Here is a 55,492-nt window from a genome sequence, read left to right as displayed (position 1 = left end):
CTTTAAATTGATCATACACTCCGAAGAAGTCAGGCATATAACCAATATGTTTTCTCACCTTTTGTGGTTCTTTCGTTACATCAAAACCATTGACGAGCGCCGTACCTGATGTTGGTGCAAGAAGTGTCGCGAGAATGGAAAACGTCGTCGATTTCCCAGCTCCGTTATGACCAACAAACCCGAAAACTGTCCCTTTTTCAATAGTAAGGTTGAGGGAATCTAGTGCTGTAAAACTACCATATTTTTTTGTGAGATTTTTAATTTCGATCATTGTTCAGTTCCCCCTCGATCTCGATTGCTGGCACAGTAATTTCTGAATCAGTAGATGGATCAATTTTCACCATTATCTGTATCGAGTTATTTTCATTGATATACACTTCTACATTCGAGTCAATTGTGACAGTACTTTCATTCGGTAAATCTTCAAACTCATTTGTTTTACTATTCAATAAAAAGTATTCTATATACTCATTTCTCGTTCTAAGCTTCAGCTTTATTTTATTTATCGCATCTTTTTCTTTATTAATAATATCTGGCAACTGATACTCGATTGTATAGCTACCTGGACCTAAATGGATAAATTGCTCCCCGTAATCCAATCCGTTATGGTAAATCGTGCCTCTTTCACCTTCCATTACAGAAATCGTTGGAGAGAAATGTTCTTCTTTCATATTAAAGATTCCCACTTCATCTATTTGCATTTTTACTGGAATAGCAACTAAATGCATGGAAGTACTATTTTCACTCTTTCCATTAACTTTCGGTTCCAATATAGATTGATGAACATATCCAATCAGTATTGGTTGATCAATCGAAAATACTTGATTATTATTGAGAAGCATGGAAAGCATTTGATATTTTCTCCACTCTTCTAACTCGTCTTTTTCAATATTGGATCCATAATGGCTCGTCATTTTTTTGTGTATCTCTGGAAAAACACGACCACTAACGAATTGAGTTGGTGCCGTTAAGACGTTTGCCACATTTTTTTGCGTAATTTCGGAGTTCACTTGGAATTTTTCACCTATTCCAATGTCCCCTAATTTAGTTGCACTGCCCCCAGCTAATAAGTGTGCGTCTTTTAGCTCATAAGGAAGTAAGTTTTCAACGGTACCGACTATTTTTTCACCTTCAATACTGAGATTAACATTCATATCTCCTAAGTCCACAGATTGAACTTTTCCTAGTGCAGAACGAATAGACCAATAATCAACATTGTTATACGTTATTTCTGTCCCTTGTACGCCAGTCTGAATGTAAGCGTGACGTCTTGCTGTTTCAAAGTTATTATCATAACCATACACAATTGGGAACAAATCTACTCCTTCATGCTCAGTAGAAATTTTGTACGCTCCACCACTATTCGTTAGTATTGATATAATACCAACACCTGAAGCTGGCTGAGACGAGTCTTCATTCATTAACAATATAGTAGATTCGTTAATTTGCGTTCCTGCGATTCGATCTTTCGCACCAATGACAAAGATCATCACACTAGTCGTAATCGCAATCGTCGGAATAATCCACCACGCATGTTCACGTTTATCCTTTTTGTAAAGAATAAAATATAATACAGGTATTAAAACTATTAAATAAATAATAAATGCTCCAATTAATAAGGGAACGGAAATAATGGAGCCCGGAAACGATTCTCCAACACTTGTCAGTTCGTAAAGGTTTTCATAAAAACTAGGATGGTGGTAGCTATTCACGTTTTTACTAGAAGCTTTTTGTAAAATGGCCCTCCACCACAAATTTAAATGCTCCCAATCCTTCCAAGCATCTGATCCTAAATTACTATTTACTTGTGTAACCTTACCAAGGCCAATTGATTTATGATAAACGAGTGGAACATCGCCATCCTTTGCGATTACTTGAGCGTTTTCATCACTTCCTTGACCAGTAAACGTTGAAATTCCAGTTGGTAAACTTCCATCTTCAACGAGAGAATCCAATGCAACTTCAGTGGATGGTTGGAAGAGTAAAAAATCTTGTAATTCTCCTAAGTCGTTGGAAATCCCTATTTTCGTATCATAAATAATCGATCCACCGCTAGCTACCCATTGTTTGATGGCGGTTTGTTGCTCCGAAGTAAGCGTTGATATAGCAAAATCATGTACAAGTAGCACATCGAACATTTCTAAACCGAACGATTGAGTAGGAATGTTATCGGCTGAAACATTTAATAACTCAATAGGTTCCGATTGATGACGAATTAGTTTGAAATAATTTACTGCATCGAAGTTATTACTTAGCACTCCAACAACTAACCGATTGTCGCCTAAATAACGAGGTTTTGCGGACGCATTACCTTTTAGCTTAATTTCTTTCCCTTTTTCTACTCCTCCTTCATAAAAACTAATAAAATTTGGAGGTGTGTTGCCATAATAGGAGAAATATTCGTTCATCCCTTTTACAGACAGCTCTACTGTTTTCGTTTCTCCAGCTCCTATTTCTACTGGCACAACGTAGCTACCTGATGCATTGTAACTCGGACTCGAGAAAACGACTAAATCTCCTTTTATATACTCACCGTTATTTTTTAGCTGGACCCTAACTGGGAATCCTTTAAACTGTTGAACTTTATTATCAACCCCATATTCCACCTTCACTTCTACGTTAGTTTCTGCATTGGTGGTCGTAGGATTTAAAAAACTAAACAGTAGTGCAATAAGCATAAAATACATAAATTTCCTCAAGTGACTTCCCCCTATATCATTATGTAACCTAAATCTTATTTCTCTTTTTTGGTAAAATAATAACTTCTATCTTCTTAGACGGTAAATGGAATGAAAAAGTTTTCCTTTTCTACATATATTTCTTTAAAAGATTACATTGCACTCTGTATCGATTCCCAATCAACAAGTTTTCTTAATAGCTCATCAACGCTCCAAAGAATAATAGAAGCTAAAGTTGAGCCGATAAACAAAATCCCCCCAAAAAAGCCCCATTCCCCAAATGGTTCCTTAAAAATAAAACCGACGATAAACACACAAACTAGACCGAAAAAAAGATGAATCCCAAACGATACTGCAAGCCTTTTCCTCTTCTGTATATTTCTCGTTAACCTTTCAGCTAAAAACGTAACAGGCATACCGTACAGTAAAATAAACGGTGTCCCATACATGAGAAATACCCCATACATTCCCCAAAAGATAGATGAGTCACCACCCCAAACTACTAAAAATAACGGGACTAGTAAGCTTGTTAAAATAAACGCAATTATCTTCCTTAATATCACCAAAATCCCTCATCCCCAAAAAAGTAAAGAGACGACAAAATCTCTCTTACTATAAATTCCATACGGCTTAAAAAAATCCTTTTTATGTAAGAAATATGTTGAACCTTGTCGATTTGGTTCCATCATAAAAGACCGACTGCTTCTGTTGTAGTCGGTCTTTTTTTCTGTAGCACAACCATTACTTAAGGGACTTTTTTAACTCGTTTAAAACATAATTTTCTCGTTTCACCCAGCTGTTCTGCTCTACTTCATTTATTATTTTGTTATTTTGTACAATCGCTTCGTTTATGGAGACCCATTTAGGTGTAAATTGCAGGGCTGCTTCATAATCATCTAGCTTTAGAGCATATTGTTCCTTATCTGTTAAATCTCGATAATGGAGTTCAGTAATTTTTGGATCATTTTCGATTCTTGTTAAGTATTTTTGAAAAGCTGTTAAGTAATTTTCGATCCTTGTTAAGTATTTTTGAAAAGTTGTTAAGTATTTTTCGACTCCTGTTAAGTATTTCTGAAAAGCTGTTAAGTAATTTTCGATTCCTGTTAAGTATTTCTGAAAAGCTGTTAAGTAATTTTCGATTCCTGTTAAGTATTTCTAAAAAGTTATGATGTTCATATTCATCCCGGCGTTTTTCTACTCCATTTCCTAACTTTTTTCCTACTAACTCTCCAACACTTCTATTCTTTCTGCTTGTACATTAATTAGTTCCTTCTCCAAGTCACTCTTTTGCTCTAAGAGGATTTTCAAAACTCTAGATACGTCTATTTTCGTTTTTTCTGTTTGGTCGTAACAGTCATTAATTTTTCCGTGTACAATCCAATCAACAATGATGCCGTCAAAGAAGTAGTCTGCAAATGTTAATAATCCACCTGTCTCGAAATTCGCATCAAAATGACTTTCAATATCTAACAACTCCTCTTGAAACTGGCGTAAACGGCTTTGAGCTTGATGTATGTAACGTTTTGCCTCATCAAACCGACTATGTTTCATTGCGGTAGAAATGATCCCTCCACCGAACATATCAAATGTGGACCAATTTTTTGCCGAATTTAATTCATTCAACGCTCTATTTAATGCCAAAACAGTGCTATTACCCGCATCTATTGCCTCTTCATATTCTTTTAAACTAGCAGTTATCGTTGCTTCTCGATCAGCAAGTGTATATAGTCTTTCGCTCCATATGGAATGTTTGTCATGAATTAAGCGCTCTTTTTCTTGAATAATTTTTTCATACTCTATATCGGCATACGCAACATCGAGGTGCTTATCCTTATATTCTTCTAACTCTCGCTCCATATCGGAAATTGTTTCTAACGCTTCAGTGTACTTTAACTTCGCAGCTAATACTTCTTGCTGCTCTTTATCTAACTTTTCAAGCTTTCTACCGATTATTGTGTAAAAAATATTTGATAAGGAGAAGCTTTCTAATCGAGTAACATCTTCCTTTTCTTTCAACAATTGCTTTTCTAATTTATTTTTCTTAGATTCTTCTGCCTGTAAGGATGCATGTAACCGTTCGATATGCTCCTCATATTTTACTTTTTTACGCATTTTTTCTTTTGATACTATTAACTTTTCATTTAAGTCTGTGAACAAATTGTTTCCCCCTTAATACTTCTATACTAATAGTACGAAATATTAAGTATAGAAGTTTCATTACGTTAAAACGAAAAAAAGAGTAACGAAGCATCGTTACTCTAGTATATCTTAGTTATTCTCCCGGCCACATTTGGTTGTTGTACGCCATGTCCCAGAACATATATTCAAATCGTGTTGTGTTTAAAAAGATTTTCTCTAATTCTAGTAGCTCAGTGTCCGATTTTCCTTCTGCTAATTCATCCATTAAATCAATACACCACGTTGCAAGCTGACCAAATTCCTCTGAGCTGTACATACGAACCCATTCACCATACAACTCATGATCCGTTGCACCAGGAATTTGACTTAACTCTTTCCCAATTTCCCAATAGCTCCACGCACAAGGCAAAAGGGCTGCTACGAGTTCCGCCAACGTCCCGTTTTGTCCTTTATGTAACATATAATGTGTATAAGCTAAAGTGATAGGAGACGGCTCCGCATTTTCTAACTCTTCAGGAGATATACCAAACTGAGCTGCATAACTACGGTGAAGATCCATTTCTTCATGTAGCGTTCCGTGCAATAGCGCTGCAAATTTCTCCATCGTTTTCACATCTGTTGCTTTTAATGCCCCAATACTGAACAATTTAGCATAGTCAATTAAATACACATAATCTTGGACCATATAAAATCTGAATTTCTCTTTATCTAGTGTCCCGTTCCCCATTTCCACCACAAATGGATGGGAATGATTTTGTCTCCAAATTGGCTCTAACTTCTCTTTTAATCTCTCAGTAAATTTCATTTGTATCCTCTCCTTTTTAAAAATAAAAAACCACTCTCTAAAAGAAAGTGGTTATAGTTGAAAGAGACATACCTGTCCTATATACTCCACTTCCCTTCGCTAGCATTACCTAGAGCAGGTTAAAGGGTTAAGACAGATTGTCTCTCTCAGCTAAAAAAGCACCCCTAGTGTTTTTACACTATTTAATTACATCTTGATGTTAACAAACATTCTGAACATTTACAAGGCATATCATTTTCATACACTAGTTTCTATGTGTTGACTTTATGAAAGTTAACAACATTTGCGAATATAAATCCGGTTGGTCTCTATGAACTAAATGTCCAGCGAATGGAATGATGCCTAAATGTATATGTTGATTCATTTCCTTAAATGTATTGGTTGCTGAAACTTCTAATTCTTTTTCTTCACCAATTAAACATAGAGCAGGAGTGTTGAGTTCGGCAACATCCGCTATTTCTTCAAAAGGATAAAAGTCTTTTTCGTTAAATGAACGTAACAGTGATCTCCAGTCATTTTCTCCATGTATTTGATTTAAGTAAGTTACTACTTCTTCGTTTTTAAATAAGTGTTCTTCGTATCTTTCCGCTTCATCTTTTGTTAGTTCCTCCCAGTTATCTGGTTTAATAGGAAAAATACCTGAAAAACAGACTGAAAGTACTCTATTAGGATACTTCTTAGCAAAAAGTAACGCAGCAATCCCACCGATTGATACGCCTGCAATATGACATGCTACAATATTTAATGAATCTAACGTATCTAAAATATCATCTGCACTATGACTGAAATAATGATCAATCGGACCAACGGATTTTCCGTGTCCTCTTAAATCTGGACGAATCACTTTATATCCTTTACTACAAAAAAATTCACTTTGTTCCTCATATTCTGTAAATCCAGTCATTCCACCAGAATGAATTAAGACTAAAGGTTCACCTTCACCTGCAATCGTTGTATGCAAAATCATACGCCTTCCCCCTTGGATGTTTTCCTGATTATACCATTAATAGATTCATATAAATAATATTATTTAAATATTTTAGATTATGTTAAGATATAACCTATGTTAACTTTAATTTCATTTTGGTTTACTCTTACTTAAGCGGAGGTAATTATGTACAAATTACGCGGACATCATTTATTTTGCCTACTCGGCTATCGAGGGATGGGGTATTCAAAAGAGTATGTGGAGAATATGACGAAATTGCATCAAACGCTTCGAAACGATCCTGAAACATGGATTCAAATCGTAAAAGGACCAGATCAATTGTGTGAAAAATATCCTAACACCGGTGAATATCATTGTAAAGACAAAACCATATATGAGCGGGATGCCGCTATTTTAGAAAAGATGGATTTAAAAATTGGGCAAATGCTAAAATGGAAAGACATTGAATTTCGAATTCGTCAGCATGTAGTGCCAACTGATATACAAACCGTTTGTGAGTCTTGTTCATGGAGAACATATGGTGTGTGTGAGGAAGGTGTACAGGAAATGTTGGATGGGAAAGGATTGAGAAAAGTAGAGTAATTGGAAAACAGTTCTTACTCTCTTAGCAAGAACTGTTCCCCCCCCTTCCTATACTACTCATTGATTAATTGTGGATATACTTTTACAAAATACTCTTCTAATAGCTGTTCTAGTTTACCATCTTGAGAGTAATATTCTCGATCAGCTATTTCAATGACCTGATAAAAACTGTCCTCGACCATTTCCCCTGCTTCTAGAGCTTTAAAAAACTGCCACATCTCGTAGCCATACTTTTTCATAATAACTGCACATTCATTGGCACCTATTTTTACTAAAACGTAAATTAAATCGTTTAAATAATCGGATACACCTACTTCTTCAATATCCCCCTGCATCCAATTGAAGAAACTTTCATGCCCTCCGCTTTCTAGCTCTGAATAGTACTGAAAGACGATAAATAATTCGTTGAGCATTTTACTTTCTGTTGGATAATCATTACTACTTATTATTTGTATTACTGCATTCCATATGTCGTCTTTACTCATCTTTTCTAGTTTTGTCATTGTCCTATCTTCTTTCTTTAGTTAGTTTACTTTTTTATTTTTCGACAAAATGTTTGAAAAACCTCTATATCACTTGTGATTTTTTGATAAATATTTAAAGCTTGTTTGCAATTAAAATAAACGAGCTTGTCCAAGTTCCATATTCACGCTGACTTTACATAGTTTTATGCTTAAAAAATCGGAGGGTATGCACCACTTTGACCAAGCATATGCATCACTTCCCGTTTCCTATGCACCAACACTACCTTTATGCTGACTTTTCGGTAGCTTATGCACCACAACCGGTGAGGGTATGCACTACTTTGACCTAACCTATGCACCACTTCCCGTTTCCTACGCACCAGCACTACCTTTATGCTGACTTTTCGGTAGCTTATGCACCACAACCGGTGAGGATATGCACTACTTTGACCTAACCTATGCATCACTTCCCGTTTCCTATGCACCAGCACTACCTTTATGCTGACTTTTCGGTAGCTTATGCACCACAACCGGTGAGGGTATGCACCACTTCTCGTTTCCTATGTACAATTACTCTTATGCCATAAAAGAAGGTCCCCGAAGTCAGTTTTAACTGATTTGGGGACCGCCACTATTCATTAATTTGTTGTTGAACTTGTTGAATTTTCTGTTGAGCTTTTTCAAGTTCTTTTTGAGCAAAGTGACACGCCTCTGCTTCTGGACTATTAGAGCTAACTTGCTTTAAATGATGATGCGCTTGATGGATTATGTCTTGTGCTTCTTGTAGAGTGCTTTTAAAATTCATACGGTTCATCCCTTCAGGTCATTATTCCCATTTAACTTGTGCAAATCTATGCCGGAATACACTTATGATACGAATATATTTTTTAATTAAAAGACTCTGCCATTTTAACGAGCTGCTTTTTACTAAGTTCTGATGGAGTAACTTTTGAGAAATATGTGATTTCGTAATAGAGATCTCCATCCTGCCATGAAAGGATTCTTTTCATTGTGTCTTTCGGAATAAACACTGCTTCTATGTTATTGTGTATGACAACTTTCCTTTGCTTTATTTCATTAGAATATGTAATGGGGATGTTTGTAATTCGATACTCAATTACATTCTTATCTTTTATTTAAAAGTCTCACTCTTAGTTGATGATCGGTTGCCCCAGATTCTAGCATGCTCATTTCTTCAAATGGAACTTTAGTAGGAATTTTTACATCTAAGGGAAAGTTAGAACGTTCGATTTTTTTCATAACTTCTGATGTATTATAATCATACATCTTGCTTCTCATGACCGACCAATTAACTGCTAGAGAAAGAAATGCAAACATAAAAAGAAATATTACAATGAATTCTTTCCTATTCATTCTATCACCAACCTATTAGACTAATAATAAGTTTGACGCTGAAAAAATTAAAAATGTTTCATTAATAAAAAAAGCAGAGGACATTTACTGTCTCTGCCAATCTCATCCTTACATATACTTCCCAACGAACTTCCATATTGTGTTCCAGTACGTTTCTGGATCTACTTTTTCCGCCTCTCCGTGACCAGCCCCAGGAATGACAAGCTTTTCTTTATCCACGGTTGTTGCTTCATATACTTCTTCTAACATTTCATACGGAACAAATGTATCGGCATCACCATGTATGAAAAGCATCGGTGTTACATTTTTAGCAACTTGGTCAACTGCTGACGCTTCGTATAAATCGTAGCCGGCACGTAATTTAGTTACTGTGTTAGCCGCATTCATTACTGGAAAGGGTGGTAAACCGAACAAATCATCTAACTGATACGTAAACACATCACTAACTGATGTGTAACCACAATCTTCAATAATAACTCTTACATTAGAAGGTAGTTCCTCACCTGATGCCATCATTACTGTTGCGCCACCCATAGAAATACCGAACAAGACAATCTCAGCTTCTGGATCCAATGCAATTATTTCATCAATCCATTGCAACATGTCTAGTCGATCATGCCAACCCATTCCGATGTAGTTACCTTCACTATTACCGTGTCCACGAAGATCAGGTGCTAGTACGTTAAACCCTTCTTCATAAAAATTGCGAACCCACCTTGTCATACCTGCCGCGCTGCTCGTATATCCGTGAGCCACAATTGCCCACTTAGAGTTTGAATCACCGTTTTTATACATATCAGCATGTAGTTTTAATTGAAGCTTATCATTTGAAACGATGGACATGGCAGTCGGCGGGTACTCGAGTTTAAACTGATTATCAGCGACCCGTGCCTCTTCCGCTACGTCCGCCATCGCCATTAGAGCTTCGCTATCTTCCAAATGTGGATTCTCATCTAAATATTCTTTTTCATCATTTGCATTCAGTGCAAAATTATAAAAATAATTACCAATTAAGCCGTAAGCAACCATTAATAAAATGACGCAAACAGATAAAATAATGACAAGTTTCTTTTTCATTTTTCTCTCCCCAATTACTCTCTTAATCTACGAAACGTAAAACTATTTATTTTTATTGTGATTTTATCTTATCATAGCGTAACTAATTTATAATCTATAAATAATAGAATAATCCGAATTAAACTCAAAAACGTTGGTTCATGACAGACCAACGCTAATGTCTAATTCTCCTCGCAAATTTAAACACTAGATAAAGTACATATAAGGAGAGAAAATAAATAACCGCTGAGTAAACAACACTCCAATTTCTATAATGTAATACGTTAATGTAAACTGAAAATAATTCAAGTAAAACAAATATAATAGTCCAAACTGAAATATATAAAAACTTTCGAAATTGATTACTAAATAGAGGAAAATAGTTAAAAGCTATATATAATACAATCGCCTCTCCTGCAACGATGAACAAATATTTCCATTCCACTAGCATTTCATCAAAATACCAGTATAAATTGTATTTGTTATCAAGGTACATATCTGTTAACAAATTCAATATGATGGCAAATTGTAATGTAATAATAAGTTCTTGTATAGGTTTTTTTCTAGGTATGAATATAGCTATAACTAGAAATACAATGACCATTATAAGATAGAGAACGAACAACAAGAACACCTCATTTTTGTAAAACAATATGTATTATTATTACTACCTTTACTCATTTGATTCGTTTAGTTTTATATATCATCCACTTTGTCTAATAATCCCATAAAAAATGCCCGAAAAGAAAAATCCCAAGCATATCATATATGCTGACTTTTCCAATCGAGCCTTTGTTCACTTTTTTAAAAAGTTTGAGTGGTTCTACGCACGCTCAAATAACCGTTAGGACTTCCAGTTTTCCACCTTTTCATCCATCTCCTTCATTAATTTATTTATATGAACAGATGAATAATTAAATATTTTACTATGGATACGATTAGGGAACAATTTTTTAATATCTTTCTCATAATAGGAGCCGTCACCAGGCATTGTGTAACTTAAGATTTCTAAGCCTCTTTCACTATCATTAACATGTAGAACGAGCGGAACCGACATAGATGTACCGGACTCTATTACTTTATCCTCTATGTAGTATTCAGAAATTAACGCCCAAACGTATATTTCTCCTAGTTTTTCATTCGAAGCTAGCACTTCGTAGGCAGTAAAAATTTCTCCTCCAAAGTTCGGTTCTATTACTTCCTGCTTTAAGTATTTTTCTATTGTTCCTTCTTCTTCTTTCGTAAGGCTAATCTCTCCAGCTTTTACGATTGTTTGGAAACCTACTAGTACGAGCACCACAACTATTAATAACAAAAACCATTTTCTCCCCATACATCATCCTCCAATAAATAAATTTAAAATATCAGACGATACAAAGAACAAAATGGTTTCAAAATTAATTTATTATAAACAAAACTAATGCAATCGTTAAACCGATATTAATACTTACATCTTTTACAACGTTTCGTTTTTCTCTTCTCTTTTCCAATATAGCTAGTATTTTTCCTCCAATTATTAATACAATCGGCACAGAAATGAACGTTTTGCTAACAAATGCATTTACGGAGTAGTCTCCCATTAATGGGATGAATATTAAAAGAACAGTAATTAATAAAGCTAATATGTAAAAACCATATCTTACATTGTAAAATTTCATACATTATTTCTCCTTAAGCCTATTTTCATTTTTTTAATTATAATAGCTTTTTTCCTAAGTAAAGGTCCCACCAAACAATGACTCTATATAAAGTTTTGTTTACTATCTTCAAAACTAAATAAAATCTCTTGGCAAATCTCCATAAATTTTTTACTATTTTCAAAATGAAGATCATGTCCTTCTTTTTCAAAATAGATTAATTTTTTCGCTGGGCTTTTAATTAGCTCATAGTACTCCTCTACTATTGTAGTTGGCGTTATATAATCGTACTTCCCTGCTAGAAAATACACCGGAATAGCGACTGATGTTACCTGCTCTTTAAAATTTATCGTCAACATCTCGTCCCTTAGACTTTTTACTAAATAGTTTGTACCTCTGAACCACTTAAACGTATCTGTTAATCTATAATGCTTAGACTCTATCATTTCTTTTAAATAATCATTCCATAGGCTCGTTTTTTGTTGATACTTATAGCCGCCATACTTATCTAGAATATTTCTAAATAGAGCAGTTTTGTATAGAGTTGGATACGGAGGTGGTCCTATTTTTTCTAATTTTTTTCGATTAGAAATGTCATTATTCAACTTAGATTGTTTTAAGGCGTAATCATAACCTATTATTTCGCCTTCTAATAAGTTAATAACTTGACCAATTCCTATATAACATTGAAATAAATGCGGATATTTTTGTACCGCTAACAAGCCAATGATGCTCCCCCACGAATGACCGACTAAAAGGATCTTATTCTTGTTAAAGCGTTTCATTAGCATTTCAGCTAAAACTTTTGTATCCTCCAAATATTGATTAATCGTTAATGGTTCTTTAGTAATTTTACTATTGTAACTCTTCCCTGAACCTCTTTGGTCCCAATCAACAACAATGAAACTTTCCTCTAAATCTTTAAAATAATTATCTACACAATAAATTTGAGCGGCTCCTGGACCACCATGTAGAAAAAGAAGAATTGGGTTATTTTCATTTTTACTTCTTATATAAATCCATTGCTTATCTCCGTTAATACTTACAGTTTCTAAAGAGTTGATTCAAAACACCTCCTGCATCAATATAAGTCACTATCTCTAAATACCGAATAATTAGTCAAAATAGACAGGCTCTTGAGGATTATGTAGATGTTTAAAAGCTAGTTGAATTTGGGATTTTGTATTTCTTGCTACAGATAATTTGGGTAGTTCGTTTTCATCGAAAAAGCCAACTTCACTAGTTTCCAGCCCTGATTGTGCATGGCCCCCGATAATTTCACATTGAATAAACATTTTATAAACATGATATGGTGACGGAGGATGCGGATGGCACTTTTTATCCATTACCGCTATCAATTTTTTAGCTTTTACTTCATATCCAGATTCTTCTTTTACTTCTTTTACAGCCACTTCACTCGGTGTTAGGCCGATATCCCCCCAACCGCCTGGTAAAGACCATTCCCCATCATTTTCCCTAACTAATAAAATTTTATTTTCCTTAAAAACTACTGATCTTATATCTACTTTTGGAGTAGCATAACCAGTTTCGTTTGCAAATAATTTTTTTATTATTGAATTGTCTATATCTGTATGTTGAGACATTATTTCTACACTAATATCTCTTATCTGCTCAAACCGCTCCATATCATAAACATCTTTTGAATACGTTAATCCCGCCTGGGCAATCGATTGAAGCTGTTTTGCCCATTCTAACCATTTAGGTTCCATTTTGTTTCACCGCCAAAATATGGATTTTCTTAATATTAATTTAATTATAACCAATATCATTAATTAAACCACCCCGGACTATCACTATCTTTAAGATACATGTAACAAACCATTAATTCATAGTAGACAAATCGGAATAATATGTATATCATAATATTATATTTACTTATCAAGAGAGGTAGAGGGACTGGCCCGATGATACCTCAGCAACAGGTTCCTTTTGAACACTGTGCTAAATCCTACAAGTTTTTCACTTGGAAGATAAGTTGGTTTTCATTACATTTCTTAAAATCTTCTTATCTTTTATTAGTCTTCAAAACATGGATATTTTAAGGAGAGGATTTTATGAGTTTACTTAACGAAGTTGTATATAAATGTCAAGGTTAAAATGTACATTTTTGCTCACTTTAGAATGTACACTTTTGTTACTTTTACACTTTTTCTTTCCCCCAACCTTGTTAGATTGGGGGAAGCTGTTGTTAAAAAGTATTCATCCTTAATCGAGCTTCTAACTCATTATTTTGCTTCCTTAGAACGATTATTTCACTCTTAAGTTCATTTATTTCTTCTAATAATCTTTCAATCTTTGTTTGATCATCTATTCCTTTTTCATATACTGAGCCTTTCCATCTACACCATTCATTAAAATCGTAAAGGTCTTCTTCACAGAAGGCTTCTTTTGAAACCTTTCTACTTGGATCACTATTCAACCATTCCTGAACCCATTTGTCATCATCGTCACATTTTACTCCGTACGACCGAAAGAATTTTATCGCCTCTAATACCATTTCACTCATATTATTTATCTCCTTGTACTTTGTTTTCCCTGTTAAAATGATCTTTTAACCGATATGAGTCGCCGATAATATTAACCACTGTGGCGTGATGAAGAACACGGTCTAAAATGGCATTGGCTATTTTAGGGTCTTGAAATATTTCACCCCATGTTTTGAAGCTGGCATTTGTTGTCAAAATAGTGCTCTTCTGTTCATATCTCATATCGATTAACTGGAAAAATAACTTGGCATCTTCTGCGTCAATTGGAAGGTAGCCAATTTCATCAATAATCAGTAGCTTGTATTTCGCATAATGTTTCAGCCTGGTTTCTAAACGATTTTCAAGTTTCGCCTTTTTTAGATTTAGAATTAAATCATTACATTTAATAAAATAGGTGCTCGTTCTTTTCTTGGCAGCTGCGATTCCAATCGCTGTTGCTAAATGAGTTTTCCCTACTCCACTTGTTCCCAAAAAAACGATATTTTCTTTCTGTTCAATAAACCGTAAGGTAGTAAAGTCTAAGATTTGTTGTTTATTAATCGATGGTTGAAAGTCAAAATCAAAGTCTTTTATTTCCTTAAAATGCGGAAATGCACCGACTTTTACCATTGACCTCACCATGTTTACTTCCTTCATGTCAATTTCATAGTCCGTCAGTTTGATCATAGTGTCTGTAAACGACAATTCATTCTTGGTCATAAAATCAATGGTTTCATCGAGATGCAGGACCATTTGTTTTAACTTTAAATACTCTAAATTTTTTACAAGTTTGTTATAGCTGCTATTCATTTTTATACACCTCATTAATTGCCTCTAAGTTTTTCATTGCCAGTTCTTCTATATTCGTAGAGGACGGTAGTCCTCTTGCTAATGTATCAGCGTAATGCTCCGGCTTGTAATTAATTTTTGACTGGCGAATAGGGTGTTGGACAATTAAATCCGTGTTATAATAAACAAAGATATGGTTGTCATATACTTGTAAACGAACCGTTTTTCCGATGTATCCAGGTGGGACTGAATACTGATTGGATTTGTAAGTAACCATATTAGACGGATTTACTTTTACAGGTGTATGATCAATTCTATAGGAATCTCTTATTCGTTCATGTGGTAATGGGGATAGGAGATTTCTTTCTTTATTTATTGCTAGTATTGGGATTTTTCCTGTTCCTTGATGATAGCTATTGTTAATACGATCACATAACTTTTGGACAAATTGATAAAGCTCTTCATAATCAAACTTTCCTTGATATGCGTGAATTTCATCAAGTAGTTTCATTGGTGATTCTACTTTTCCTTTTGTCCTCGGTCTCCCAGCGATACAGGGCTTTACTTCAAATCCCATATCCTTAGAAAATTGAAAAAATTTCTCGTTTACTTTTCCTTTTTGATATTCTGTTCGAGGTTCGTCCATAATCGTTTTCATGTTGTCTGTCAGAATGGTTTTCGGCACTCCTCCAAATGCCTCAAAACTTTCCGTAAGGAATGACAATAATATACTTTGAGACTTAGAGATTGATAGGTTGTATGTACGAAACCTTGAATAGGAAAGTAATAATACATATACATTCACATATAGGATTTCCCCGTCTTTTGTAATATAGCGAATATTTTCTTTCCAATCTAATTGCGCTTGTTCTGCTGGTGGTGTTTCAAAACGGACCACTTCACTAACTGTACTCTTACGCTTCTCTGATTTAAAATAACTTTGGAATTCCGATTTACTGGATATGTATTTTCTAAAAGTTGATTGTCCACAATCTAAGCCATGATTATCTTTCAAGTATTGCCATAGAACTCTCTTGTAATAAAATTTTTGAATGGATCCTTCTGACAGAAGCAACTTTATGACCTCATAGTATTCATCCACTTTTGATGTTCTTTTACGAGTGCTTTTCGGCTTATATCCCTTTAGATATTTGTCAATCGTCCTCCGATCTACACCCATATCCCGGGCCAATTTACTCTTATTGATTTTCATCTTTAAGCTCTCCATTAATAATTTTAATTTTGGTAAGTCTGCTAAACTCTTAATTTCAATATCTGTATTAACACTGATTTGCATATGCATAATATTCTTTCACCTCTAGAATATTATCCATTAACTTATCAAAGCTGTACATTTTTAAATAATCATTTTTGTACATTCTTAAGTTAGCATTTATAGTTGTAGAAGTAAGAAAAATGGAGATCATTTCAAAATTACTAGAACATCATCAATTTTATAAAAAAGAAGATGCATTACTTGATTTGACGCTTTCAGAGTTGGAATATGAATATTACAAAGTCCAGTCCAACGTACATCCACATACTGGGTTTAGCTCCATCCGGTTAAAGAAGTTTTCATAAAACTCTATTACGATTAAAAAAGGACTCTGTATTTGAGTCCTTTTACAATTGTGCTTGTTGACAAATTATTCTTGTTCATATGAAATTATAATTTATGCAGTAGTTTCCCTTTTGCTACCTAAAAACTTCATGCAAATCGTTGTGGCAATACATACAATACCAGTTAACATACTAAAGTAAAAAAAGACGTTCCCACCTATTGTTGATGAATTAGAAACTAAATAACTTAGAAAAAATAAGGATGCAGCTACAAAACTTAAAAAATATATAAAGTGTTTAGTATTAAGGACTTGGAAACTAACAAGAATTAATAGATACAAAAAACTGATTAACATTACTAATGGAAATGTCGGATGGAATTTCGCCGCATAAACAAAATAATCTAGCTGTGATATTTGGTTTCCATTCTGAATTTCTCCATTAAGCTGAGTAAACGGAGTGGAATATTCCCATTCCCACGGATGATCGATTATCGCGCTACCTTCGTACCAAGAAACAAAAGTAGAAAACAATAGGATCATCATTGCTACTCCGAGTTGAAAGAAAAACTTAAACAAGACAGTTCACTACCTTTCTCATAAACATCCAATTTAACCAGGAAAATATTCCATCGGCTCTGTACAATGTTTGTAACCATTTTTCTTATAATAATTAATAGCTTCGTCACTTGGCCATACGATGACGAATTCGTAATTATTTTCTTCTATCCATTTATTTATGTAACTTAGAAGTTCACTACCAACACCCTTCCCTCTATATGCTGGAACAGTGTATACGTTTGTCATGTAGGCGAACGGATAAGTTACCCTACCAGGTCGCGGAACCTTTTGGATTAATTCGATGTAAATATGAGATACAACTTTTTCATCTTCTTCGACTACCCAAATGAACCATTGATTGCCGTTTATAGCACCTTCTAAAAAAGAGTGGCATTCTTTTTCAAAGTCTTCAAATGATGCGTTTCGTTTACTTTCATCATGCTCAATCGTAAAATCCCATCTCATTTGTATTAATTGCTTAATATCTTTTGTTTGTGCAAGTCTAATTTTCATCTTTCCATTCTCCCCCTTGCTTAACAGCAAACCCTTTTCGAGTAGGGTCTGCTAGCCATAAATATTAACTAGTTCCTTTGTGCATTTCCCATTTTGCACATGGACCAATCAAAGCTTGTTGTTTGAATCTTTTCACATAAATCCCAAAGGCTATCAACTATTCTTACTTCTACTTTTCGATGGATTAATTCCATCAATAAATCATTCACTACAAATCTATTGATAGGAACTTGAGTTTTTTCACTTACATAATAGCCCGCACACCTGTCGAGTAGATAAAAATCAGTACTGTTAAATTCATATAAGTATAATGTAGTATCTCTCATAGTAGAAAACCACTTATGCTCAATGGCAACAACGTGGTTTGTAGTTTTAGAAGACATATAGCGGTTTTTATCGTCCTCTGTGGTACGCTCGTTACAATGATATGTAACTCTCGGACAATTTCTAGGTGTTAAGAAGTTAGGTAAACATTTTTCATTAATTGCCCAAACTAACCCTTTACTTTGATCCATATCTTGTCTAGTAGGTATTCGAGGTACGAACTTTGAAATGTCAGGTTGTTCGCTTACGTGAAAAAGTCGCATAATTCCTCCTCTGGCTCTCAATTAATAGTATCAAACAAAGATTTCTCCTAAAATCCAGCCTTTTAGAAACTCTTCTAACGACGGGGCAATTAATTTTACACTACCATCCTCGTGATTCCAGCAATATATGCATTCATTTTGCTGCATTCCCTCTAAAAGAGAGTAGCCAAATAAATCCCCGTTCCCTGCATCTGAAAAAAATAAAATGTTATCCATATTATTATGTGAATTTCTAGCAAACAGGTTTTCACGTATCATTTGTTCGGTTGACCAAATGTATGAAATCCCATAATGACCAAATACACCATTTGTCTCTTTGTATAATTCCAATATTTTTGCTGGGATTTTTACATGTAAGTTATCTTCAACTGATTTTAGTTCAAATTTTGTTACAGGGTTTTGAAACTGACACTCTACTGAAATACTGCTTAAGTAGTCCTTCCACATTTTATACCCCCTTATTTTTAAAGATACATTTTATTAATAGCACCAGTTAAAACTCTAGTAAATAACTTCCACATAATCAGATTTATTCCTGCTCTTACTTCCCACTCCTATTTTTATATTTTTTATATGCTAACGGTGTCATGTTCATCGTTTTTCGAAACTTTTCAATGAAATAGCTGGTGCTGTTAAATCCTACCTGGTAAGCAACATCTGTTACATTCGATTCAGGCTGTGAAGTAATAGTAAGCTTTTTTGAATGCGGTAATCGATTACGTAATTTAATGGTGATTTCTTTAAAATTCGTTTGAAATATCGACAGCACTCAGAACGACTTAAATGACCTGCCTTTGCGATATTTTCTAATTGAATTTTTTCCGCATAGTTATGGTGGATCCAATTTAGCATTTGCTTCATCCTTTGGCTTTTTAACAATTCTGTCTGTACAAATTGTAACGGAATACCGTTCATTATTAAATTTTTCCATATTAACGTTAACTGTAGACTAATATCGATTTCATAGTAAGGTTGGGTTTGTTTAAATAACTCATTTATTTTCTTAATAGAGGTTAAAATGTTTTCTCCCCAGGTTTCATTTGGTGATATGTGCAAAAACGGGATGTTCGTCGCCTGTATATACGGATTTACATACGAATTAAACAGCTCTTGAGATAAAACGAAACTAGGAGAAACATTTAAACATATGTAAACACAACCAGAGTCATTTTTATCTATTGCTGCATGTAAACAACCACTATTGATAAATAACCCTTCCCCTTCTCTAACAGTAATTTTCTCTTCGTTAATTTGAAAAAGAGCTTCTCCCTTCACAATGAGAACAAACTGTAATTCATCATGCCAATGAAATGGAATATTTCCATTAATATTTTGCTTAATGGTCGTTTCGTAACACGCGATTGGTAACACAACCGTACGATGCTCTGTTAATTCTTTTAGGCTTTTGTCGACTCGAAAATCTTTTATTTGCACCTTCCCACCTCAATATACTTATATTTTTTTATCCATTATTAGTATTATTTCATGAGTTTTACCTTTATTATAGGGATTATTGTATCACTATTTTTATATTTAAAGGTGGAGTAATAAAATGAGTAGACAAAAGGGGATATTTCTCGTTATAACCGGTGCCTTATTCTGGGGAATTGGTGGAACTGTTTCTAAAAAGCTTTTTCAGGACTTTAATATAAATGTAGAATGGCTTGTAACGACTAGATTACTTATTGCTGGATTATTACTATTAGCCATTCAATTTTTTAGCAAAGATCGTGCTCAAATATTCGATGTTTGGAAAACGAAAAAAATAGCAATTCCGTTAATTATTTTTGGCCTATTCGGAATGCTAGCCGTCCAATATACGTATATGGCTTCCATCGAACATGGCAATGCAGCGGTTGCGACGTTATTACAATATTTAGCACCAGTTATGATTATCGTTTATTTAGTTTTCAGAAAGCAAACGGTGTTAACACGACGAGATGTTTTTACTGTTACACTTGCATTAATAGGCTGCTTTTTCTTATTAACAAACGGATCAGTTTCGCAATTATCTGTACCTGCACCGGCTATTATTTGGGGTGTTTTATCTGGCGTGGCATTAGCATTTTATACTTTATATGCGATACCATTACTAAAACAATTTGATTCCCTTGTAATTGTTGGATGGGCAATGATTATTGGCAGTTTCTTTTTAAGCTGGATTCATCCTCCTTGGCAAATGAACTTTCAAGCATTAACAGGAGAAGCTATTTTTTACTTAGTATTCGTCATCATTTTTGGAACAATGATTGCCTTTTGGTTTTATATTAAGAGCTTACAAAGCCTATCTGCTAAAGAATCAAGCTTACTCGCAAGTATTGAGCCACTAGCAGCTGTTTTTACAACTGTATTTTGGTTAAATGAACCTTTTGGCCATTTTCAATGGATTGGAACTATTTGTATTATTTTTATGATTTTCATCTTAGCGTTGAATAAAGAACCTGCTACGATAAAGAGTAAAGTGTATAAGGAAGAAAAGCCCCTTAAAATCAGCTAATTTGGCTGAAAGGGGCTTTTAAACTTGCTTTAGATAGATAATGTAAGAGAATATTGTTTAATTAGATTTTTTATAAGTGGGTTAAGTTCATCTGGTAGTTCTTTTAAATGAAAGTATTTCACTTCTGTAGTTTCTTGACCATCTGCTTTTAACGTTCCACCGATAATTTCCTTTGTTACGTACGCTACTGTTACAGGGTAGAATTCATCGCCGTTACGTAATTTAACGAAGTGCTGTTTTCCTGAAAAAACACCGACTAACTCGAGTTTACCAACTTCAATCCCTGTTTCTTCTAACACTTCTCTTCTACCAGCTTCTTCTGTTGATTCTCCAAGCTCCATGAAACCTCCTGGAACTCCCCACATGCCGTCACTACGTTTTTGTAATAACAACTGCCCTTTCTCATTTATGGCTGCTACTGCCACACCTACTAAAATTAATGGACGATGGCCAACTTCTTTTCGTAAATCTTCAATATACCCCATAAGTTTAGACTCTTTCTCTAGCTTTCTCTGTATCTCGAATATTCTTTTGAACTGTTATTGCTGCGAATAAACTTAAAACAAACGCCATTGCATAAAAGCCTTTTTCACTTAATATGATACTGCCCGCATTATATAAACCGATTCCCATTAAAGAAATAGAAATAATAAGTGCTAACCAGCTAATACCGTAATAAATGTTAGTAACCGGAATACCATCTTCTTTATCTCTTACTGCTTTTTGCAACGAAACTGCTGAATACAGCCCAAAAACTAGTACGGCAAAGTAATAGCCTTTTTCGTTCAGCTCCATTGTTGCGTTAAATAGCCCGATAAGATAAGCCGTTACACCAACTAGTAACGCTCCCCATGAAGCACCTTTGAAAGCAGCAGTCGGTTCTCCTTCTTTTCTTTCCACTTTCACTTTTGGCGGTTCTTTTTGCTTTTCTGTATCTAATACAGCGTCATGTTCATTTGACATTTCATTTTCCTCCTCTCAAAAAAAGAGTACCCTCACAGAAAGCACTCCTACCTAAAGCTATTATATATAAAATCTTTACAAAAAATAGTAAATTTTTAAAAAATCAAAAAATTATTTCGAGTCATTCAAAATATCTTCTAAAAAGTTGATCGCTTCATCCTGATCATACGTTTTGAAAACAACTCCCCTGTTATCGAAAATAACGAATGCGGGGACTTTTTCTAGTTTTAACTCCGGATAGTTTTTGTTTGTTTCTTCTAAACTAGATGGCATTGTCACTTTATTTACTTCGTTAAAAATAGGTGGAAATGGTGTAACTCCCTCATTTCTATCTCTAACCCACAATAAGGAGTACTCCCCATTCTTCTCCGGCATTAAAGCTGGGTAAGCATCAGAAGAACACGCTACGACGACCGATAATAAAAAGACCGAAACGAGTCCATGTAATAACCTTTTCCTCATTCTACACACCTCTTACTCATCTAACCTATTAATAATTCCGTAGTATACTAAATCTACAAATTGATTTTCTTTCTTAACGTGATCGATTAATATTCCTTCTTCCTTCATCCCTATCTTTTGAAGTACTTTTCCTGAAGCTGGATTGGAGTCGAAATAGCGGGCAAAAACTTTATGGTATCCTTTTTCCGCAAATGCAAACTGTATAATAGCTTGCGCTGCTTCTGTCGCATACCCATTTCCCCAAAACTCCTCACCAATCCAGTACGCAAGTTCACCGTGTTGAAATGGTTGGTTATTAGATAAGGCAATCGCCCCTAATAACTTCCCGTTTTCCTTATCAGTAATTGCAAACTCATACGCCTTATCTGATATGTAATTATCATAATGACGTTCAATCCAAGAAAGTGCATCCTCTACGGAATAAGGATATGGTAAGTACAACGTATTTTTATAAATATTATAATTGTTGCATAGTTTCGCAACTGTTTCGGCATCTGACTTTTGAAACAGTCTAAGAATTAGTCTATCTGTTGAGATTGTTTTATGTTTATGGTCATAACTCATGTTAAATTCCCCCCTTTTGATTTGCCACTTTCAAATGAGCTTTTGATGTGACATAAAAACTTTTTACGATTCACCATCTAATGAATACCCTGCACCAACCATTCCGTGCCTTGCTGGTATATCAGGGTAGGATATTCCCCCTACTACCGCTCCATTGACGACAAAAACATGAACATATACTTTTCCTTTTGATTTAACACCATTACTTTCCCAATTATCTAAAGGATGACCTTTTACAATAAATTTCTCTACATACACCGTTTTATCAAAGTAGGATTCTGGGTTGTTACCAGCTACGCTCCATTGTAGATCGTACGGAGGTTGTTTTAATTTTGATTCCGTTAATAGGTAACTTTCTACTTGTTGTTCATAAGATAAAATTTTATACCCTTTTTCATCTAAATACTCTTTTGCAACTAAACCAGTTTCAGTTAGTTCTTCTTTGCTACAGCCTGATAATACAGTACAAACAACAATGACTAAAAAGAACATATAGTTAATTCTCATAGCATCTTCTCCTTTTGGATAGTTGCTTACTTATTCCACAAAAAAAGCGCTAATCCTTTTTTTGGAATAACGCACTTTTAGTTTCATAATATGATAATTACAAGCTTTTAATTGATCCTTCTAATAAAAACAAAGTATTGAAGAAACTCTCTTTCACTGAGTGATATACTTGATGTTAAATCTTTCGTTCTTAATACAAACTCTTTAACCCCGATGAATTCAGATTCCGAGATCAAATAAAACTGTGTTCCTTTTTTATATCCTTTAAACTGTGATTTTAGTTTATATACTTTCATTATTTAACCTACCTGATACTATTAACATTTCATTTATTATATCAGATGAAATTATAGAATAAAGTCCATTATTTTTTTCTTATACAATCTAATAATACATACCCACCTATTAGACCGGTTATCGTGGTTATATTCGTATTAGCTAGCAATACGAGTTCTGAATAGAATAAGATATATTGTCCACCAGAAGTTAAAGCAATAAGCGGTACAAATGAAATGTAGAGAGCTGGTAAACAAATTCCGAGAAATTTAGGAACATTGAATGTCCATCTACTTCCTTCTTTTATTTCCTTAACCCACTTTGAAGCACGGAGCAAAATTCCAACTAAGACAGGAAAACATGTGAAAAAAACAGCATACGGAACGAGATTATAAGTACTATTTCCTACCTCACGTAAATTTACTTGAATTTGATGTCCGATGTATAAAATAACACCAAAGAGTACGGTCCAACCTAGATAGGTTATAAATTTTTTCATCTTTACCTCCAGCTAAATGTAATAGCTTCCTTAATATATATACGGACATCTATTCGAAAAGTTTCCTTTTATTTGTAGTTCTTTCTAGTTATCTATCATTACGAGCATGTCTTTTCATGGAAGCGTTAATTATTAGTATAAATCCGAAACCAATCATAACACTCTCCATAAGCAATACGATCCAGGAACTTAAAGTAAAGGCAAAAGACAGGATAAAAAATAGGATTCCGCTTAATAGAATTAATGATAATCCCATAATAAATGAAGTTTTTTCTGGTAGTTGCTTTATTTTATTTAGCATTAATTACGCTCCTTTTTAATAAAGCTAAAATAATTTAAAATTGTAACCCATCCATATTGTACCATGGATTTTTAATCCTACATAAAAAAGCGTTAGGCTATGGCCCAACGCACCCAAACTTCTCGTTTATTTTAATTGCATTACAATATCTTTTAAATCATCCAATGAGAATTCTCCCTGAAATGTTACTTCATAAATATAGCCATTTTTTTCACCTAATAAGAAAAAGTCGTCATAATATTTATCTTCATAGTATTCCCAGTTAAAACCGTTAAGCTCAAATGTCTCAGATAGAACTGGAGGTTCCCATGGATTTCTAGGGTCTGGATTTTCAACCATTCGTGAGTTATGAGGAAACAAACCGTTTTTATATTCTAATAAATATATTACATTATTGGTATCACTATTATCTGAATAATAAAGATTAACACCAGGTCCGTGCTCTTCTAAATATGAAACGAAAGAAAGTGTGTATTGTTGCTCCAATTCTTGTAAGCCTAAAATATTTGGCACTAACCTTTGCACATTTTTAAATGCCATTTCTGTTTCTTCCGGATCAGACTTAGCATTTAATATTAAACTTTGATCGGGGTGAATAACTGGTTCTTCCTTTTTAAATAGTAGATACCCTGGTATATTCGTTTGATTTTTGTACACTACACCTTTTGCTGCAATGTATTCATTTTTATCTTTATCCTTTACTGAATAGATCGAGCGCCCAGGTGGGATTTCGTTTGAATCGCCATCTTTTTTAAAATTCCAATCTCCTATTCTTTTTACTTCTCCCATTATTTCCCCTAACTGATCTTCTGTAATTTCTTCGTCTGTTTTTTTATAGTAGTAGTTATTAAATATTATGTACGGATAGGACTTAATAGCGTTATGTGCAACTATATTTTCTTTTATTTCTTTAGAGGTATTTATATTTGCATCAACATCTTTGGCGTCAGAGTTGGAACTTCCGTTAGACTTTATTAACGCAGAATTTTCATGCTCAACTACATCTTTATTGTTCACCATATTAAAAGTAAAGGTTACTAGTGATGCAGTAATTGAAAAAAGAACGATAAATGATACAATCGGTTTCATTTTATAATAAAACTTAACACTTTGATTACCGTCTATTCTTTTACGAACTTTATTTTTTGAGGATTCACTGAAATGAGTATTTTCATAAATAGTATTGTTCAATATTGATTTAAGATTGTTTAAATCTTTTCTCATACTCTTCTTCCTCCTCCAAAAGTTTATCATATAACATCTTTTTCCCTCTTCTTAACCTCGACTTAATTGTTTCTATGTTTAACCCTGTTAACGAATGTATTTCCCTAATTTTTAATTGTTCATAGTAATATAGAATAATAATTTCACGATATTTTAACGGTAACTCAAAAATGAGCGCAGCAAGTTCCTCTTCTTCGTTCTTTTTCACCACTTCTTCCTCTACGGTTAAATTAGATTTAAAATAGGACATAAACTTATCTATTTGCACGATATTTTGTAACCATTTCGTTTTTAATAAGTCTTTACATTTATTAATAGTAATTCTATATAACCATGTCTTGTATGAACTTTCTTCTCTAAATCCGTCTAGTTTTATGTAACAAGTGATAAACACTTCTTGGGTTATATCTTCGGCCATATCCCAATTTTTTGTATACGAATATGCAAGACGCTTTATACTGTCTCCATACTCATCCATTAAAAGCTCGAGGAGTTCTCTATTTTCATTTTCTCGATAACCATCTTTCGGTTTCATCTTTTAGCCCCCATGTTAACATCTAAGTTTTAGACGACTGTATAGTAATAAATGTTGCATACTGAATAATAATTCTTTTATTGCAACAAAAATTGCGTTAATCTTCCATAGACTAACGCATTAGTAGTTTCCTATTTTACACCCTTACTCAAATGTTCATGTATAAGCTTCCATTCACCGTTACAGTTTATGAATATATTAGTAGCTCGTCCGCTCCCAGAAACAAACTTACCATTGTGGTAGCCTTCATAATGATAGGTGTATAAACAAGTAGCTGAACTATCTGAAGTTGCAATCCATGTTACATCCTTCGCGGTATACACTTCTTCTTTAATCGTATCCCAAGCATTTTCAAAGTATTGTTGGATTTCGGTCATGGAAGCGCATGTTTTATTTGTAAACCAAAAAACTGCTTGGTCATGAAGGTGTGTTTTTACGTTATTGAAGTCATGAGTGTTGGTAGCTTCTATGTATTGTTTTAATGCTTGCTTGTAACTCATTCTTATATCACCCTTTCATTTTTTTAACAAAAGCATAGCTCTCCTATATGCTAAGTACAAGTATAAAATTGTGCTATATACAATGAAACCAACGATGTATATAACAGCTCGTACCGTTGGATCATAAGTCATTTCCCCGCCTCCATGTGCTTCATTATGCCATTTAAGTTGAGAGTGAAAGGACCAAATAGCTAGTACAGCAATGACTAACATTAGAAAAACTGGCACCGCCTTTTTTTGTAGCCCAATGCTTATTAAACTATCTTTAAAGGCATGCTGGAAATTCCAGTCCTTTTTAAAATCGACATTTTCTATTTTTCTAGTAGGTGTAAAAAAATAGATCATTAGTCCTCCCCAAACGAGTCCAAAAATAAATATTGCTGATAACTGCATGGAACCCACTCTCCCATTTTTATTATTTACATGTGAAAAGCGTTAATCCTAAAGGAATAACGCTATCTACAACATTAATTAATTGGTAAGTTCAACTGCCAAGATACACCATACTTGTCATTAATCCATCCAAATTTTTGACTAAACCCGTAATCACCAAGTGGCATTAAAGGTGCTCCTCCGTCTATTAATTTCTCATAAAGCTCATCGATTTCTTGTTCCGAATCACATGTGAGGAAAATCGAAAAGGAAGGAGTAAACGAAAAGTCATGTTTAATATTGCTATCGATACACATAAATTCTTGCCCTTTTAACGAAAAAGATGCTTGCATGACACTTCCTTCATCTCCTGGTTGGTTTGCACCGTACCGGGTGATGCTTGTAATTTCGGAATCCTCTATTAAAGAAGTGTACAAATTCATTGCTTCTTCCGCTTGCCCTTGAAACATTAAAAAGGGAGTAACTTTTTGCATATTTTCAGCTCCTAATTCTTATATTGACTTCATTATACTAAACTTTTGCGGAGATTCCATTTCCATTAATACTACGTTCTTTTATCTGTTCTAAAAGCGTCTTAATAAATATATCGTGATCAACACTTTTCGATTGTTTATGACCATATTCCCTAACACTAACAGTATTTCTTTCTACTTCCTTGTCCCCTACTACTAACATATATGGCACCTTCTGTAACTGTGTAGTTCTTAGTTTATATCCTAACTTTTCATTACTTTCATCAAGCTTCACCCTTATCCCTAATTGTTTCAATTGGGACTGTAGCTTTAAGCAGTATTCTAGATGAACATGTGAAACTGGGATTAATTGTACTTGTATAGGTGCTAACCATACAGGAAATGCACCTGCAAAATGTTCAATTAGAATACCAAAGAATCGATCAATCGAGCCAAAAATCGCACGGTGTATAACAACTGGGCGGACTTTTTCATTATTAGCATTAATAAAATTTAAATCAAATTTTTCTGGCATTTGAAAATCTAGTTGGATTGTGCCACATTGATGACTTCTTTTAAGAGCATCTTTAATGTGAAAATCAATTTTCGGTCCGTAAAATGCTCCATCCCCTTCGTTTAATTGATAATTGACTCCTAAAGTTTCTAAAACATTTTTTAATGCTGCTTCCGATAGATCCCATAAATTGTCATCACCTAGAGAATCTTCCGGTCTAGTAGATAGTTCCACAGAAAAATCAAACCCGAAAGTACGATACACTTTGTCAATCAGAGAAAAGACTTTTTTAATTTCGTCTTCGATTTGATCCTCTCGTACAAAAATGTGGGCATCATCCTGGCAAAATGTACGAACTCGGAGTAGTCCATTTAATGCACCGCTATATTCATGACGGTGAACTTGACCAAATTCCGCCATTCGAATCGGTAAATCACGATAAGAATATAAATTATTTTTAAAAATTAACATATGTCCAGGACAATTCATCGGTTTCAATGCAAATTTAGTATGATCAACGTCAGAAAAGTACATATTTTCATGATAGTGTTCCCAATGACCTGACTTCTCCCACATTTGTTGATTCATCATAAATGGAGTACGAACTTCATCGTATTCCGCACCATTTTGAACTTCACGAGAAAATCTTTCTAATTCATTTCGAACGATTTGTCCTTTTGGTAAATAAAATGGCATACCAGGTGCTTCCTCAGAAAACATAAATAACTCCAATTGTTTTCCTAACAAGCGATGGTCACGCTTTGCTGCTTCCTCTAAAAAGTGAAGATGTTCGTCTAATTCTTGCTTTTTTCGAAAAGCAACGCCATAGATTCTTTGGAGAACTTCACCTTCACTATCCCCTCTCCAATATGCTCCAGATACACGAGTTAATTTAAATGCCTTCATAAGTCCAGTAGAAGGAAGATGAGGTCCACGGCAAAGGTCAATAAACTCCCCCTGTTTGTATAAAGTAATTGTTTCACTTTCTGGTATTTCTTTTAATAACTCTAACTTAAAAGGCTCCTCCATTTCTTTAAACAATTTTTCAGCGTTTTCAAAGGAAACATCCATTCTTTTGATTGTTAAGTTTTCGTTCACAATGTTTTGCATTTCCTTTTCGATTGCTATTAAATCGTTTAAACTTAAGCTATTTTCTAGCTTTAAATCATAGTAAAAACCATCATCAATAACAGGTCCTATCCCTAACTTTACACTCCCATACAATCTTTTTACAGCTTGTGCTAAAACATGAGCTGCAGTGTGCCGTAAAACTTGTAACGCTTCGTTTGACTGGAAAGTTAAAATTGTAAGTTCAACATCCCCCTCAAGTTGAAAGGATAAATCAACTAATTGACCATTTACTTTTCCTAATACAGCATTTTTTTGTAACCCTGTGCTAATAGCCCCTGCAACACTATACACTGTACTCCCTTTTGGAAATTCCTTTATATTTCCGTCAGGCAACTTAATTTTCACAACGTTTCCCATTATGGTCACTCCTTTTAAAATAATGTATAAAAAAACACACCCATCCCTATAAAAGGGACGAGTGTGTAAATACCCGTGGTTCCACCCAGCTTCCCATAAGACATAATGCTTATGGCTCTAGTGCTGTAACGTAGCATCGACGATATTGGATACTTGAGTTCCCCAATATAGCTCAAAGGTGGTAAATTATTTTTCCGTTGCTAGGAAGCTCGCACCTTTTTCTTCCCTCTCTGTTAGCCGTAAAAATAATTCATGTCCTTTTCATCGCTTTTATTAAAAAATAAAAAAACAGACTCATCCCTCACAAGGGACGAGTCTGTATTTACCCGTGGTTCCACCCAACTTCCCACAAGACTATAACGCTTATGGCTATGGTGCTGTAACGTAGCATCGACGATATTGGATACTTAGTTCCCCAATACAGCTCGAAGGTGGTAAATTATTTTCCGTCGCTAGGAAGCTCGCACCTTTTTCTTCCCTCTCTGTTAGCCGTAAAAATAATTCATGCCCTTTTCATTGCTTTAGTATTTTGAAAAAATAAAAAACAGACTCATCCCTCACAAGGGACGAGTCTGTTATACCCGTGGTTCCACCCAATTTCCCACAAGACAATATTTATGCTTATGGCTTTGGTGCTGTAACGTAGCATTTCGGTATTGGATACTTTTCATTCCCCAATACAGCTCAAAGGCGGTAAGCTACTATCCTGCGTTAGGAAGATCTCAGCATTTCTTCCCTCTCTGAAAACCGTAAAAGTAACCCATGTCCTAATCCGTGCTTTTTTAATAACTCTTATTTTTGATTTTTATATATATTACAATATATTCCTACATAACACAACTAGTTATTTCAGTTTCTTTTAAAAAATATATTTTCTTCCATATTTCCAAACCACTAACCTGCTAGCTTCGTCTAAAATGGAGGAAGAGGTGAAAATGCAAATGAGTGAATTAAGGCAAATGCCGCTAACAATCGAAAGCTTAGCTAACAAGGAAGATATTATCAATCAATTAATAAATGATTATAGTGACGACATTTTACATTTTGTCTATACATACGTAAAAAATCAAACGGTTGCGGAAGATTTAACACAAGAAGTTCTAATTAAATGCTACGAAAAATTACATACATTTAAACAACAATCCTCCATTAAAACGTGGGCTTTTCGTATTGCAAGTAACCACTGTAAAGATTATTTAAGAAGCTGGCACTATAGAAAAATAACTTTAAACGAAAAAATTCTTGATTTTATTCCATCAAAAGAAAAGCAAGTAGAAGATGCTGTCATTCAAAAGGATGAAGAAACAAGCTTAGTTAATGCAGTGATGACTTTACCAATTAAGTTTAGAGAGGTAATTTTTCTCCACTACTTTGAGGAATTAACCTTATCAGAGATTAGTAACGTTACGGGTGTGAATATAAATACGTTAAAAACGAGACTAAAACGTGCAAAAGAGTTAGTAAAAAGTAAAATTGAAGAGGAGGTATAAAAAATGGATAACCTATTCTCTAACTTAAAGAATTCAATGAAAAAAAATGTCTTTAAAGATTTTTCCTTTTCTAACGAAAGAAAAGTTGCTGTAAAAGAAGCTATAAGAGCAAAACAATCACCCACTCACCTCCATTCATGGAAGGGAGAAACTTTATATTTACTATTTGAATTATTACAGTACGAAGGAAAGTTAGGCTATGACCTTTCTATTCAACTTATCCAACACAACGATCTTACCTTTCAAAACAATGAAGGACAGCTTTATTCCCTTTTACATTTAATTGAGAATAAAGGATTTATAACCTCTGAATGGAAGGGAGGAAAAAAATATTATTCATTAACTTCAAAAGGTCAAAAATGTTTAACATCTTACAAACAGACTAGTCCCAATCAAAAACTATCATTTAAACACTTGCTAGAGGAGGCATCATTATGAGTAAATCTAATTTTGATGACTTCCTCAATAAAGTAACTTCTAAAGTTAAGTCGAAGGAAGCACACGGAATGATAAAAAAGGAGCTCTCCTACCACTTACAAGAGTTAAGTCAATCTTTCCAAAGAAGAGATATCTCAAAGGATGAAGCGGATGAAAAAGCTGTTCAAGAAATGGGAAATCCATTTAACCTAGGGGAAAATCTAAATCGACTTCATCGACCGAAAATGGATTGGCCTTTGTTATTGTTATTTGGGATTATTGCTGCTATTAGCTTTCTTCCAGTAACAGGATGGACGTTCGAGAACGAAGCGATTCCAGACAACTATTTCGTAACACGCCAAGCAATTTGGTTAGCTCTTAGTATACTTGTACTCGTTGCATTTTTGTTTTTGGACTATAGAAAGCTACTCCGTTTTTGGCCTTATCTTTATTGTTTTGGATTTCTTTTACTCCTATATACATATTTTTTTGGTGTTATGAATATGGGGGCAATGAACCATATTGAGGTATCCGGAGTTGTAATAAACTCGACACACTGCACATTATTTTTATTTTTTCTAGCTTGGATAGGTATCCTTTATCGTATAAATACTTTTAAAAGTCGGAAGAAACAAATGTTACTCTTTTTCTTATTTTGGATACCAATCATTTTCTATATGATGCTTCCAAACTTTACATTAACGATAATGTATATTTCTTGTATATGCATCATGTTTTGTTTTTCAAAAGTCCATAAAAATTTAGCAATAAAGATTATCACCACGAATGTTGTTACTGGAACAATCCTCCTTGTTCCAGTTCTTCTAACTCCCCGTGGTAGTCACTTTTTTTCAGAACGGCTTTTGGCATTTTTACACCCTGAAAAGGACCCCAATGGAGGTGGCTGGATTTACTTGGTTTTAAATAATATTTATAGTCAAGCTGGGTGGTTCGGAAATGGATTTACAAACGATTTAACCATTCAAAATTTACCTGCCACCTTTACAGATTTTGTTTTTCCTTATCTTGTTTATTCTTTTGGTTGGGTGTTTGGAATTTTCCTTTGTCTTCTATTATTATTTTTTATAGGAAGAATTTCAACAAACGCATTTAAGACAAAGGATCTACTTGGAAGACTGTTAGTAATTGGGGGCGCGAGCTTGATTTCCGTTCCAACAATTTGGAATATTTTTATGGGACTTGGACTATTGCCAATAGTAAGCTTTTCTCTTCCTTTTATCAGTTATGGAGGAAGTATGTTGCTATTCAATTCGGCTATACTAGGGCTTATTTTAAGTGTGTATCGTAGAAAAGATATAATACAAACTTACTCCTATATAGAATAAAAATCGTAAAACAAAAAGCAGACTATAGAAATTTTAACGGGTTCGGTTTTGAAGTACAAAATTTGAATTAGAAGTGCTTTTCGCACGGTAATTAGCAGACACTTTAACAATGAAATTAGCACGCAAAAAAGCTCGGAGCCAATACGCTTCGAGCTTTTTTATCGTATTACTTTATGGAAGATAAGCCCCCGTTAATTTAAGTGAAAATATTCACAATCATTTCTTATAAAGTTTAATTCCTTAATGTGTAGGAAAAGCGCCGATTGTTGAGGGGTTAATATTACTACTCTTGAATCAAATGGTAGGTTAGTTGAACAACGCCAGAGGAGAAACTTCTTGTATTAACCAATTTCAGATTCAACCTTTGTTTTATATCAATAAACAACGGTCTTCCTTCTCCCAAGACCACAGGATGAACAGATAATCTAAATTCATCAACTAGTCCTAAATCGATAAAAGTTGTGATGAGACTTGCACCTCCGTATAACCAGATGTCTTTACCAGGCTTATTCTTTAATTTATTTACTTCCTCGGGAATATTTTCATTTACAAATATTGCTTTATTGTCATACCCTTTTTGCGTTCTGGAAAACACATATTTCTCCTTACTATGAACCAATTCCCACATTTCTTTTTCAGCATTAGTATCTTCAATCGTGGGAGTATATTGTCCCCATAAATCGTAACTTTTTCTTCCATACAAAATTGTATCAATCTGATTTAGAAAATTAGTAAATCCCATTTCAGGGTCCATTATGCACCAATCAACTTCACCATTTTTCCCTTCAATAAATCCATCTAGAGTAACTGCTAAATCTAAAATAATTTTTCTTGACTTTCCTTCATTGGACATTATATTTCCTCCTTAGTTGTTCGTCATGTCCTTGTCAAAACATTGAAATGGTTCATTTTTTTATCATTATTTACGATAAATATGAACAATTATCATTCTACATATAATAGCCCGATTGCTGAACAAAGATCAATCATGACTTTTCCACTAAACTGCTCCGTTAGTTAAATAAGCCTTTCTATTATTTTAACATATATATCCAAATTCCTACTCACTATTTTTAACGCACAAATTCACATAGCAATTAGCATACGAATTCGCAAGATGACAATAATTTCTGTCACCTTACCAAAAGGGGTGCGAATATGCGTGCTAAAACATCCATAAAGTCATATAAATCCTTGAACTATCAACAAAAAGAAGCAGTCCAATTCAGTTGCGAATTGGACTGCTAATTCGTGTGCAAAATTAGTTTTTGTACTCGAAAACCGAACCCGTTATAGAAATTTAGGCTGCTTTTTATTTTTCTGATTTTGCTCTTCTAAGCTATTAGTCGAGTCTTGAATGAGCTCTTCTTACTGTATTTAATAGGGAAAACTTTAACTCAATATTTTAAAGGTACCTCAATACTATCTTCCAACAATTCAGCTTGTTTCATAAAGGAATCCATATTTGCCATAATGGTCATTCTTAATCCTAATCCTGCTTCACGCAGTTTCTCTCTTAATTCCTCAAAGTTCTTTTTATCTTCATCTGTTAACTCTACAAAGCTATATAATGTATCATGAGGATATTGGCTTAATTTTGAATGTAAATGACTAAGAGTTTCTTCATCTTTTTTAGAAAGTGATCCTAATTGATTGCCGGTCGTTATCCCTAACCAAATACCATTTAATACATCTCCTAGTTCAGTTGTTACTAAATTCGGTTCCCCCCAATTTTCTCTCATTTGATGAGCGATTAACCCTTCTAATTCTACTAAATTATGCTGAACTTCCGTCATAAACACTTGTTCCTTCACGAAGTTCATCTTCATGATCCCCCATGCTACGATGGCCACCAATAACAAATTTAAAAAGATAGACAGTCTAAATAACAATTTTCTTTTTTTACTCATTTTCATTTTCTCCTTACTAATCCCTAGCAAAAAAACTCAAAGGCTAAAGAATTAATCTCATTTGGTTTCTCCACTACTGTCCAATGTCCGCAGTTCTTTATTTCCATTAATCTAGCATGCGGAATGTACTTCACTAGCAAACTATGAATTTTTTCTGGTGGTAAAGTATCATGGCTACCTTGTGCAACCATAATCGGGATGTCTGATAATTCATGTACCTTTTCTGTTAAGTCGTATTGTTTTTTTATATCTTCACCGATTACATGATTAACTGTACTATTCATGTTGTATCTTACTTTATTCCGGAGTGTGTCTTTGGAAAAAACATAGTAGGGATCTAAAATGTCTAGTATATTTTCAATCGTGGCTTTTCCCCTTTGCATTTTTTTATCTAACAAAAATAGTTTTGCCTTATCTTTAAAAGACATCTTTTTCAGTAATTCCTGTTCAAATGCTTTAAATCCAGTTGCTGACATTCCAATTGCAGCTGTTAAAAAGATTTTATTAACCTTTTCTGGATAGGAGGTTGCATATAATAAGGCCAGCATACTTCCCCACGATTCTCCAAACAAATTAATTTTTTCTAAGTTGAGCTCCTCGCGAAGTAACTCTAACGTCCTCACTTCTCCTTCCATTGAGTATTGATTATCTTGGATAGGATCCGACTTTCCGCATCCTCTCTGGTCATATAGCACTAATTTATATTTAGCGGCTAGTGGTTTAACGTAAGGAAGGAAAAAACGATGATCTCCACCAGGTCCACCATGGAGAAAGACGATAGGTTCTCCTTCTCCTATAGTAGTCACGTACACTTTATTATTATTTAGTGTAATAAAATTACCTTCCACGATATTCCCCCTTAATATGGCAATTCATATAGATTGTAATATCTTAAATGTTTTCTAAATGTTATTTTATTTCGGCACTGGTAACGAATTACCTTTTTTCGTATAAATGATTTTTCGTTATTGGCTTCTATTAAAAGTAAAAACCGCCAAAAATGCACGTACAGCATTTTAGCGGTTTCCTACATTAATTTAAATCTTTTTGCTCTACATTTAACTCAATTAAATTTCCATCAGGGTCGGCACAGAATATTTGCGCAAAACCACTTTTAGAATTTGGCTTTTCCAACACTTCCACGTTGTTTTGTTTTAACCATTCTAACGTTTCCGTATAGCTCTCTACTCTCAGTGCAAAATGGCCTTCCCTACTCGATAAGCTTTTATCTTCCCGAATGGTTTGTGATTTAGAGTCGACAATTAAATGTAGCTGCTGCCCCTCGATATCATACCACGCACCGGGAAACCCAAAGTCTGGTCGATTTATTTCTTTCAAACAAAGTATCTTACTATAGAAGTCTTTTGCCTTCTCTAAATCTGTTACATTAAGACTGACATGGTGTAGACATTTATATTTAATCAAAACCTTCCCTCACTTTCTGTTCCTGTCATCCTATTTTACCAAACTTATTATAAATAACTAAAATGGATTTTCTCCTTTAATAAAAGGAATAAAGACAACATAGGTCGCTCCGACAAAGAACAACCAAAAAAGGACAGATTTAATTCGGTGTTTAAAAAGTGCACTATTTTTATAAAGAAAAAAACGACCGATTACTGTATAAAAGACAAAAAATAGGTAAGAACCACCAAACCAGTTCACCCACACATTACCTAAAAAGGCAATTCCGAAATGTTCATATATAGGCTTTAGTATCGTAAACGTAACGAGAAGACCAATAGCCAGCATAATAGTTGCTTCTATAAGTCTAAACAATACTCTTTTCCATTCTTCCAAAATTACCACCCCATTCTACATTCCTTCATTACACTTTATTCATCATTCTTCAAGGTATGTCCATGTGGAAACTAGCTTTTCTTTAATGTTAATAGTTTTCTTTTTTAGTATAGTTCTTTTGTCACATGTGGTAAAATTCAGTTAATTGCGTATATATTAATAGGAGGTGTTATTATGTATGAAGTTTCAGATCCAGCAGGTTTTTGGGTTAGGCTAGGGGCCGGTATTTTAGATGGATTGCTAGTCTTAGTTGTGATCAGTTTCATTCTTTCTTTACTATTAGGTATTCCATTAGGTTCAGAATCATGGGTATTATATTTACTTGAAGCAGCTTATTATGTTGTTGTTCCTGTTGTTTGGGCTGGATATACAATCGGGAAGAAAGCACTTGGCATACGAATTGTGCGGATGGATGGCTCAGAGGTAAAAATTGGGAACATGCTACTTCGTACTTTTGTAGCGGGGCTCATTTATGGAATAACTTTTGGAATTGCCCTTATTGTAAGTGTTACTATGGTTGCAGCGCGTGAAGATAAGCGCTCGTTACATGATTTTATCGCTGGTACATATGTTACGTATAATGCCCCGGAAGAAAACTATTAATCTTTTCCCCATTCTAACAATATTAATTAGAATGGGGTTTCTACTTTGTCCTAAACTTTGGACATTCATCATTGTATCCATTTTAAATGATACTCTCGAACACAACTGCCAATAATAGTAACAAAAAAACACCTATATTGATCATGCCTTGCTCTTTCCGACCTAGTTTTAATTCCTCTATTCCATAGATTAAAACTATTATACTCACGAAAAATAGCATATATATTTGAAACTCATATTTTTTCGTCGTTGACCCATATATGGCTAAAGTGATAACCAATAATGCTAAAATAATTTTAATTATCCTTAACATGGAAACATTCACCATTAATCATTAAATAGTACTTTCATCTCTTCCGGTACAACAATAACATCCTCTATTTCATATTCGTTGTCTTCATTTTCTGGTGTCAGTCTTACTAACAGCATTTCACCGTTTTCAAAGGTAACTAATTCGTACTTTTTGTAATTTGCACCAGCAGTTGTTAGATTCGTAAATTCGCTGAAATCAGTTCTCGAAACACTTCCCTTTCTACCTTTAGAAAACAAAGAATCGAAAGCTTCATAATCATTATTTTCGATTGCTAACTTCATTAGCCAGGCTACATTTTCGGTACTATCAGGTTGTACTTTATTACTACTGCAGCCGACCATCACCACAAAGAAAGCGCAAATTAGTACTAGTAGTTTTATATATTTCATCGTACTCCTCCAAGTAACAATATATGTAAATCTCATTACATACATTCCACAAAGACTTTATAACTCCTTCTTCTTTATAGAAAAAAAGATGTAACTAATACTAGCGTTACACCTTCATCAAAATTACATTTTTATTTTTGCAAATTTACGCTTTCCTACTTGGACAACTAATCCGGCTGTCATCATTACATTCAGGGCTACATCTTCTACCTTCTCACCATCTAACTTTACTCCTCGATTAGCAATCATCCTGCGGGCTTCACTTTTCGAGCTTAACATTTGTAGTTCGACTAAAAGGTCTGTTATTAACACTTCCTTACTACCTTTCCACTCAACTACCGGTAGTTCATCAGGCACTGCACCTTGTTGAAAGACGGAAACGAAATGATGCTCAGCTTTTTCTGCTGCTTCTTCCCCATGGTACATTCTAACAATCGTTTTCCCTAACAGCATTTTTGCATCACGAGGATGAAGATCGCCTGACGTTAGATCATGTTTCATCGTTTCCAGTTGCTCAAGGGAAAGGTCCGTCACTAATTCAAAGTATTTCACCATTAACTCATCCGGTATCGACATCGCTTTTCCGTACATTTCATTTGGACTTTCATCAATACCGATGTAGTTTTTCTTAGACTTCGACATTTTCTCGACACCGTCAAGACCCTCTAATAAAGGCATAAGCATCGCAACTTGTTTTTCTTTTCCAAACTTTTCTTGGTAATGTCTTCCCATTAAGATGTTAAAATGCTGATCAGTTCCTCCCAATTCAATATCACATTCTAATACAACGGAATCGTATCCTTGCATTAACGGGTAGAAAAACTCATGAAGTGAAATTGGTTTTCCTGTCGCGATTCTCTCTTCAAAATCATCTCGTTCCATTAATCGAGCAACTGTAATTTTCCCAGCTAACCCGATCACATCTTCAAAGCTTAATTTCGTTAACCATTCAGAGTTGTAGAAAAGGTCAACTTTATCCATATCCATCACTTTTCCGAATTGCTCAAAGTATGTTTTTGCATTATGCTTTACTTCTTCATCCGTTAACGGTTTTCTTGCGACAGACTTTCCAGTTGGATCACCAATTTTGCCTGTAAAGTCTCCAATTAATAATTGGATTTTATGACCATTGTCTTGAAACTGTCTCATTTTCTTTAGGACGACTGTATGACCAAGATGAACATCTGGTGCGGATGGATCTAATCCTAATTTTATTTTTAAAGGGCGATTTTCTAATACCGATTTCGCTACTTTTACTTCCAGGTCCTCAACAGGAATTATTTCTTGCACCCCTTGAGTGTAGATGGCCATTTGTCTTTCTACTTCTTTTAGCTGTTCGGCTGATAATTGTTTCATCACTTCGTTCATTGTTCATTCCTCCTATAAAAATAAATAAAAAAAACACGTCCCTATCCTAATAGATAAAGGGACGTGGTTTTGCACGCGGTACCACCCTTGTTGGAGGCAAAAAACCTCCCACTCAGTTCGAATAACGGTTCGTCCGTCTTTATGAAAATTTCTTCATAAAGAAAGCTCTAGGAGTGTAATTCGTGTTATCTTTGTATCGGTTCACACCAACCACCGACTCTCTTAAACAGGGAGATAACTACTACTTAAGTTCCCGTCTTTGCTTTTCTATATTAAATTAAAAATCATTTTCCCGAATAACTTTCCTTAGGAGATTGGACATATTCTTTTGTTCACTTGCAGTTAGACTCGAAACAATCTCCACTTCACTTTGATGGAAGGTTGGATATAGCTTTTCCATCGCTTGCTTACCTTTGTCGGTAATCGCTACGTAAGTAATTCTTCTATCTCTCGTATCTGTTTTCCGATAGCATAGCTCTTTTCGTTCTAACGTATTCGTTATATTACTTACCGTTGCTTTTGAAACCCCAGCAGAATGTGCTAATTTTTTCGTTTCTAACGAACCTTCTACCCATAGGTCATACAAAATAGAAAACGATGTCCACGAGAGTCCATATTCCGATAAAACTTCACGTTCCATTTTATTTCTTAAACCTTGGGCAATACGATAAATATTGGTCACAACAGCTATTGCTTCTAAGTTCAATGAATCTAATGGGAGATTCGTCAATCTGTTAATTGTACTTTTCTCTACGGGAAGCAATTCTCCATCCTCATTAAATGTATGAATAGTGTCACCACCCCAAGAATATTCAAAATCATTAGCTATGAAACGATAATACCAAAAAGGTAGTATTGATGCAACAAAAAAATAAAAATGCATCCTTTACAGGAATGCATTTTTCTGTCCTACTTAAACCATCTATTAATTAAATATAAAAAGAGAATCGTTGACACACTTAATATAAAAACCATCATATGAGCATCAGTCATTCGATTCGCTTGGACGGCGTCATAAATCGCAATGGAAAGAGTTTGCGTTTTCCCAGGGATATTACCAGCTACCATTAATGTCGCGCCGAATTCTCCCATCGCTCTTGCAAAACCTAATACTAGTCCCGCTAATACCCCTTTGTAAGCTAGTGGCATGACAACATACCATAACAATTGAAGTTTCCCTGCCCCGTCAAGTTCCGCCGCTCCAATTGTATCTTTACTAATAGATTCAAAAGAAGCTTGAATCGGCCTAATGAGAAGAGGTAACGCCGCAATGGCTGCCGCGATTACGGCTGCTTTCCATGTAAAAACAATTGGTTGTCCATAAATCCGTTCGTACCATTGACCAATAAAACTTCCTCTGCCTAGCATAAGGAGCAAATAATATCCTAAAACAGTTGGAGGAATAACAAGCGGTATTGTCACGAGGATCGATAAAAAGTTCGTTAATTTATTTTTATTAAAGGCAAACCACCACGAGAAAAGAACTCCGAAAACAAATGCGATGAACGTTGCAATCGTTGCTATTTTAAAAGTTAAAAATAAAGGTGTTAGAATGGAGTCCATTACGGTATATCAAACCCATATTCTTTTAATATCGCTTGCCCTCTAGGTCCTACAATAAATTGTACGAACTGTTTACTCATTTCTTCCTTCTCAGTTTGTGAAGGAATACCTAACGCTTGTAGTATAGGTTGATGATACTCTTCATCAATCACTTCGTAAGGATATTGAGTTCCAGTTACTAATGCTAACGCAACGATTCCGACATCTGCATTGCCTGATTCCACATATTGATAGGCTTGTCTAATGTTTTCGGCATAAACAATTTTATGTTCAACCTCTTCCCAAATCCCTAAACTTTGTAATGCTTCTTTTGCAGCCTTCCCATATGGCGCATGTTCAGGATTTGCAATTGTAATCGTCCTTATATTGGAACTTAGTAGTTTTTCTTTCAAACTACCTTCTTCATCACTACCCATTAAAACAATTCTGCCTATTGCATAGTATTCTTTGGAGTCTGCTAAAACCGAGTCACTATTTAATAGCTCTTCAATATACATTTCATGAGCAGCGGCAAATAAATCGAAAGGTGCACCTTCTTTTATTTGTTGAGTTAATAGTCCTGTTGATCCGAAAGTAAATTCAATGTTAATACTTGTTTCTGCCGCAAATTCTTCACCCATTTCCGTTAAAGCATGATAAAGATCTGATGCTGCTGCAACATAAATCGTTTTATCTTCTGCCGTGTCATTCATACATCCAGTTATTAAAAATAAAGTAAGTATCATTGTAAATATTCTCATTTTCGTAAACCTTCCATAAGCTGATTTGTCCTTATTATACCATGATTTTTTCACAAAACTAATAACCTCCTTAACTAGAAGGAGGCAAGTTCATGACAATTTTATCAGGAGCATTCGTTTCGATTAAAGGCAGTCGATTTTCTTCGCTTCCACTAACCTTTTACACTTTTTTACAAGCTTTTATCATTTTTATCATCATCTTAGCAGCAACACTGTGACCATAAAATTGATTTACTGTTCCTGTGAAATATAGGTCCGTTTTAGGGTGATAAAATGCGAAGGCACCAGTTTGTCCCCAATGGCCAATCATTCCTGTTTTAAATTCAAAAAGAGAAACAGGCTGACTCGCAATTCCTACTCCATAATAAAACAACCCTGGGCCAAAAAGAAGCTTCCAGTCTTTCAACTCATGTAAATATTGTTTCGGAAAAAGGCGTCCATTCATAAATGCTCGCAAAAATATCATCGATTCCTTCACCGTCGAAACAATACCGCCTTCTGGTCCGATGGAAGACATATATTTCGGTAAATGGAGTTTCTTATCCTTATAATAGAATGGTGCTGGTTTTGAATCAGTTTCATCCTCATAAAGATACGTTTCTTTTAATTCTAGTTCATTAAAAATATATTCTTTAAAAACGGAATGGATATCTTTTTCCGTAATTGTTTCAATAATTTTACCGAGAAGTTGATAGTTTGTATCAGAATATTGGGCTCTTACCCCAGGAGAGAACTTAGGCTTTTCCTGTTTCGCACTCGCTACTACCTTTTCATACCCCCAAGCACTATCTCTTCCTCCAATTAAATCTTTAATCGCTTCTGCAGTGAAATAGTCTGGAATTCCTGACGTATTGGACATTAAATGTTTGATTGTAATTTCGTTGGAGTAATCATGACCTTTGAAGTAGTGGAGTTTTAGTAGTGTGTCAGAAGGGAGATAATTAGAGATTTTATGTTCAAGATCAACTCGGCCTTCTTCTTTTAATTTAAGTAAAACAGCAGTAACATATAGTTTTGTAACACTAGCAATATAGTAAGGAGTATGTGCTAATATGTTCCCTGCTGCACTTACGTAGGAAAAGGAATCGTCCCCCTTTTCCACACATAATAATGCTCCATATATATTTTTCTTAGTGGTGGCAGTTGACGTTAGCTCGTTTATAAAAGCTTGATCTATCATTTATGCAGAAACCTCCTTGTTTTTCTTCATAAAATCAATTGTTAGATGTATCGATGTAATTATAATCCAATAATACTTGACGTATGTATTTAGCCATATCGCTTTCTTTAACACTAGCAATCTCCTGAAATGTTTTTCCTTCCGCTAATAGACGACCTACTATTTCCCATCCAACGAAATACGCTTCCCTTTCAATATTAGTCGTACCATTTCCCATCGTGAACTTGTAGACTGTTTCAGAACTGGAGTCTTCTAAGTAAGGGTATATTCCACTGAATATTTCTTCTCTTTTTCCTTCGCATGAGTGAAGCCAACCTTCCTGCATTACTATATAATCTTCGTTTCGATGCCCCGGTACTATATATTTACTTATATGTGTAGCTAACCCTTCTTGTAAAATGGTCGCAGCAATTGTCCGCTCCCACTGACCGTTAAAGGTTGAAGTTTTAGCGTGAACAACATGGGTTAGTTCATGTGCAAGCGTAATGAGAGAGGGACCACCCTCCACTGGTAGGCATAGAGCGATTCCACCACTATTAGTAGGTGCAACAAACGCATTGTTTTCGAATCCACCTACAAAATAAACGAGTGTTAACTCTATAGAGTTTTTATATCCTAACAAAGTTTTTACTTTTGATAAAAATTGTTGCAATTCCTCCTGATCTAGCTTTACCTTTTCTATGTTAGAAATATGCTCACCGTACTTTTCCCATGCATTGTTTAATAATTCCCTTGCAACTTTTAAACCTTTTTCACCAGGTGGGACTGCCGCGAAATGATAATGCTCTTTCCACAATTCCCATCGTTCTTGTTCTCCAACTCCGTTTACACTCGCTTTTTCATAAAAATCTAGAAACTTAGGAACTAGATTTACAATTGTAATGTTATCCAATGACAGTCACTCCCTTTTTCTTACTATTTCTATATCACACTAGTCATTCCCTTCCAATTGGTAATACGGTGGAATATTTTATTTCTCTTAATGATAAGCTTGTTTGAATTCTTGTAATTCCGAGCTTGTTTAATTTTCTAATAAACTGTTCTAGTTGTTTTCGATCTTTACACAACACTTTTAAAAAATAATCATGCTCGCCTGTTAATAGATGTACTTCCATCACTTCTGGTAACAATTCTAGCTCTCTTTCTAATCTTTCCAGCATTTCCGCTTGGTGAATATTTGTGCTAATAAATATAAATGTTAACAAATCAAACCCGAGCTTTTCTTGATTTAAAATCGAGACACGTTTTTCGATGTAGCCTTCCACCTCTAATCTTTTAATGCGAGCATGTGTTGCTGGTGGTGATAAATTCACTTGTTTTGCAATTTCGGAATTATTAAGCCCCGCTTCCTTTTGTAAAATATCTAATATTTTTAAGTCAATTTCATCTAAAACTTTACTTACGTACGATTCCATAATAAAAAACTCCTTTCAATTATTCTGTACATGCGAAGAAACGGTCACCACAATGCGAATAAAACTAATTATTATCAATGTTTACTTTAAAAAGTTTCGTTTTTCTTTCATTATATAATAAAATATTCTGCCATTCTATTTATAATGTTAAAATTATTCCATCAGCATTTATAGAACGAGAGGGATATATCCATGGCATCGAAATATTATGGTTTACTACTTTTAACAAGCTTTCTTTGGGCAGGAAACTTCATCGTAAGTAAAGGGCTAGTAGATCACGCATCCGCTATGACATTAACTGTTTTACGTTGGGCAATTGCCGTTATCGTCCTTTTCCCTATCGTATGGTGGAAAGAGAAAAAAATCTTACCCTCGCGTAAAGCTATTCTTCCTTTATTTTTAATGGGAATCACTGGGGCAGCCTTATTTAATATTTTTCTTTTTATCGGACTAGAAAACTCAACAGCATCGAATATTGGACTCCTATCTACATTGAATATCGTTTCGATTGCATTATTCTCCTTTATCTTTTTAAAGGAGAAAATCAATCCATTACAAATTGGATCTATGGTAATTTCTCTATTAGGTGTCCTACTTGTTATGTCGAAAGGAAATCTCGAATACTTGCTCTCCCTTCAATTCAACAGTGGTGACGTATGGATGTTAGCAGCTGTTGGCATTTGGGGAATTTATTCTGTATGTAACAAATGGGCATCTGCTACTACTTCTCCGATGATGGCAATTCTTTACTCTGGAGTGTTCGGGTTAATTGTTTTAGTTCCGTTTAATACTACCGGGCTTACTGTTACGAATATTAATCCTTCTTTTATCGGAGCAATTCTTTATACAGGAGTCATTTCCACCGTCGTTTGTATGGTACTTTGGAACATCGGTGTACAGAAGATTGGTGCAACAACATCCGGATTATTTTTAAACTTTAACCCTATCTTCACTGCCATGTTAGCTTTTTTCCTACTTGGAGAAGAAATAACGATTGTTCAAGGAATAGGCAGCGGTATTGTTATATTAGGAAGTTTTTTATTTACGTACTTTAAAGCGAAACAAATCCCAGCAAAAATAGTAATAGAACCGAAACTACAAAACGAACAAACAAGCCGTTCTCACGCTTCTTGATGAAGAGTGAGAATTTTAACCTTTTCACATGATGAATATTTTTACAAGCGTTTACTTCTATATCGTCATCACCCTTATTATACTTATTATTGCATGGAGTGTTTTTAGAGGATGGAGAAAGAAAGCTTAATTACCTTGAACACTTTCCATATATAGGCATATATTAGTGTTGATAAAAATAGAGGGGAATGAGGAAATGTCTTATTACGCAAGTCCACGTCCACACCCGTATTTTAACAATGAAAATGAGGAAAATAGTTTTAGAAGTAATGAGGAAGAGCAAGAAATTTTAGCTGCTATCCTCACAGCCGTTAAAAGAGAAGCATCCGCCTATAATCTGTATTATCGCTTAGCTTGTGAAGCACCAACTGTCCAAGAGCAACAAAATTTGCTACGTTCGCTTGAGGAAAAGCAAGATCTTGTCACAACCTTTTCGCACCTTTATGCGGAATTAACAGGAAGTCAATCTACGTTGGAAGTGGAGCATATACCATATGATAACTTCGAAAACGGCGTTCAAAGAGCTTTTGAAATCGAAGCGGAATGTTTTTCTGAATATAAAAGATGCTGCTCTTTGACCAATCAACAACAGGTACTAGAAGTATTTCAGTCTGCCCTTGCGAAGGAGCAAGAGGTTGCAGCCAGATTTGATGTTAGAGAAGAAAAACGAGTGACCATTCGTGACTACGGACCAGGTCCATTCGTTATTGACATCGAAGAAGCTACGAAACAGAACAACACATTCCGAACTGCTCTATGGACTGGAGAACATCTACAAATCACACTAATGAGTATTCCTGTTGGGGAAGATATCGGCTTAGAAATTCATCCGCATCTTGATCAGTTTTTACGAATTGAGGATGGAGAAGGAATCGTACAAATGGGCGATCAAAAAGACCGTTTAACGTTTGAACGTAAAGTGAAAGACGACTTTGCCATCGTCATCCCTGCCGGCAAGTATCACAACCTAACAAATACCGGTAATAAACCGTTGAAGTTATATTCAATTTACGCACCACCTCAACATCCATTCGGGACTGTTCATAAAACGAAAGCAGAAGCAATGCTTGCCGAGGAAATGCATCATTAATAATTAGAAAAAGGATGAGAAATGTCTAAGCGACTTTTTTCTCATCCTTGTTTATTACACCAAACTTTCAATCCTTCTCCCTCTACTTCTCCATTTCTCATACAAGTACTGTACTCCATATAATAAATACGCCTTGTAATGTATGTAAAAGAAGAACTGAATTCTACTTAAGCGATTTAATCGAATGATTTTAAATTTCTTCATGATATCCATCATAATGAAGGCAAATATTCCGTCCGCCAGAACGTTAAGTAGCAAAAACTTTTTAAAACTTCCGTACGAGTATTTTAGCAGCCACATGGAAAAAGGCGCATAGGGCCCAATACTAAATGGGAGCTCATCTTTTAGAAATGAATCTTTCTTATCATAAAACTTCCACCACTTTTTCTTATTTCCATACAAGTGGTTAAAAATCTCAAAAACGATAATGAAAACTCCTGCAACAGAATACCGTTTAAAGTTGCTTTTCCCGATAAATAACAAAGTTAGCCAAGGAAATATAACGATGATCATGTTGAAAAACAGGTGTCTTTTACTAATCAATAAACTCCCCCCTAATTAAATTGTACTTTATTAACATATCCAATTAGATGGAAAAAATTAATTAATTGAATAAAAAAGAGCTAATCATCTAGATTAGCCCCTGCTTTTCGTTAAATATTATCTCGTTCTATTTACTAATTTTAACATCTTCTTCTTTTGAAAAAATGAAGTGATGCACAGAAAATAGCTTGCTTCCATTAATCAACAGATAGACAGCCATTGCTAGAAATGCTAAATCTAGCTCATACCCAGCCATTTGTCCATTACCGAAAATACCAACTGCAAATTTTACTTTTATCATTGCTCCAATCATGACTAATGCGATAAGTGCAGAAATAATTTTTGTACCAAAACCGATAATTAAGGCAAGTCCACCGACTAATTCAATAATTGCAACAACATATGCCATAAAACCTGGTATTCCGATGCTATCAAACCAACCAACTGTATTTTCAATTCCTCCTTGGAATTTATCTAATCCATGTAAGAAAAATAATACTCCAAGCGTAATACGTAAAATAAGTGCTCCTACTTCATGTTTAAACATTGTAACTATACCTCCGTGATGTAATATAACTTTATAATTTTCGATACCATATTGCAGCTGCTTGTACTTCTTCTTGTGTTAATTGATGACCTCTATTTTCCCAATGAAGCTCAACATTAGCACCCGCATCATCTAATAATTTTTGTAGCTCTGCTGATTCCATTGGCGAACAGATTGGATCATTCGTTCCAGCCGCAATAAAAACAGGCGTACCTGTCAAGTCGGGAAGCTCAATTCCTTTTCTAGGCACCATTGGGTGATGAAGAATTGCTCCTTTTAAAGCATTCTTGTAATGGAACAATAGGCTAGCTGCGATGTTTGCTCCATTGGAATAACCGATTGCTATTACGTTGTCACGTTGAAAATTGTACTTTTCTGCAGCTTCATTTAAAAAATCGTTTAATTCTTTCGTACGAAACACCAGATCTTCTTCATCAAACACACCTTCTGCTAATCGTCTAAAGAAGCGAGGCATTCCATTTTCTAATACGTTACCACGTACACTTAAAACCGATGCTTCGTCGTCGATCATCCCTGCTAACGGTAACAAGTCTAATTCATTTCCACCTGTACCATGAAGCATTAATAGTGTAGGTTTGCTTGCGTCTTTTCCTTTATTAAATATATGTTTCATCATTCTTCCCCCTTTAAAGTTCTAACTTGAACAGAAGGTAGCATTTCCTCTAATTTCTTCCGCTTCTCTTCTAACCACGACGGTAATTGTAGACTCTCTCCTAAATGTTCGATAGGTTCATCAACAGTAAATCCTGGTGGGTCTGTTGCAATTTCAAACAAAATTCCTCCACCTTCATGAAAGTAAATGGCCTTAAAATAGTTTCTATCTTTTATTTCAGTAGGGTGATAACCGTTACGTTCAAGTAGCATCTTCCACTCGCTTAGCTCGCTTTCATCACTAGCTCTCCAAGCAATATGGTGAACAGTACCAGCACCCATTAATCCTCGTACGGATGGCAATAACTTAATATCGACTATGTTACCTATGCTTGCACTACTTTTGAATCTTAAATAACCTTCTTCTTCCCCTACCATTTGAAAACCTAACATCTTTTCTAAAACATCTGCCGTTTTATTCGGTTGGGCAGATATTAATGTCGTACCGGCAAACCCTTGAATTGCATGATCACCATCAGTAGCGTGCTCGACTAACTCAAGCACCAATCCATCCGGGTCTTTGAACTGTATATAGCTTTCGCCAAAACGATTTGTTATCTCATAAGGAATATCGAATGTTTCTAGACGATTTTTCCAGTATGGGAAAGAGCCCTTCGGAATGGAAAAGCTAATAACACCTACTTGCCCCATACCGATTCGTCCTTTTAACTGCTTCTCCCAAGGAAAAAACGTTATCACTGTACCAGGATTACCAGCTTTATCGCCGAAGTAAAGGTGATACACTTCAGGGCGATCGAAATTTATTGTCTTTTTCACAAGTCTCAAACCTAATACGCTCGCATAAAAAACGATCGTTCTTTGCGCATCGTTCACCATGGCAGTAATATGATGTATACCTGCTGTTTTTAACATAACTCCTCCCCCCTATTTCGGTCTTTCTATTGAAAAAACATCACCGATTTTTGCATAATTACTACCTGCTAATCGACTTACAGCTCCTAATCCACGCGGATCTATCTTTCCATCGCTATAAATGGACTCATCAACGTGATACTGCTCAACTTTTCCAATAAAAAGATCACAGCCACCTAAGTCAATTGCTTGCACTAAAGAGCATTCAAAGCGGACTTTCGCTTCCTTCACACCAGCCACTTTTACTCGTTCACTTTTAACCGGTGTTAATTGTGCTAATGTAATTTCGCTCTCGTCAGGTGGGAGGCTTGCCGCTGTTTTATTCACTTTCTCTACATTCTCCTCATCAACAATGTGAACGACGAACTCTTTATTGTCGATAATGTTTCTAGCAGTATCCTTTCGTTCACCCGAGGAGCGCTGGATCGATATTGAAATCATCGCTGGATTAGAGGAAACGATATTAAAATAACTAAACGGCGCTCCATTTAACACACCATTTTTCGATTGAGTCGTAACAAAAGCAACAGGTCTTGGAATAATGCTTCCAATTAGAAATTTATAATTCTCTCTTTCAGACAAATTTTCTGGATTCAGTGATAGCAAAGAAAATGCCTCCTTTTAAAGTTAGTCCAACTTACGAACTGTAAATGGTATTAACCCACTTTCAATTCTGTCGCGAAATTGCTCATATTGAGTTGGTAGCATTAATTGTGCTCCCATCGTTTCAAGTGATTCGTCATGAGCAAACCCTGGAGGATCTGTTGCTATTTCGAATAAAATTTCCCCATGCTCTCTAAAGTAAATCGCATTAAAATAATTTCTATCTTGCACTGGTGTGACAGCAAAACCATGTTCGGTAGCAAACTTTTGCCAATCAAGCTGATCCTCATCATCCTTTGCTCTCCAAGCAATATGATGGACAGTACCTACGCCCATTTGTCCGCGGCCGGTTTTCGTAGTTTTTACATCCACTACGTTACCGATATCACCCTCTGAACGGAAACGTTTATACTCGCCTTCTTCTCCTACAAACTCAAGTCCCATTACTTTTTCTAACGTTTCTGCTGTATGTTTCGGTTGTGATGAAAGAAGAATTGCTCCACCAAAGCCTTTAATCGCAACTTCTGGTGTTACATCTCCAAAAGTCCAATTGTTCACTTCTCCGTCTGCTCTTTCCACTATTTCTAACTGAAGTCCATGTGAATCCTCAAACTGTAAATTGGTTTCGCCAAAACGGTCTTCTTTTGTTGTTGGTATTTCAAACTTATTTAATCTCTTTTCCCAGTAAGAGAGTGAACCAACCGGAACTGCGTAAGTCGTAACTCCAACTTGTCCGTCACCGATTCTACCCTTATACGCATTTGCCCAAGGGAAAAATGTAATAATCGTTCCCGGCTTTCCACCTTCATTTCCGAAATATAAGTGGTACGTTCCAGGGTCATCAAAGTTTACTGTTTGTTTCACTAAACGTAATCCTAACACACCTGCATAAAAATCAACGTTTTCTTGCGGGTGACCGACAATCGCTGTAATATGATGAATTCCCATTGTTTTTTCACCCATCTTTAAACACTTCCTTTTATTAAATGTACGTAACAAATTCACTAACTGGCTTCCGATAGCCTCGAGGCTTGCGACTAGCTACCTTTTCTTTTCCAATCGTAATCATCAGTGCTATTTCATATTGTTCGTCAACCTTTAATATTTCTCTCACTTTTTCAGCGTTAAATCCGATCATTGGACATGTATCCCAACCTTTTTCCTTGGCGGCTAACATAAATAACATCGCGGAAAGTGAGGCATTACGAATCGCGTCTTCTCGTTGAAATTGCGCCCCTCCTGTTTCGTAAAAAGAAACAGTATCTTGAACCATATGATCATATTCTTGTTTATTTACAATCCCTAACATTTTTAAGCCTTCATAAATTTCCGATGCTTGTTTGTATGCTTTTTTATCTCCAAGAACAATGATTACAGCTGAAGCAGTAGATACTTTATATTGTCCATTTGCGGCTTCACGCAACTGCTCTTTCTTATTTTCGTCTAAGACTGTTACATAATGACTATGCTGCAAGTTAAATGCGGAAGGACCGAATTTTACTAGTTCAAAAATCTCCTGCAATTCTTCTTTTTTTATTGATATATTCGGGAGAAAATTACTAGCAGAACGTCTCTCTTTTACTAATTGGATAAAATCAGTCATTTTAAAATCTCCTTACTTTTTCAAAATCTTGAAATCGAGATATAAACTTAAAAAAATATAACTGCAGATAGAAACAATCTTGAATTCGAGATATTAAACAAAAAAATATGAAACAAAAAAATATCTTGACTTCGAGATAATAATACTAGCTTAACGAAAAGTTGTCAACAGTTTTAAATAAAAACTTTAAAAACATTTTTATTGGAGAGAGCATTATCGTCCCCCTCCTTTTCGTAAGCGCTAGAGCATCAACAACTTACACATGCTCCTTTCATTCATTTTTATTTTTAATATATATCTTCTCAGTAGAAAAATTTAAAACATGTAAAAGCTGCTCCCCCATATAGGATGGTGACGTTGGAAAATCATCTTCAATCCATTGGAGAATGATGCCGATAATACCATTAATACGATATGTAATAAAAAGCTCTATGTCAATACTAGGATCAATGTTAGTAACATCAAATTCAAACTCTTCACGAAAATATTTATCTAGTTGATTGGAAAATCTTTCTTGAAAATTTGTGGTCGATGCTTGCCTAAGCATCAGCTTATAAAACTGTCTATGTTCTATAAAATGATCGAATAAAATAATCGAATTGGAAGGGAAGTCATGAAAGTTTATTACCGATAAATCTTCATATGGTTTCCGGAATACTTCTTTCATTTTATCAAACATATTTTCTATTACTTCTTCTAATAACTCCTCTTTTTTCTCATAATGTGCATAAAAAGTTCCGCGATTAAAACCGGCTGTTTTCACTATTCCCGTAATAGTAATATCGTGAAAATTCTTTTCTTCCATTAAATCTATTAAAACTTCATGAAACTTTTCCTTCGTTCTTATAACCCGCTTATCAGGATATGGAATAGACATCTCATGTTCTCCTTTACACTTTTAACATACAAAATAAAAGGTTTTGTACGATAACATACATTTCCTTCATTATTGCATATTGAAACGTTTTCATGCACCTTTTATGCTTAGTATGCAGCCAATATCTTTATTTCAAGATAATAGATTAACAAAGGAGAGATATAACATGAACTTTGAAGGTAAAGTAGTCATCGTTACAGGTGCAGCAGGTGGAATTGGGAAAGAAGTTGTTCGTAAATTAGCTAACGCACAAGCAAAAGTAACACTAGTAGATTTAAATGAGGAAGCAGTTAAAGCTGTACAAGCTGAGCTTGGTTTAACAGAAGAAAATAGTTTAGTCGTAAAAGCAGACGTTTCTAATGAAGAAAACGTTAAAAATTACGTTGATCAAACAGTTGCGAAATTCGGTCGCATTGATGGGTTTGTAAATAATGCAGGTGTGGAAGGCCCAGCAAAACCACTTGAAGAAGTAACAGAAAAAGATTTTGACTTCGTTTACGGCATTAACGTAAAAGGTGTACTTTTCGGTTTAAAATATGTACTACCAGTAATGAAGGAGCAAAAATCAGGATCAATCGTTAACACTGCATCCGTTGCAGGCTTAATCGGTTCCCCAAGCATGGTTTTATACAACTCTTCTAAACATGCAGTTATGGGTATTAACAAAGTAGCTGCTTTAGAAGCAGCAGCATATAACGTTCGTGTTAACACAGTAAACCCTGGTGTTATTAATACACAAATGATGCGTAACATTGAATCAAACGTTGCCCCAGGTGCAGCAGAAGCAGCACAAGCAGCTTACAACGACGCAGTACCGATGAAACGTTACGGAGAACCACAAGAAGTAGCAAACGTTATTGCCTTCTTACTTTCTGACGAAGCTTCTTATGTGAGCTCATCTTCTTACACAATTGATGGTGCTTTATTCAACGTATAATTTATTTGATTGTGGCTGTCCATATTATTTGGGCAGCCATTTGCTATGTAAATAAGTTGGTACATGAGTTGTTCTCTTCATGTTTAACATTATTAAACCAACGATAAGCTTCAAACTACCATCAATCATTGCAAAAATTAGAAAAGGAACACTATTCAAAAATAAAGCAATCACTCCATTTAAAACGGTTAAAAATCCTAACAGTAACATTATTTTTCCTTGTGAGAAATAAAAACCAAAAAAGTGTATTCCAACGACTATAAAAATACATAACCAGAACAGTCTTAAATCGTTAAAGCCTATTATCAATCCGCTAGCTGTACATAGTACTACATTTAATAATATGGACACATTATCCATATTATCTTGAAATTTAGTACTTTTCCCATAAGCCAATTTTCGATTAACAAAAGGTAGACACAAAATAAGTATGAAGCCAACAAAATATCCGATTCCAAATAAATACGGTTGTATTAATAAATCTCTTCCGATTAACGAAGAGATTATAATAATTAGTCCGATGTACATTAACCAGACTCCGCAAGTTCTTTGCGTATTATACTCCCTCTTAATACTCGTTTTTGGCAACCATATCCCTCCAATTACGAAGTTCCAAAAGATTAACTTTGCATTCGCTTATTCTAAACTTTTTAAAAATTTATGCCCTGCCATAATGAAATATACGATGACCATAAATAAAAGCAACAAACGAATAAAGGGGCTAGTAACGATAATAGCAACTGTAACGAAAGTTATTACAACAATTGAACTAATTGATGCAAATTTTATGTACCGAATATAATTTTCCGACAACTCTGGCTCCTCTTTATACTTCCATCTCTGTAATAATAAAGCGCTCTCCTTTGGAGCAAAATATGTCCAAATTAAAATTCCATACAAAGGTAATAAAAATATAATTTCTATTATTAACTCCCCCATTTTCGGTCCCTCCTTCATCCTATACAAATACTATCTTTTTCATACGTGTAAAAAGGTAAGAAGTTTCAACTTAATTCTAATACTCTATTTCTCTTAAGGAATTGAACGAGATTCAAAAAATGATAGAAAGTGTTGAATTTTAATAAAAAAAAACAGTCCACAACTAAGTAGACTGCGATGGTTATTTATTTTTTAAACTCGTTCAATTAAGTCGATCGAATTATTCCGTGTCGAATTCACTTTTGGTGAAACTTCGTAAGCTATCATTTCATCCGAATTATACGGAATGAGTAACGATTTTAGCTCCGTCTTATCTTTAGTTGCTGGATCTAGCCATATGGATTGCTTCTCTTTCGGTAAAATAACCGGCATTCGATCGTGTATATCAGTCAATAAATCATTTGGTTCTGTCGTCAAAACCGTGCACGTGTGAACCGCCTCCCCTGAAGGAGCTTTCCACGTATCCCATAGTCCCGCCACTCCAAACAGCGAGTCATCCTTCATTTTTATACGCATAGGTATTTTGGCTTTCCCATCCCGCTTCCACTCGTAAAAAGAATCCATCGGAATAAGACACCGTCTTTGATAAAATGACCTTTTAAAACTTGGCTTTTCATCCACTGTCTCTGAACGAGCATTGATCATTTTGGAAGCCATTTTCTCATCCTTCGCCCAAGACGGTATGAGTCCCCATTTTAAATGCCCCATTCGGTTATTTGTTCCATCATTAATAATGGACACGATTTGTTGCGTAGGAGCGATATTGTAACTATTGGCGAAAAGTTCTTCATCAAACGCTAGCTGAATATCAAACTCACTAATTAAATATTCAAATGTTGTTATTAGCGTAAAGCGGCCACACATTTAAAAACACCCTTTCATGAAACATTACAGAATTGCAACGATTAATAGAATAACTCCAACTATCGGAAAAACCTTCCATCCTAAACGTTGCATCGACAAATAAAATTCAGATGGCTCGGGATCTCTAACGTCCAAAAAATTTCGTAAATAAAAGAAAAAGAGTGGAAACTTTCTATCAAAAGCAGTATAACCAAATAAAAAGAACACAATTAGCAATAACGGTACATCCCCACGAATTACTTCGTTTTCATGCATAGCAACATCGACTACATGTTTAAGCGGTATGACATAATCTTTCGTAAACGGGGAATTGTTATTATATCCAATGCGAATTATCGCATCCTCTTCTATAAAAGGTTCCCCATTTTCACTTGTTAAAAAGAAGTAATCTGGAGAATACATTCCTTCGAACAACAATAATCCTTTTTCATCTTTTATACGTACCTTCTCATTACCCCAATTATTTGTAGACGTAGTAACTGTATATTGGCGTTTTATTTTACTAGGGAGAAGGTACGTGACATTTTTCGTCTCCCCATCTTCGCCTTCTTTAACTAATAGATGAATAGGCCCATAAGTATGTTTACCAATGTAGTGTGTAGTAGACCCATCTACTTTCTTCTCCAAAAAAGTTTGGTGAACCTCTCCCACTAATTGCTAACACAATTTGAAGGAGCATCTCTTATCTTAAATACAGTACAAACAAAGCTAATAGGTCACCGCCGGTGCCTCCATTGCCTTTGTTAGACTAATGAATGAAGATAAGGTCTGATTTGTTCTATTTGCCAAAACAGGAACTTTTGCCTGTAAAGACAACCATACCTTTTCAGGTAAGGATTTTTGGTAAGCGCGTATAAAATATCGTGCTGCGATATTGTAACTAGCTGAAAGATCTGCATGATAAACTTTACCTGTAGTAAAT

Annotated in this window: 74 protein-coding genes, 1 pseudogene, 2 riboswitches and 4 other annotated features (2 of these 81 running past the window's edge); of the genes and pseudogenes, 10 read left to right on the top strand and 65 right to left on the bottom strand. The window is 34.8% G+C overall.

All coding sequences use genetic code 11. The features are described from left to right. The 6 genes from O1A01_RS11295 to O1A01_RS11270 form a co-directional block, all read right to left on the bottom strand. On the bottom strand, positions 1-271 hold the start of the coding sequence (locus O1A01_RS11295) for an ABC transporter ATP-binding protein (RefSeq protein ID WP_270066278.1). 662 nt of this gene lie to the left of the window's left edge; the window shows 271 of its 933 coding nt (coding positions 1-271); the start codon lies at positions 269-271; its stop codon lies off the left edge, out of view. Further along, positions 258-2,699: a DUF8725 domain-containing protein gene (locus tag O1A01_RS11290; RefSeq protein WP_270066277.1), complete on the bottom strand. Its 2,442-nt coding sequence runs from the start codon at positions 2,697-2,699 to the stop codon at positions 258-260. The genes O1A01_RS11295 and O1A01_RS11290 overlap by 14 nt, the downstream gene beginning before the upstream one ends. A 131-nt stretch (positions 2,700-2,830) precedes the next feature. After that, positions 2,831-3,241 carry a hypothetical protein gene (locus O1A01_RS11285; RefSeq protein ID WP_157076579.1) on the bottom strand — a complete coding sequence of 137 codons (411 nt, stop codon included), beginning with the start codon at positions 3,239-3,241 and terminating at the stop codon, positions 2,831-2,833. A 658-nt stretch (positions 3,242-3,899) separates the two neighbouring features. Next, complete coding sequence (locus O1A01_RS11280) at positions 3,900-4,835, bottom strand: hypothetical protein (RefSeq protein WP_066411791.1); 936 nt, start codon at positions 4,833-4,835, stop codon at positions 3,900-3,902. Positions 4,836-4,950: 115 nt separating this feature from the next. Then, positions 4,951-5,622, bottom strand: a complete 672-nt coding sequence (tenA, locus tag O1A01_RS11275) for a thiaminase II (protein ID WP_066411793.1) — start codon at positions 5,620-5,622, stop codon at positions 4,951-4,953. 74 nt (positions 5,623-5,696) lie between these two features. Continuing rightward, a riboswitch (TPP riboswitch) is annotated at positions 5,697-5,798 on the bottom strand. Between the two features lie 68 nt (positions 5,799-5,866). Then, positions 5,867-6,589, bottom strand: coding sequence for an alpha/beta fold hydrolase (locus O1A01_RS11270; RefSeq protein ID WP_270066276.1), 723 nt, complete (start codon positions 6,587-6,589; stop codon positions 5,867-5,869). A 147-nt stretch (positions 6,590-6,736) separates the two neighbouring features. Here O1A01_RS11270 and O1A01_RS11265 point away from each other — a divergent pair, with 147 nt between their 5' ends. After that, the gene (locus tag O1A01_RS11265; protein WP_270066275.1) at positions 6,737-7,153 is read left to right on the top strand and encodes a DUF1284 domain-containing protein; all 417 of its coding nucleotides are present in this window, start codon (positions 6,737-6,739) and stop codon (positions 7,151-7,153) included. Between the two features lie 53 nt (positions 7,154-7,206). On the opposite strand, the gene O1A01_RS11260 is transcribed toward O1A01_RS11265, so the two are convergent. From O1A01_RS11260 to istA, 13 genes are all read right to left on the bottom strand, one after another. After that, positions 7,207-7,656: a DMP19 family protein gene (locus tag O1A01_RS11260; protein WP_066411800.1), complete on the bottom strand. Its 450-nt coding sequence runs from the start codon at positions 7,654-7,656 to the stop codon at positions 7,207-7,209. Positions 7,657-8,248: 592 nt separating this feature from the next. Beyond that, a complete protein-coding gene (locus O1A01_RS11255) occupies positions 8,249-8,422 on the bottom strand; it encodes a hypothetical protein (RefSeq protein WP_169714876.1) in 174 nt (57 codons plus the stop codon). Positions 8,423-8,504: 82 nt separating this feature from the next. Further along, positions 8,505-8,669 carry a DUF4367 domain-containing protein gene (locus O1A01_RS25450; RefSeq protein ID WP_443081811.1) on the bottom strand — a complete coding sequence of 55 codons (165 nt, stop codon included), beginning with the start codon at positions 8,667-8,669 and terminating at the stop codon, positions 8,505-8,507. 73 nt (positions 8,670-8,742) lie between these two features. Beyond that, positions 8,743-8,991 carry a hypothetical protein gene (locus O1A01_RS11250; RefSeq protein WP_066411802.1) on the bottom strand — a complete coding sequence of 83 codons (249 nt, stop codon included), beginning with the start codon at positions 8,989-8,991 and terminating at the stop codon, positions 8,743-8,745. Positions 8,992-9,099: 108 nt separating this feature from the next. Next, positions 9,100-10,068 (bottom strand): alpha/beta hydrolase, encoded by a 969-nt coding sequence (locus O1A01_RS11245; RefSeq protein WP_084380157.1) that lies wholly within the window; start codon positions 10,066-10,068, stop codon positions 9,100-9,102. Between the two features lie 154 nt (positions 10,069-10,222). Continuing rightward, positions 10,223-10,672: a hypothetical protein gene (locus tag O1A01_RS11240; RefSeq protein WP_066411803.1), complete on the bottom strand. Its 450-nt coding sequence runs from the start codon at positions 10,670-10,672 to the stop codon at positions 10,223-10,225. Positions 10,673-10,891: 219 nt separating this feature from the next. Further along, positions 10,892-11,380: a hypothetical protein gene (locus O1A01_RS11235; protein WP_066411805.1), complete on the bottom strand. Its 489-nt coding sequence runs from the start codon at positions 11,378-11,380 to the stop codon at positions 10,892-10,894. A gap of 64 nt (positions 11,381-11,444) precedes the next feature. Continuing rightward, the gene (locus O1A01_RS11230; RefSeq protein ID WP_066411807.1) at positions 11,445-11,705 is read right to left on the bottom strand and encodes a hypothetical protein; all 261 of its coding nucleotides are present in this window, start codon (positions 11,703-11,705) and stop codon (positions 11,445-11,447) included. Between the two features lie 83 nt (positions 11,706-11,788). After that, positions 11,789-12,631 carry an alpha/beta fold hydrolase gene (locus O1A01_RS11225; protein ID WP_235858047.1) on the bottom strand — a complete coding sequence of 281 codons (843 nt, stop codon included), beginning with the start codon at positions 12,629-12,631 and terminating at the stop codon, positions 11,789-11,791. 168 nt (positions 12,632-12,799) lie between these two features. Further along, on the bottom strand, positions 12,800-13,414 hold the full coding sequence (locus O1A01_RS11220; RefSeq protein ID WP_066411809.1) for an NUDIX hydrolase: 615 nt from the start codon (positions 13,412-13,414) through the stop codon (positions 12,800-12,802). A gap of 163 nt (positions 13,415-13,577) precedes the next feature. Further along, a riboswitch (SAM riboswitch) is annotated at positions 13,578-13,682 on the top strand. A gap of 211 nt (positions 13,683-13,893) precedes the next feature. Beyond that, positions 13,894-14,211, bottom strand: coding sequence for a hypothetical protein (locus tag O1A01_RS11215; RefSeq protein WP_066417896.1), 318 nt, complete (start codon positions 14,209-14,211; stop codon positions 13,894-13,896). 1 nt (position 14,212) lies between these two features. Then, entirely contained in the window at positions 14,213-14,980 is a 768-nt protein-coding gene (gene istB, locus O1A01_RS11210; protein WP_066417888.1) for an IS21-like element helper ATPase IstB, read from the bottom strand. Beyond that, complete coding sequence (gene istA / locus O1A01_RS11205) at positions 14,973-16,262, bottom strand: IS21 family transposase (protein WP_270064575.1); 1,290 nt, start codon at positions 16,260-16,262, stop codon at positions 14,973-14,975. The genes istB and istA overlap by 8 nt, the downstream gene beginning before the upstream one ends. A 113-nt stretch (positions 16,263-16,375) precedes the next feature. On the opposite strand from istA, the gene O1A01_RS11200 reads away from it, so the two are divergent. Then, on the top strand, positions 16,376-16,540 hold the full coding sequence (locus tag O1A01_RS11200; RefSeq protein ID WP_270066274.1) for a Fur-regulated basic protein FbpA: 165 nt from the start codon (positions 16,376-16,378) through the stop codon (positions 16,538-16,540). Positions 16,541-16,632: 92 nt separating this feature from the next. Here O1A01_RS11200 and O1A01_RS11195 read toward each other — a convergent pair whose 3' ends face one another. From O1A01_RS11195 to O1A01_RS11175, 5 genes and pseudogenes are all read right to left on the bottom strand, one after another. Further along, positions 16,633-17,097, bottom strand: coding sequence for a YjdJ family protein (locus tag O1A01_RS11195; protein ID WP_084380161.1), 465 nt, complete (start codon positions 17,095-17,097; stop codon positions 16,633-16,635). A 33-nt stretch (positions 17,098-17,130) separates the two neighbouring features. Next, complete coding sequence (locus O1A01_RS11190; protein WP_066411811.1) at positions 17,131-17,592, bottom strand: GNAT family N-acetyltransferase; 462 nt, start codon at positions 17,590-17,592, stop codon at positions 17,131-17,133. Positions 17,593-17,660: 68 nt separating this feature from the next. After that, a complete protein-coding gene (locus tag O1A01_RS11185; RefSeq protein ID WP_066411813.1) occupies positions 17,661-18,179 on the bottom strand; it encodes a DUF6886 family protein in 519 nt (172 codons plus the stop codon). Positions 18,180-18,209: 30 nt separating this feature from the next. Beyond that, a complete protein-coding gene (locus O1A01_RS11180; RefSeq protein WP_270066273.1) occupies positions 18,210-18,626 on the bottom strand; it encodes an SMI1/KNR4 family protein in 417 nt (138 codons plus the stop codon). Positions 18,627-18,720: 94 nt separating this feature from the next. After that, positions 18,721-19,613: pseudogene (locus tag O1A01_RS11175) on the bottom strand (AraC family transcriptional regulator). A gap of 118 nt (positions 19,614-19,731) precedes the next feature. Between O1A01_RS11175 and O1A01_RS11170 the strand changes: the two are divergent. Further along, the gene (locus O1A01_RS11170; RefSeq protein ID WP_066411826.1) at positions 19,732-20,676 is read left to right on the top strand and encodes an EamA family transporter; all 945 of its coding nucleotides are present in this window, start codon (positions 19,732-19,734) and stop codon (positions 20,674-20,676) included. A 29-nt stretch (positions 20,677-20,705) separates the two neighbouring features. On the opposite strand, the gene O1A01_RS11165 is transcribed toward O1A01_RS11170, so the two are convergent. The 14 genes from O1A01_RS11165 to thrS all read right to left on the bottom strand — a co-directional run bounded on the left by O1A01_RS11165 (position 20,706) and on the right by thrS (position 29,354). After that, positions 20,706-21,161: an NUDIX hydrolase gene (locus O1A01_RS11165; RefSeq protein ID WP_066411829.1), complete on the bottom strand. Its 456-nt coding sequence runs from the start codon at positions 21,159-21,161 to the stop codon at positions 20,706-20,708. 4 nt (positions 21,162-21,165) lie between these two features. Next, a complete protein-coding gene (gene yiaA, locus O1A01_RS11160; RefSeq protein WP_066411831.1) occupies positions 21,166-21,639 on the bottom strand; it encodes an inner membrane protein YiaA in 474 nt (157 codons plus the stop codon). 111 nt (positions 21,640-21,750) lie between these two features. After that, positions 21,751-22,101, bottom strand: a complete 351-nt coding sequence (locus O1A01_RS11155; RefSeq protein ID WP_066411833.1) for a hypothetical protein — start codon at positions 22,099-22,101, stop codon at positions 21,751-21,753. Positions 22,102-22,113: 12 nt separating this feature from the next. Further along, positions 22,114-22,665: a GNAT family N-acetyltransferase gene (locus tag O1A01_RS11150; RefSeq protein WP_270066272.1), complete on the bottom strand. Its 552-nt coding sequence runs from the start codon at positions 22,663-22,665 to the stop codon at positions 22,114-22,116. Positions 22,666-22,728: 63 nt separating this feature from the next. Then, positions 22,729-23,172, bottom strand: a complete 444-nt coding sequence (locus tag O1A01_RS11145; RefSeq protein ID WP_270066271.1) for a hypothetical protein — start codon at positions 23,170-23,172, stop codon at positions 22,729-22,731. Positions 23,173-23,279: 107 nt separating this feature from the next. After that, positions 23,280-23,468, bottom strand: coding sequence for a hypothetical protein (locus O1A01_RS11140; protein ID WP_066411839.1), 189 nt, complete (start codon positions 23,466-23,468; stop codon positions 23,280-23,282). A gap of 68 nt (positions 23,469-23,536) precedes the next feature. Then, on the bottom strand, positions 23,537-23,947 hold the full coding sequence (locus tag O1A01_RS11135) for a hypothetical protein (protein WP_066411844.1): 411 nt from the start codon (positions 23,945-23,947) through the stop codon (positions 23,537-23,539). A gap of 88 nt (positions 23,948-24,035) precedes the next feature. Then, positions 24,036-24,248 carry a hypothetical protein gene (locus O1A01_RS11130; protein WP_066411846.1) on the bottom strand — a complete coding sequence of 71 codons (213 nt, stop codon included), beginning with the start codon at positions 24,246-24,248 and terminating at the stop codon, positions 24,036-24,038. Positions 24,249-24,374: 126 nt separating this feature from the next. Further along, a complete protein-coding gene (locus tag O1A01_RS11125) occupies positions 24,375-25,472 on the bottom strand; it encodes a hypothetical protein (protein ID WP_066411848.1) in 1,098 nt (365 codons plus the stop codon). Next, complete coding sequence (locus O1A01_RS11120; RefSeq protein WP_066411851.1) at positions 25,447-26,007, bottom strand: sigma-70 family RNA polymerase sigma factor; 561 nt, start codon at positions 26,005-26,007, stop codon at positions 25,447-25,449. The genes O1A01_RS11125 and O1A01_RS11120 overlap by 26 nt, the downstream gene beginning before the upstream one ends. Positions 26,008-26,138: 131 nt before the next feature. Further along, positions 26,139-26,507 carry a YybH family protein gene (locus O1A01_RS11115; protein WP_066411854.1) on the bottom strand — a complete coding sequence of 123 codons (369 nt, stop codon included), beginning with the start codon at positions 26,505-26,507 and terminating at the stop codon, positions 26,139-26,141. Positions 26,508-26,522: 15 nt separating this feature from the next. After that, positions 26,523-26,900 carry a hypothetical protein gene (locus tag O1A01_RS11110; protein WP_066411857.1) on the bottom strand — a complete coding sequence of 126 codons (378 nt, stop codon included), beginning with the start codon at positions 26,898-26,900 and terminating at the stop codon, positions 26,523-26,525. Positions 26,901-26,974: 74 nt separating this feature from the next. Next, positions 26,975-27,373 (bottom strand): VOC family protein, encoded by a 399-nt coding sequence (locus O1A01_RS11105; RefSeq protein ID WP_066411859.1) that lies wholly within the window; start codon positions 27,371-27,373, stop codon positions 26,975-26,977. A 37-nt stretch (positions 27,374-27,410) separates the two neighbouring features. Next, entirely contained in the window at positions 27,411-29,354 is a 1,944-nt protein-coding gene (thrS, locus tag O1A01_RS11100; protein ID WP_270066270.1) for a threonine--tRNA ligase, read from the bottom strand. A 50-nt stretch (positions 29,355-29,404) separates the two neighbouring features. Further along, positions 29,405-29,628, bottom strand: a binding site (T-box leader). Between the two features lie 29 nt (positions 29,629-29,657). Then, positions 29,658-29,880: a binding site (T-box leader), on the bottom strand. A 33-nt stretch (positions 29,881-29,913) separates the two neighbouring features. After that, positions 29,914-30,138: a binding site (T-box leader), on the bottom strand. A 157-nt stretch (positions 30,139-30,295) separates the two neighbouring features. On the opposite strand from thrS, the gene O1A01_RS11095 reads away from it, so the two are divergent. From O1A01_RS11095 to O1A01_RS11085, 3 genes are read left to right on the top strand one after another with little or no spacing between them, the layout of a single operon-like run. Beyond that, positions 30,296-30,844, top strand: coding sequence for a sigma-70 family RNA polymerase sigma factor (locus O1A01_RS11095; RefSeq protein WP_328225275.1), 549 nt, complete (start codon positions 30,296-30,298; stop codon positions 30,842-30,844). 3 nt (positions 30,845-30,847) lie between these two features. Beyond that, complete coding sequence (locus O1A01_RS11090; protein WP_270066269.1) at positions 30,848-31,282, top strand: PadR family transcriptional regulator; 435 nt, start codon at positions 30,848-30,850, stop codon at positions 31,280-31,282. Further along, positions 31,279-32,607 carry an FtsW/RodA/SpoVE family cell cycle protein gene (locus O1A01_RS11085; protein WP_270066268.1) on the top strand — a complete coding sequence of 443 codons (1,329 nt, stop codon included), beginning with the start codon at positions 31,279-31,281 and terminating at the stop codon, positions 32,605-32,607. Before O1A01_RS11090 ends, O1A01_RS11085 begins: the two co-directional genes overlap by 4 nt. Before the next feature lie 283 nt (positions 32,608-32,890). On the opposite strand, the gene O1A01_RS11080 is transcribed toward O1A01_RS11085, so the two are convergent. From O1A01_RS11080 to O1A01_RS11060, 5 genes are all read right to left on the bottom strand, one after another. Continuing rightward, positions 32,891-33,460, bottom strand: coding sequence for a dihydrofolate reductase family protein (locus tag O1A01_RS11080; RefSeq protein WP_270066267.1), 570 nt, complete (start codon positions 33,458-33,460; stop codon positions 32,891-32,893). A 544-nt stretch (positions 33,461-34,004) separates the two neighbouring features. Continuing rightward, positions 34,005-34,517 (bottom strand): hypothetical protein, encoded by a 513-nt coding sequence (locus tag O1A01_RS11075; protein ID WP_270066266.1) that lies wholly within the window; start codon positions 34,515-34,517, stop codon positions 34,005-34,007. 23 nt (positions 34,518-34,540) lie between these two features. Next, positions 34,541-35,365: an alpha/beta fold hydrolase gene (locus O1A01_RS11070; RefSeq protein WP_270066265.1), complete on the bottom strand. Its 825-nt coding sequence runs from the start codon at positions 35,363-35,365 to the stop codon at positions 34,541-34,543. A gap of 184 nt (positions 35,366-35,549) precedes the next feature. After that, positions 35,550-35,942 carry a VOC family protein gene (locus tag O1A01_RS11065; protein WP_066411866.1) on the bottom strand — a complete coding sequence of 131 codons (393 nt, stop codon included), beginning with the start codon at positions 35,940-35,942 and terminating at the stop codon, positions 35,550-35,552. Positions 35,943-35,999: 57 nt separating this feature from the next. Then, positions 36,000-36,326, bottom strand: coding sequence for a hypothetical protein (locus tag O1A01_RS11060; RefSeq protein WP_270066264.1), 327 nt, complete (start codon positions 36,324-36,326; stop codon positions 36,000-36,002). 165 nt (positions 36,327-36,491) lie between these two features. Between O1A01_RS11060 and O1A01_RS11055 the strand changes: the two genes are divergently transcribed. Then, entirely contained in the window at positions 36,492-36,920 is a 429-nt protein-coding gene (locus O1A01_RS11055; protein WP_270066263.1) for an RDD family protein, read from the top strand. A gap of 82 nt (positions 36,921-37,002) precedes the next feature. Here O1A01_RS11055 and O1A01_RS11050 read toward each other — a convergent pair whose 3' ends face one another. The 9 genes from O1A01_RS11050 to O1A01_RS11010 all read right to left on the bottom strand — a co-directional run bounded on the left by O1A01_RS11050 (position 37,003) and on the right by O1A01_RS11010 (position 43,888). Continuing rightward, positions 37,003-37,233 (bottom strand): hypothetical protein, encoded by a 231-nt coding sequence (locus O1A01_RS11050; protein ID WP_270066262.1) that lies wholly within the window; start codon positions 37,231-37,233, stop codon positions 37,003-37,005. Positions 37,234-37,247: 14 nt separating this feature from the next. Continuing rightward, on the bottom strand, positions 37,248-37,622 hold the full coding sequence (locus O1A01_RS11045; protein ID WP_270066261.1) for a hypothetical protein: 375 nt from the start codon (positions 37,620-37,622) through the stop codon (positions 37,248-37,250). Between the two features lie 123 nt (positions 37,623-37,745). Next, positions 37,746-38,990 carry a tyrosine--tRNA ligase gene (gene tyrS / locus O1A01_RS11040; RefSeq protein WP_270066260.1) on the bottom strand — a complete coding sequence of 415 codons (1,245 nt, stop codon included), beginning with the start codon at positions 38,988-38,990 and terminating at the stop codon, positions 37,746-37,748. Between the two features lie 54 nt (positions 38,991-39,044). Then, positions 39,045-39,259, bottom strand: a binding site (T-box leader). A gap of 8 nt (positions 39,260-39,267) precedes the next feature. Then, positions 39,268-39,873, bottom strand: a complete 606-nt coding sequence (locus O1A01_RS11035) for a MarR family winged helix-turn-helix transcriptional regulator (RefSeq protein WP_084380167.1) — start codon at positions 39,871-39,873, stop codon at positions 39,268-39,270. 26 nt (positions 39,874-39,899) lie between these two features. Next, positions 39,900-40,553, bottom strand: a complete 654-nt coding sequence (gene modB / locus O1A01_RS11030) for a molybdate ABC transporter permease subunit (RefSeq protein WP_066411887.1) — start codon at positions 40,551-40,553, stop codon at positions 39,900-39,902. Beyond that, positions 40,553-41,347 carry a molybdate ABC transporter substrate-binding protein gene (modA, locus tag O1A01_RS11025; RefSeq protein ID WP_066411889.1) on the bottom strand — a complete coding sequence of 265 codons (795 nt, stop codon included), beginning with the start codon at positions 41,345-41,347 and terminating at the stop codon, positions 40,553-40,555. Before modA ends, modB begins: the two co-directional genes overlap by 1 nt. A gap of 106 nt (positions 41,348-41,453) precedes the next feature. Further along, on the bottom strand, positions 41,454-42,473 hold the full coding sequence (locus O1A01_RS11020; RefSeq protein ID WP_066411891.1) for a serine hydrolase domain-containing protein: 1,020 nt from the start codon (positions 42,471-42,473) through the stop codon (positions 41,454-41,456). 34 nt (positions 42,474-42,507) lie between these two features. Continuing rightward, complete coding sequence (locus O1A01_RS11015; protein WP_066411894.1) at positions 42,508-43,365, bottom strand: hypothetical protein; 858 nt, start codon at positions 43,363-43,365, stop codon at positions 42,508-42,510. Between the two features lie 43 nt (positions 43,366-43,408). Beyond that, on the bottom strand, positions 43,409-43,888 hold the full coding sequence (locus O1A01_RS11010) for an Lrp/AsnC family transcriptional regulator (RefSeq protein WP_066411898.1): 480 nt from the start codon (positions 43,886-43,888) through the stop codon (positions 43,409-43,411). Between the two features lie 192 nt (positions 43,889-44,080). Here O1A01_RS11010 and O1A01_RS11005 point away from each other — a divergent pair, with 192 nt between their 5' ends. Both O1A01_RS11005 and O1A01_RS11000 read left to right on the top strand, forming a co-directional pair. Then, complete coding sequence (locus tag O1A01_RS11005; protein ID WP_270066259.1) at positions 44,081-45,022, top strand: DMT family transporter; 942 nt, start codon at positions 44,081-44,083, stop codon at positions 45,020-45,022. A gap of 196 nt (positions 45,023-45,218) precedes the next feature. Continuing rightward, positions 45,219-46,112 (top strand): cupin domain-containing protein, encoded by an 894-nt coding sequence (locus tag O1A01_RS11000; RefSeq protein ID WP_066411906.1) that lies wholly within the window; start codon positions 45,219-45,221, stop codon positions 46,110-46,112. A gap of 54 nt (positions 46,113-46,166) precedes the next feature. Here O1A01_RS11000 and O1A01_RS10995 read toward each other — a convergent pair whose 3' ends face one another. From O1A01_RS10995 to O1A01_RS10960, 8 genes are all read right to left on the bottom strand, one after another. Continuing rightward, positions 46,167-46,655 (bottom strand): hypothetical protein, encoded by a 489-nt coding sequence (locus O1A01_RS10995; RefSeq protein WP_066411909.1) that lies wholly within the window; start codon positions 46,653-46,655, stop codon positions 46,167-46,169. A gap of 127 nt (positions 46,656-46,782) precedes the next feature. Further along, positions 46,783-47,202, bottom strand: coding sequence for a DoxX family protein (locus O1A01_RS10990; RefSeq protein WP_066411913.1), 420 nt, complete (start codon positions 47,200-47,202; stop codon positions 46,783-46,785). A gap of 31 nt (positions 47,203-47,233) precedes the next feature. Further along, positions 47,234-47,836, bottom strand: a complete 603-nt coding sequence (locus O1A01_RS10985; RefSeq protein ID WP_066411915.1) for an alpha/beta hydrolase — start codon at positions 47,834-47,836, stop codon at positions 47,234-47,236. After that, complete coding sequence (locus O1A01_RS10980) at positions 47,836-48,747, bottom strand: ring-cleaving dioxygenase (protein ID WP_270066258.1); 912 nt, start codon at positions 48,745-48,747, stop codon at positions 47,836-47,838. Before O1A01_RS10980 ends, O1A01_RS10985 begins: the two co-directional genes overlap by 1 nt. A 12-nt stretch (positions 48,748-48,759) precedes the next feature. Beyond that, on the bottom strand, positions 48,760-49,353 hold the full coding sequence (locus O1A01_RS10975; RefSeq protein WP_270066257.1) for a flavin reductase family protein: 594 nt from the start codon (positions 49,351-49,353) through the stop codon (positions 48,760-48,762). Positions 49,354-49,374: 21 nt separating this feature from the next. Continuing rightward, on the bottom strand, positions 49,375-50,313 hold the full coding sequence (locus O1A01_RS10970) for a ring-cleaving dioxygenase (RefSeq protein WP_270066256.1): 939 nt from the start codon (positions 50,311-50,313) through the stop codon (positions 49,375-49,377). Positions 50,314-50,332: 19 nt separating this feature from the next. Continuing rightward, entirely contained in the window at positions 50,333-50,953 is a 621-nt protein-coding gene (locus O1A01_RS10965) for a nitroreductase family protein (RefSeq protein WP_270066255.1), read from the bottom strand. A 271-nt stretch (positions 50,954-51,224) separates the two neighbouring features. After that, on the bottom strand, positions 51,225-51,830 hold the full coding sequence (locus tag O1A01_RS10960) for a TetR/AcrR family transcriptional regulator (RefSeq protein ID WP_270066254.1): 606 nt from the start codon (positions 51,828-51,830) through the stop codon (positions 51,225-51,227). 166 nt (positions 51,831-51,996) lie between these two features. Here O1A01_RS10960 and O1A01_RS10955 point away from each other — a divergent pair, with 166 nt between their 5' ends. Continuing rightward, positions 51,997-52,767 carry an SDR family NAD(P)-dependent oxidoreductase gene (locus O1A01_RS10955; RefSeq protein ID WP_270066253.1) on the top strand — a complete coding sequence of 257 codons (771 nt, stop codon included), beginning with the start codon at positions 51,997-51,999 and terminating at the stop codon, positions 52,765-52,767. A gap of 24 nt (positions 52,768-52,791) precedes the next feature. On the opposite strand, the gene O1A01_RS10950 is transcribed toward O1A01_RS10955, so the two are convergent. The 5 genes from O1A01_RS10950 to O1A01_RS10930 form a co-directional block, all read right to left on the bottom strand. Then, positions 52,792-53,355: a DUF6609 family protein gene (locus O1A01_RS10950; RefSeq protein WP_066411926.1), complete on the bottom strand. Its 564-nt coding sequence runs from the start codon at positions 53,353-53,355 to the stop codon at positions 52,792-52,794. 48 nt (positions 53,356-53,403) lie between these two features. Then, positions 53,404-53,706, bottom strand: coding sequence for a DUF6199 family natural product biosynthesis protein (locus O1A01_RS10945; RefSeq protein ID WP_174522353.1), 303 nt, complete (start codon positions 53,704-53,706; stop codon positions 53,404-53,406). A 192-nt stretch (positions 53,707-53,898) separates the two neighbouring features. Beyond that, the gene (locus tag O1A01_RS10940) at positions 53,899-54,570 is read right to left on the bottom strand and encodes an SOS response-associated peptidase (RefSeq protein ID WP_066411929.1); all 672 of its coding nucleotides are present in this window, start codon (positions 54,568-54,570) and stop codon (positions 53,899-53,901) included. A gap of 24 nt (positions 54,571-54,594) precedes the next feature. Beyond that, positions 54,595-55,197 carry a DUF6199 family natural product biosynthesis protein gene (locus O1A01_RS10935; RefSeq protein WP_157076581.1) on the bottom strand — a complete coding sequence of 201 codons (603 nt, stop codon included), beginning with the start codon at positions 55,195-55,197 and terminating at the stop codon, positions 54,595-54,597. An 81-nt stretch (positions 55,198-55,278) separates the two neighbouring features. Continuing rightward, positions 55,279-55,492: the 3' end of an RNA-guided endonuclease TnpB family protein gene (locus tag O1A01_RS10930; RefSeq protein WP_066411933.1), read on the bottom strand. The gene runs 1,148 nt beyond the window's last position; 214 of the gene's 1,362 nt are visible here — the last part of the coding sequence; its start codon lies beyond the right edge, outside the window; its stop codon occupies positions 55,279-55,281.

The sequence above is a fragment of the Sutcliffiella sp. NC1 genome, assembly GCF_027594365.1.
In the GTDB taxonomy this organism is placed as follows: domain Bacteria; phylum Bacillota; class Bacilli; order Bacillales; family Bacillaceae_I; genus Sutcliffiella; species Sutcliffiella cohnii.
The sequence above is the reverse complement of the archived record's forward strand: the minus strand, read 5'-3'. Positions and strand labels throughout refer to the sequence as shown.

Coding starts and splice junctions, on each gene's coding strand:
- O1A01_RS11165 (WP_066411829.1), bottom strand. CDS start 21,161: ATGGGGTATATTGAAGATTTACGAAAAGAAGTTGGCCATCGTCCATTA.
- O1A01_RS11215 (WP_066417896.1), bottom strand. CDS start 14,211: ATGAGTGAAATGGTATTAGAGGCGATAAAATTCTTTCGGTCGTACGGA.
- O1A01_RS11255 (WP_169714876.1), bottom strand. CDS start 8,422: ATGAATTTTAAAAGCACTCTACAAGAAGCACAAGACATAATCCATCAA.
- O1A01_RS10970 (WP_270066256.1), bottom strand. CDS start 50,313: ATGGGTGAAAAAACAATGGGAATTCATCATATTACAGCGATTGTCGGT.
- O1A01_RS11230 (WP_066411807.1), bottom strand. CDS start 11,705: ATGAAATTTTACAATGTAAGATATGGTTTTTACATATTAGCTTTATTA.
- O1A01_RS11190 (WP_066411811.1), bottom strand. CDS start 17,592: ATGAAAATTAGACTTGCACAAACAAAAGATATTAAGCAATTAATACAA.
- O1A01_RS11090 (WP_270066269.1), top strand. CDS start 30,848: ATGGATAACCTATTCTCTAACTTAAAGAATTCAATGAAAAAAAATGTC.
- O1A01_RS11180 (WP_270066273.1), bottom strand. CDS start 18,626: ATGTGGAAGGACTACTTAAGCAGTATTTCAGTAGAGTGTCAGTTTCAA.
- O1A01_RS11170 (WP_066411826.1), top strand. CDS start 19,732: ATGAGTAGACAAAAGGGGATATTTCTCGTTATAACCGGTGCCTTATTC.
- O1A01_RS11080 (WP_270066267.1), bottom strand. CDS start 33,460: ATGTCCAATGAAGGAAAGTCAAGAAAAATTATTTTAGATTTAGCAGTT.
- O1A01_RS11270 (WP_270066276.1), bottom strand. CDS start 6,589: ATGATTTTGCATACAACGATTGCAGGTGAAGGTGAACCTTTAGTCTTA.
- tyrS (WP_270066260.1), bottom strand. CDS start 38,990: ATGAACGAAGTGATGAAACAATTATCAGCCGAACAGCTAAAAGAAGTA.
- O1A01_RS11135 (WP_066411844.1), bottom strand. CDS start 23,947: ATGAAAAAATTTATAACCTATCTAGGTTGGACCGTACTCTTTGGTGTT.
- istB (WP_066417888.1), bottom strand. CDS start 14,980: ATGAATAGCAGCTATAACAAACTTGTAAAAAATTTAGAGTATTTAAAG.
- O1A01_RS11150 (WP_270066272.1), bottom strand. CDS start 22,665: ATGAGTTATGACCATAAACATAAAACAATCTCAACAGATAGACTAATT.
- O1A01_RS11050 (WP_270066262.1), bottom strand. CDS start 37,233: ATGTTAAGGATAATTAAAATTATTTTAGCATTATTGGTTATCACTTTA.
- thrS (WP_270066270.1), bottom strand. CDS start 29,354: ATGGGAAACGTTGTGAAAATTAAGTTGCCTGACGGAAATATAAAGGAA.
- O1A01_RS11145 (WP_270066271.1), bottom strand. CDS start 23,172: ATGAGAATTAACTATATGTTCTTTTTAGTCATTGTTGTTTGTACTGTA.
- O1A01_RS11115 (WP_066411854.1), bottom strand. CDS start 26,507: ATGAGTTACAAGCAAGCATTAAAACAATACATAGAAGCTACCAACACT.
- O1A01_RS11110 (WP_066411857.1), bottom strand. CDS start 26,900: ATGCAGTTATCAGCAATATTTATTTTTGGACTCGTTTGGGGAGGACTA.
- O1A01_RS11000 (WP_066411906.1), top strand. CDS start 45,219: ATGTCTTATTACGCAAGTCCACGTCCACACCCGTATTTTAACAATGAA.
- O1A01_RS11125 (WP_066411848.1), bottom strand. CDS start 25,472: ATGAGAAAAGATTTAAACAATCTTAAATCAATATTGAACAATACTATT.
- O1A01_RS11200 (WP_270066274.1), top strand. CDS start 16,376: ATGGAGATCATTTCAAAATTACTAGAACATCATCAATTTTATAAAAAA.
- O1A01_RS11005 (WP_270066259.1), top strand. CDS start 44,081: ATGGCATCGAAATATTATGGTTTACTACTTTTAACAAGCTTTCTTTGG.
- istA (WP_270064575.1), bottom strand. CDS start 16,262: ATGCATATGCAAATCAGTGTTAATACAGATATTGAAATTAAGAGTTTA.
- O1A01_RS11140 (WP_066411839.1), bottom strand. CDS start 23,468: ATGAAAGTATATAAACTAAAATCACAGTTTAAAGGATATAAAAAAGGA.
- O1A01_RS11075 (WP_270066266.1), bottom strand. CDS start 34,517: ATGAGTAAAAAAAGAAAATTGTTATTTAGACTGTCTATCTTTTTAAAT.
- O1A01_RS10990 (WP_066411913.1), bottom strand. CDS start 47,202: ATGTTTAAACATGAAGTAGGAGCACTTATTTTACGTATTACGCTTGGA.
- O1A01_RS10945 (WP_174522353.1), bottom strand. CDS start 53,706: ATGGGGGAGTTAATAATAGAAATTATATTTTTATTACCTTTGTATGGA.
- O1A01_RS10960 (WP_270066254.1), bottom strand. CDS start 51,830: ATGTCTATTCCATATCCTGATAAGCGGGTTATAAGAACGAAGGAAAAG.
- O1A01_RS11155 (WP_066411833.1), bottom strand. CDS start 22,101: ATGAGGAAAAGGTTATTACATGGACTCGTTTCGGTCTTTTTATTATCG.
- O1A01_RS11105 (WP_066411859.1), bottom strand. CDS start 27,373: ATGCAAAAAGTTACTCCCTTTTTAATGTTTCAAGGGCAAGCGGAAGAA.
- O1A01_RS11220 (WP_066411809.1), bottom strand. CDS start 13,414: ATGGAACCTAAATGGTTAGAATGGGCAAAACAGCTTCAATCGATTGCC.
- O1A01_RS11260 (WP_066411800.1), bottom strand. CDS start 7,656: ATGACAAAACTAGAAAAGATGAGTAAAGACGACATATGGAATGCAGTA.
- O1A01_RS11265 (WP_270066275.1), top strand. CDS start 6,737: ATGTACAAATTACGCGGACATCATTTATTTTGCCTACTCGGCTATCGA.
- O1A01_RS11055 (WP_270066263.1), top strand. CDS start 36,492: ATGTATGAAGTTTCAGATCCAGCAGGTTTTTGGGTTAGGCTAGGGGCC.
- O1A01_RS10940 (WP_066411929.1), bottom strand. CDS start 54,570: ATGTGTGGCCGCTTTACGCTAATAACAACATTTGAATATTTAATTAGT.
- O1A01_RS10985 (WP_066411915.1), bottom strand. CDS start 47,836: ATGAAACATATATTTAATAAAGGAAAAGACGCAAGCAAACCTACACTA.
- tenA (WP_066411793.1), bottom strand. CDS start 5,622: ATGAAATTTACTGAGAGATTAAAAGAGAAGTTAGAGCCAATTTGGAGA.
- O1A01_RS11245 (WP_084380157.1), bottom strand. CDS start 10,068: ATGAAAAAGAAACTTGTCATTATTTTATCTGTTTGCGTCATTTTATTA.
- O1A01_RS11235 (WP_066411805.1), bottom strand. CDS start 11,380: ATGGGGAGAAAATGGTTTTTGTTATTAATAGTTGTGGTGCTCGTACTA.
- O1A01_RS11035 (WP_084380167.1), bottom strand. CDS start 39,873: ATGCATTTTTATTTTTTTGTTGCATCAATACTACCTTTTTGGTATTAT.
- modB (WP_066411887.1), bottom strand. CDS start 40,553: ATGGACTCCATTCTAACACCTTTATTTTTAACTTTTAAAATAGCAACG.
- yiaA (WP_066411831.1), bottom strand. CDS start 21,639: ATGTCAAATGAACATGACGCTGTATTAGATACAGAAAAGCAAAAAGAA.
- O1A01_RS11045 (WP_270066261.1), bottom strand. CDS start 37,622: ATGAAATATATAAAACTACTAGTACTAATTTGCGCTTTCTTTGTGGTG.
- O1A01_RS11010 (WP_066411898.1), bottom strand. CDS start 43,888: ATGGAATCGTACGTAAGTAAAGTTTTAGATGAAATTGACTTAAAAATA.
- O1A01_RS11130 (WP_066411846.1), bottom strand. CDS start 24,248: ATGCTAAATAAAATAAAGCAACTACCAGAAAAAACTTCATTTATTATG.
- O1A01_RS11020 (WP_066411891.1), bottom strand. CDS start 42,473: ATGATAGATCAAGCTTTTATAAACGAGCTAACGTCAACTGCCACCACT.
- O1A01_RS11185 (WP_066411813.1), bottom strand. CDS start 18,179: ATGCGACTTTTTCACGTAAGCGAACAACCTGACATTTCAAAGTTCGTA.
- O1A01_RS11095 (WP_328225275.1), top strand. CDS start 30,296: ATGAGTGAATTAAGGCAAATGCCGCTAACAATCGAAAGCTTAGCTAAC.
- O1A01_RS10980 (WP_270066258.1), bottom strand. CDS start 48,747: ATGTTAAAAACAGCAGGTATACATCATATTACTGCCATGGTGAACGAT.
- O1A01_RS10955 (WP_270066253.1), top strand. CDS start 51,997: ATGAACTTTGAAGGTAAAGTAGTCATCGTTACAGGTGCAGCAGGTGGA.
- O1A01_RS11250 (WP_066411802.1), bottom strand. CDS start 8,991: ATGAATAGGAAAGAATTCATTGTAATATTTCTTTTTATGTTTGCATTT.
- O1A01_RS10965 (WP_270066255.1), bottom strand. CDS start 50,953: ATGACTGATTTTATCCAATTAGTAAAAGAGAGACGTTCTGCTAGTAAT.
- O1A01_RS11085 (WP_270066268.1), top strand. CDS start 31,279: ATGAGTAAATCTAATTTTGATGACTTCCTCAATAAAGTAACTTCTAAA.
- O1A01_RS11120 (WP_066411851.1), bottom strand. CDS start 26,007: ATGAAACCGAAAGATGGTTATCGAGAAAATGAAAATAGAGAACTCCTC.